Consider the following 57671-nt stretch of genomic DNA (forward strand, 5'->3'; position numbering starts at 1 on the left):
AGCTTGTCGATGGCCTCGCCACTCCAGCTCAGCGCGTTTGCGGCGCCAGGGATGTCGATGCTGTACGAATCGCTGATCGGCTTGCCCATGTCCAGGGTTTCCAGCAGGGCCAGCTCTTCAACGTTTTTATTGATCAGTGCGGCAAAGCGCAGCATGGCGGCTTTACGCTTGGTCGGTGCCAGTCGCGACCAGACGCCGGAATTGAATGTCTTGCGGGCGCTTTCAACGGCGCGCTGGGCGTCGGCGGCGTCACAGCTGGCAACTTTGGCCAGCAGGCGGCCATCGACCGGGCTGACGCATTCGAATGTCTCACCGGAAGCGGCGTCGGAGTATTCGCCATTGATGAACGCGCGGCCTTCGATCTTCAGGTCCTTGGCGCGTTTTTCCCAGTCAGCATGGGTCAGGGTGGTCATGCGTATGTCCTCCGCTTGTATCGATTAGGGTGTGCCTGGTGGGTAGATTTGTGCAAAAAACAAACAATCTGCAATCCACCGCCACCGGGCAACGGCACTCACCACCCTAAACCAGTGATCTGGCGATTTCCAATATCTTTGACATACAGGGCCTGAATGGCGCTGTCCTGTTCGATTTATGCAACATCGCGACGCGAGCGTTTGGCACTATTGGCCCAGCGCTTCGTCAAACCAGCAACGCACCTACCGCGAGGGTAAGAAATGACTATCGACAGCATCGTGGATTTCAGCGAAGCCAGCACCGAAGCTGAACGTTACCGTCCGGCGCCGGAAAAAATCTTCAAGGGCGATCCGGAGCAGACAATCTACAACCACTACAACAGCCCTTGCGGACAGATGAACGCGGGCGTCTGGGAGGGTGAGGTTGGCCAATGGTCCGTTAACTACACCGAGCATGAATACTGTGAAATCGTGCAGGGCGTTTCGGTTTTGCGTGATGACGCGGGCGGGTCGAAAACCCTGCGTGCGGGAGATCGCTTTGTGATTCCAGCAGGCTTTAAAGGCACGTGGGAGGTGCTGGAGCACTGCCGCAAGGTCTATGTGGTGTTTGAGCAGAAAGTATAACTATGTAGTGCACATGATCAGTTTGCGTGGAGGATGCTGATGACGTCCAAGGAGGACATTCAACTTTTATAAAGGAATAAATTCATGACCAATGAAGAGATCATTCAGCAGCTTCAGTATCTGATCGGCAGCCGTTACGAGCCAACCATCAAGACTCACATCAGTGAGTTGACGGGCCGTGAACACGTTGTCAGTTCAAAGGACTTCGTGACCAAAGAGTTCGACATCGACCGCGTAACGGTTGATGTCGATGGCGCCAACCTTGTTCAGGGCTTCAGCTTTGGCTGAGCCAGGAGTCGGGCACCTTCGGTGCCAGATTCAAATGCAAATAAAAAAGGCCCGTATCGTGAGATACGGGCCTTTTTCACAAGAAAAAAAATCAATTACTTGATTTTGCCTTCTTTGTAGATCACGTGCTTGCGAACAACCGGATCGAATTTTTTGATTTCGATTTTGTCCGGAGTGGTGCGCTTGTTCTTGTCGGTCGTGTAGAAATGACCGGTGCCAGCACTAGAAATCAATCGGATCAATTCACGCATGATCTTCTCCCTTAAATTTTGCCGTCGCGACGGAGTTCAGCGAGCACAACAGTGATGCCACGCTTGTCGATGATACGCATGCCTTTAGCAGATACGCGCAGACGAACAAAACGTTTCTCTTCTTCAACCCAAAAGCGGTGATGCTGCAGGTTTGGCAGGAAACGACGACGGGTTTTGTTGTTTGCGTGGGAAATGTTATTCCCAGTCACCGGACCCTTACCGGTAACTTGACATACTCTCGACATGCCTCAGCCCTCTAAAACCTCATGCCCAACCCGGCATGGGTTGGCCGCTTAATCTCTCAGTCATTTGGCGCCAGGCGCCGCGTTTCTTTAAGGGTCTTACCGGCTACACCTACAGTGAAGGAACCGGGCCCCTAGAAAAGAGCGCTGCTTTATACCAGAAAGGGTTTGGTGTCACAACAGGCAAAGCACTTTAGCCCAACATCAGGCAACGCGTTCAGCCCAGTGGTCAGGCCTTTGCGGGGGGGCTGGCAAATCTACCGCCGGTCGGGTTGTAACCATTGTTCTGTGTCCAAGCATGGTCTAGGGTAACTCCCTTACCAGACTGCGCCAGCAGATGGGGCCCTTTCTGACAGGAATATAGCCATGCGTCTTGCTGCGATACCGTTTTTGTTAGCTCCTCTTTTGTTCCCGGTAATGGCCAGCGCCGCGACGTCGTTGAGCGTCTGCACTGAGGCCAGCCCGGAAGGCTTCGACGTGGTGCAGTACAACTCGTTGACCACCACCAATGCCTCCGCCGACGTGCTGATGAACAGGCTGGTGGATTTCGACGCCCAGAGCGGCAAGCTGGTGCCCAGCCTGGCGCAAAGCTGGACCGTTTCGCCTGACGGCCTGACCTACGACTTCAAATTGCGCCCGGGGGTGAAGTTTCACCATACCGACTATTTCACGCCCAGCCGCGAGTTGAACGCGGATGACGTGGTGTTCAGCTTCCAGCGCATGCTTGACCCGCAAAACCCATGGCACAAGGTTGCTCAGAGCGGCTTCCCCCACGCTCAATCGATGCAGTTGCCTGCGCTGATCAAGAAGATCGACGCGCCTGACCCGCTGACTGTGCGCTTTACCCTTGATCATCCGGACTCCACGTTCCTCGCGACGCTGAGCATGGGCTTTGCCTCGATCTACTCGGCCGAGTACACCGCGCAACTGCTCAAAGCGGGCACTCCGGAAAAACTCAACAGCCAGCCGATTGGTACAGGGCCGTTCGTGTTTGAACGCTTCCAGAAAGATGCCGTGGTGCGTTACGAAGCCAACGCGGATTATTTCGCGGGCAAGCCGGGCGTCGACAAATTGATCTACGCAATCACCCCGGACGCCAATGTGCGTTTGCAGCGTATTCGTCGCAACGAATGCCAGATCACTCTTTCGCCCAAGCCGCTGGATATTCAGGAAGCCGCCAAAGATCCGAATCTGAAAATCGAAAAAACCGAAGCGTTCATGACCGCGTTTCTGGCGATCAACAGCCAGCACCCGCCGTTCGACAAGGCTGAAGTGAGGCAAGCGGTCAATCTGGCATTCGACAAGGACAGCTACCTGAAAGCGGTATTCGAAGGCACCGCTGAAGCCGCCAATGGCCCGTATCCGCCGAACACCTGGAGCTACGCGAAAGACCTGCCCGGCTATAAGCCTGACGTCGCCAAAGCTAAAGCGCTGCTGGCAAAGGCGGGCGTGAAGGACGGTTTCAAAACGACTATCTGGACCCGACCGAGTGGCAGCCTGCTCAACCCCAATCCGAACCTGGGCGCGCAGTTGCTGCAGGCGGACCTGGCTAAAGTCGGCATCAACGCTGAAATCAAAGTCATCGAATGGGGCGAACTGATCCGCCGCGCCAAGGCTGGCGAGCATGACCTGTTGTTCATGGGTTGGGCGGGTGACAACGGTGATCCGGATAACTTCCTGACGCCGCAGTTCTCCTGCGCGGCCGTGAAGTCCGGTACCAACTTCGCCCGCTATTGTGATGCGACGCTGGACAAGCTGATCAGCGACGGCAAAGCCACCAGCGATCAGGCTGCGCGCAGCAAGCTGTATCACCAGGCTCAGCAGCAGATTCAGCAACAGGCACTCTGGTTGCCACTGGCACACCCAACCGCAGCCGTCATCACCCGCAAAGATGTCAGCGGTTATCAGGTCAGCCCGTTTGGTCGTCAGGACTTCTTCAAGGTGCAGGTGAAGTAAATTGATACTTAACGTAGGAGCGCGCTTGCCCGCGATGGCGATTCGGCTGTCGCAGATATTTGTCGATTGGGTTTGAAGGTCCTTCGGCCCTTATCGCGGGCAAGCGCGCTCCTACAGCAAACCCACATACTGTCGGAGACTCCATGATCATCGCCGACCGTCTTCACATCGAAGGCCTGTTCGACACCCACACATCAACGCTCAGTTATCTGGTCATGGACGTCCAGACCCGGCACTGCGCGCTGATCGACAGCGTGCTCGACTTCGATCCCAAATCGGGACGCACCCGCACTGAATCCGCCGATCAGCTGATTGCCCGCGTTCGTGAGCTGAATGCCTCTGTGCAATGGATCCTTGAGACCCATGTCCATGCCGATCATGTTTCGGCAGCGGCTTATCTCAAAGACAAGCTCAACGCGAAAATCGCGATTGGCAGCCACATCACCGCGGTGCAAAACGTGTTCGGCGAGTTGTTCAATGCGCCGAGTGGCTTCGCCCGGGACGGCAGCCAGTTCGATGTGCTGCTGGGTGATGGTGCGACCTTTAACGTCGGGACCCTTGAAGCGCGGGCCATGCACACGCCAGGACATACTCCGGCCTGCATGACCTACGTGTTCGACGTTGGCGGCGAAAGTGTGGCTTTTGTCGGGGATACGCTGTTCATGCCGGATTACGGCACGGCGCGCTGTGACTTCCCCGGTGCGGATGCACGAACGCTGTATCAATCAATCCAAAAAATCCTCGCCCTGCCCGATTCGACGCGCTTGTTCATGTGTCACGACTATCAGCCGGATGGTCGCGAGTTGCAGTACATGACGACGGTGGCCGAACAGCGCGCCGACAATATCCACATCCGCCAGGGCATCGATGAAAACGAATTCGTGCAGATGCGCGAAGCCCGGGATGCCACGCTGGAAATGCCCGTGCTGATCCTGCCATCCGTGCAAATCAATATGCGGGCAGGCCACCTTCCCGAGCCTGAAGACAATGGCGTGCGCTACCTGAAGATTCCGCTGAATACGCTGTGAGCCCGACCTTTGTAGACACCTGTTGGAGCGAGGCTTGCCCGCGAAGAACGATACCCGGTAAGCCTGATGCACCGCAGCGACTGACTCGTCACAATGCCGCCCAGACCAAGCCCGCCTGAACAGAAGAGCGCAATCTCATGTGGGAGCCGGGCTTGCCCGCGATGCAGACACCGCGATTCGACAGATGGACCGGATCGCCCTTATCGCGGGCAAGCCTCGCTCCCACAGGATCTGTGCAACATAGGACCGGCTTCAGCCGGGAGGCCGTCGGCACGTTCGCTAAATTTTCTTCGGCAGAAACACCGTTCTCCCGGCTAAAGCCTGTCCTACAAGGTGAGGATCAGCGCTTGCGGGCAAACATTGAATCTCCGACAGGTACGGTGGCGTGTCAGACGCCGGGCGCTGCATCAGTCCGAGCCGTGTTCTGCAACCCCGCCAACAACAACCGCTGATACAGCTCCTCTTTCAACCCCTGTGGCCGGTCAAGCTGCATGCGCTCCAGATGCACCGGGAACGCCTCGGGCTCTGGCGCATCCAGTGTCGCTTTGCCCAGCTCGATGATCTCTGTGAGCTTGAATTTGCTCTCCAGCCAGTGCAGCGCCCGCAGCAGATCGCGCTCTTCGGTGTTGAAGTCGCAACCCAATGGGTATTCGGGAAACAGTTGCGAATATTGATCAGCGATGGCTTGAAGGCGCTCGGCCGTGTTGTGGGCGAAGCGCGGGTCCAGTTTGAAATCCTTGGGCAGCTTGCCCGCTCTTTGCGCCTGTTCGATCAAGCCCGGCTGAAAGCGTGAGTCGCTGATATTGAGCATGGCTTCAATGACCGCTGAATCATTCTTGCCGCGCAGGTCGGCAATGCCGTATTCGGTGACCACGATATCCCGCAGGTGACGCGGAATGGTGGTGTGGCCGTATTCCCAGACGATATTGGAACTGGTCTCGCCGCCAGACTCACGCCAGCTGCGCAGGATCAGAATCGAACGGGCGTCCTCCAGTGCATGCGCCTGGGCCACAAAGTTGTATTGGCCGCCGACACCACTCACTACCCTGCCATCTTGCAGTTGATCGGACACCGCGGCACCCATGAGGGTGACGGTGAACGCACTGTTGATGAACCGCGCATCGCGTCGCTGCAGACGCTTGAGCTGTTCATCGCCATACAGCTCGTTGATATAGCTGATGGCAGTCATGTTGAAGTCGCCGAGACGCTCCAGGGAAAACTCTCGCAAGCGCTGATAAAAACTCTGCGGTCCGAGGAAGAATCCGCCATGGACCATGATGCCGTCCGTGTAAGCCGACTCGTCGAGAGTGCCGTTATTGGCTTCGCGCTGACGCGTTGCATCGGGATACACCTTGCGGCGAATGATCCCGGCGTCGACCAGCACCAGCAAACCGTTGACGAACATCTCGCTGCAGCCGTAAAGCCCTGAAACGAAGGGCTCGACGCCGCCCTCACGGTCGATCAGGGTTTGCCAGTCGCTGAGGTTCAGTTCGGCCAGCAGCGCTCGATAAGTGTCGTTATCGGCCTGACGAGCCAGCAACGCAGCAGTCAGCGCATCGCCCATTGAGCCAATGCCGATCTGCAAGGTGCCGCCATCGCGTACCAGTGTGCTGGCATGCAGGCCGATGAAATGATCCTGAAAGCCCACCGGCATATTCGGCGTGGAAAACAATGTGCTGCGCTCTTCCTCATCGATCAGAAAGTCGAAGTCCTCGGCATCCAGCTCCGAATCGCCCGGCATGTAGGGCAGATCCGCATGAACCTGGCCCAGCATCAAAACGGTTTCTCCGGCTGCGCGCCGCTTGGCAATCATGGGCAACAAGTCGAGGGTGACATCGGGGTTGCAGCTCAGGCTTAACTTGCCCGGCCGTTGTTCATCACGGGCAACCAGTTGAGCGACCAGATTCAAGCCACCGGCGTTGATGTCACGTGCGGCATGGCTGTAATTGCTGCTGATGTAATCATGCTGGGCGGGCGCACTGTTCAGCAGGCTGCCCGGCTGCATGAAAAACTGCTGCACGCGGATGTTGGCTGGAAGGCTGTCATGGTGCAGATCGGCGAGAAATTCCAGCTCGGGATAATCATCAAATATCCGGTCCAGAAACGGCTGCAGGAATCGTCCTTGCAGGCCGTCCCCGGTGGGCGGGCGACCCAGGCTTAACGCCGTATAGATCGTCAATTGCCGCTCGGGCATTTGCTTGATCCGCTCATACAGCGCGTTGACGAACCGATTCGGCTTACCCAGACCCAATGGAATGCCCATGTGGATATGCGCTGGCAACCGGGCGATGACATGAGCGACCGCTTGATCAATGGAGCTGGACTGCGGCATCGGGTCCTCCAAGGCTTGTTATTAGATGGAGCTTGGACCGGGGGTGTGCGGGTTTTGCTGCATTGGCGCGCTGGAATGTGGCCCTACGTGGGAGCGGTGCTTGCCCGCGATAGGGGCGCTACGGTTTTTATCTGGAATCGAGTGCAGCCTTATCGCGGGCAAGCCACGCTCCCACAGGTCATTTATTCAGAAATGCCTTATGCAGCTCCGCCAGCGTTGCAAAGTGATACGTCGGCGACTCAGCCTGCAATTCCTCATGACTACCAAAACCATAGCCCACCGCAGCCACATCCAGCCCATTGCGCAGGCCGCCGATCAGGTCGTGTTTGCGGTCGCCGATCATCAGGGTCTGCTGCGGATCGAGCTTTTCTGTCGCCATCAAATGCGCGATCAGTTCGACCTTATCGGTGCGGGTGCCGTCCAGTTCGCTGCCGTAGATCATTTTGAAATGCCGGGCAAAGTCGAAATGCCGAGCGATTTCATGGGCGAATACCCACGGCTTGGACGTCGCGATATACAAATGTCGACCTTGATCGACCAGCTCATCCAACAGTTCAAAGATGCCATCGAACACCAAGTTTTCGTACAGCCCGGTGACCTTGAAGCGTTGGCGATAGAAGCCCACCGCTTCCCAGGCCCTGGCTTCGTCAAAGCCGTATTGATGCATGAACTGCTGCAACAGCGGAGGGCCGATGAAGTGCTCCAGTTGTGCCAGGTCCGGCTCATCGATCCCCAGTTGCTTCAGGGCGAACTGGATTGACTTGGTTATCCCTTGGCGCGGATCGGTCAGGGTGCCATCCAGGTCGAACAGGATGTTTTGGTAATGCATGCAAACTCCCATGGGGTTTTTCGGGATTAGCTGTCTTGCGGCATCAATAGTAGGAGCGAACTTGTTCGCGAGGCGTCGGGCCTGACACAAATTCTCGCGAACAAGTTCGCTCCTACCGTGGCATGTGGCGATTCAACAAGGCTGATCAAAACCTTCCGCCAGATGCAGATCCTTAAGCTTCACGTAATTAGCCGCGCTGTACGGAAAGAAGGCGATCTCCTTCTCGGTCAACGCCCGGACCTGTTTCACCGGGCGGCCGACGTAAAGAAAACCACTTTCCAGTACTTTGCCCGGCGGCACCAGACTGCCTGCGCCAATGATCACTTCGTCTTCAACCACTGCGCCGTCCATGATCGTGCTGCCCATGCCGATCAGAATGCGATTGCCGATGACACAGCCGTGCAGCATGACTTTGTGGCCGATGGTGACTTCATCGCCAATCAGTAGCGGAAAGCCGTCCGGGTTGAACGGCCCGGCGTGGGTAATGTGCAGCACGCTGCCGTCCTGCACGCTGGTGCGCGCGCCGATACGGATGCGGTGCATGTCACCGCGAATCACGGTCAGCGGCCAGACCGAGCTGTCAGCACCGATTTCGACATCGCCAAGGACAACGGCCGAATGATCGACAAAAGCCCGGTCGCCAAGCGTTGGCGTGTGGTTCTGGAACGTGCGAATCGCCACGATAGTCCCCTTCTTTGGCGCTGATAGCTGCGGACCGCGCCGATTGTAATTAAGATGCGTGGGTGTTTCTTCCAGCCAAGGTGCAAAACCGTGAGCGCGAACAACCCTCTTCTGCAATCCTACGACCTGCCACCTTTTTCGGCGATTCGTGCCGAGCATGTCAAACCTGCCATTGAACAGATTCTTGCCGACAACCGCGCAGCGATTGCCGAGATCCTCGTCAAGCAAGGCTCGCAGCCTACATGGGCCGGGCTTGTATTGGCCATGGACGAACTCAATGACCGCCTCGGCGCAGCCTGGAGCCCGGTCAGCCACCTGAACGCCGTGTGCAACAGTGCCGAACTGCGCGAAGCCTACGAGTCGTGCCTGCCGGCGTTGAGTGCCTACTCCACTGAAATGGGCCAGAATCGCCAGCTGTTCCAGGCGTTTGAGGCACTGGCCAACAGCCCTGAAGCGGCTGGTTTTGATGTGGCGCAGAAAACCATTCTCGAGCAATCGCTGCGTGACTTCCGTCTGTCGGGCATCGACTTGCCGCCAGAACAACAGAAGCGCTACGCCGAAGTGCAGAGCAAATTGTCGGAGCTGGGCAGCCAGTTTTCCAACCAGTTGCTCGACGCCACTCAGGCCTGGACCAAACTGGTCACTGATGAAGCAGCTCTGAAAGGGTTGACCGAGTCGGCCAAGCAACAAATGGCGGCCGCCGCCAAGGCCAAGGATCTGGAAGGCTTCCTGATCACTCTGGAATTCCCGAGCTATTACGCGGTGATGACCTACGCCGAAGACCGCGCCCTGCGCGAAGAAGTCTACGCGGCGTACTGCACCCGTGCGTCTGATCAGGGCCCGAATGCGGGCAAGAACGACAACGGCCCGGTGATGGAGCAGATCCTCGACTTGCGTCAGGAACTGGCTCAGCTGTTGGGCTTTTCGAGCTTCTCCGAGCTGAGTCTGGCCACCAAGATGGCTGAATCCAGCGATCAGGTGCTGACCTTCCTGCGTGATCTGGCCAAGCGCAGCAAGCCTTTTGCCGCTCAGGATCTGGAACAGCTCAAGGCCTACGCCGCCGAGCAAGGCTGCCCGGACCTGCAAAGCTGGGACAGCGGCTTTTATGGCGAGAAACTGCGTGAGCAGCGCTACAGCGTTTCTCAGGAAGCGTTGCGTGCCTACTTCCCGATCGACAAAGTGCTGGGCGGCCTGTTTGCCATTGTCCAGCGTCTGTACGGCATCGAAATCGCCGAGCAGAAAGGCTTCGATACCTGGCATCCAGACGTACGCCTGTTCGAGATCAAGGAAAACGGTCAGCACGTCGGGCGTTTCTTCTTCGACCTGTATGCCCGCGCCAACAAGCGCGGTGGTGCGTGGATGGACGGCGCTCGCGACCGTCGCCGTACTGCCGAAGGTCAATTGCAGAGCCCGGTGGCGAATCTGGTCTGCAACTTCACTCCAGCCTCGCCGGGTCAGCCTGCATTGCTGACCCACGATGAAGTCACCACCCTGTTCCACGAGTTCGGCCACGGTCTGCATCACCTGCTGACACGCGTCGAGCACGCTGGTGTGTCCGGCATCAACGGCGTGGCGTGGGATGCCGTCGAGCTGCCAAGCCAGTTCATGGAGAACTGGTGCTGGGAGCCGGAAGGTCTGGCGCTGATTTCCGGTCATTACCAGACTGGCGAAGCGTTGCCACAGGACCTGCTGGAAAAAATGCTCGCTGCCAAGAATTTCCAGTCCGGGCTGATGATGGTTCGTCAGTTGGAGTTCTCGCTGTTCGACTTCGAGCTGCATGCCACTCACGGCGACGGCCGCAGCGTGGCGCAAGTGCTGGATGGCGTTCGCGACGAAGTGTCGGTGATGCGTCCGCCTGCTTACAACCGCTTCCCGAACAGCTTCGCGCACATCTTCGCAGGCGGTTACGCCGCGGGTTACTACAGCTACAAGTGGGCTGAAGTGCTGTCCGCTGACGCGTTCTCGAAGTTCGAAGAAGACGGTGTCCTCAATGCCGAGACCGGTCGCGCCTTCCGTGAAGCGATCCTGGCTCGCGGCGGTTCCCAGGCGCCGATGGTGCTGTTCGTCGACTTCCGCGGACGTGAGCCGTCGATTGACGCACTCTTGCGCCACAGTGGCCTGAGTGAGGATGCGGCAGCATGACCGATACACCGGTAATCATTACCAAGAAGCGCTTCATCGCCGGGGCTGTCTGCCCGGCGTGCAGCGAGCCCGACAAACTCATGATGTGGAGCGAAAACGACGTTCCTCATCGTGAGTGCGTGGGCTGCGGTTACAGCGACACCCTCAACGAGCAGGGTAATTCGGTACCCAAGGAGCTGGGCACGCGCGTCAACAAGATCGCGGTCAAGGCTATCGATCCGAATGTACAGGGGGTGCAGTTTTTCCCGAATCCGAAGCTGAAAAAGCCGGTTGATTTGGATTGAAGTGACTCACTACCGGTAGGAGCGAACTTGTTCGCGAGGCGATGTTCCTGTGCATGCAGAAATATCGTCTCGCGAACAAGTTCGCTCCTACCGGTGTTGCGCCTTCTATCGGGCAAGCTAGGGATCTAAGGGGTATATCTTGTACTGTATGCACATACAGTTATAGGAGGAGCCCCCATGTCCCTGATTTTCCCGCCTCGCGGCCGGGGCACGGCCAGCAACCCGCATAATCGCTTCGCGCCCAGCCGTTCATTGGCTGAGGACGACGGCTGGTATCAGGAAGTGCCGTTGACCCAAGGCACACAGGTCACCAGCGAAACGGCCAAAAGCATCATCACGCGCAACACCTCGCCTGACATTCCCTTTGATCGCTCGATCAACCCGTATCGCGGTTGTGAGCACGGTTGTATTTACTGCTATGCACGGCCCAGTCATGCCTATTGGGACATGTCGCCGGGCCTGGATTTCGAAACGAAGCTGATCGCTAAAACCAACGCCGCTGCTGTGCTCGAACAGCAGTTGTCGAAACCGGGTTATCGCTGCGCGCCGATTACTCTGGGGGCTAACACCGATCCGTATCAGCCCATCGAGCGCGAGTACAAAATCACCCGGGCGGTGCTCGAAGTGCTGCTGCGTTATCGCCATCCGGTGACGATCATTACCAAAGGGTCGTTGATCCTCCGGGATCTGGACCTGCTGGCCGAACTTGCGAAACAGAATCTGATCTCGGTGTTCATCAGCCTGACTACGCTGGACGACGAACTCAAACGCATTCTGGAGCCGCGCGCCGCTGCGCCCAAAGCGAGGCTGCGAGCGATTCGGGTGCTACGCGATGCGGGGGTGCCGGTGGGCGTGTTGTGCGCGCCGATCATCCCGATGATCAACGACATGGAACTGGAAGCCATGCTCAGCGAAGCCAAGGCTGCTGGGGCCTTGAGTGCCAGCTACGTGATGCTGCGCCTGCCGCTGGAAGTTGCGCCGCTATTTGAAGAATGGCTACAGGCGCACTACCCGCAACGGGCCGAGCATGTGATGAGTCTGGTCAGACAAGTGCGTGGCGGTGAGGTTTACGACAGCCGTTTTGGCGTGCGAATGCGTGGCGAAGGCCCGTTTGCTGACCTGTTGGCGCAGCGCTATCGCATGGCGATCAAGCGGCTGGGGCTTAACCAGCGGGAAAGCTTCAACCTGGATTGCGAGGCATTCTGCCCACCGGGTGGGCAGATGTCGTTGTTGTAGCGAGAGTTGGCGCAATAGCGGATTGGAATGCCATCCCCTGTGGGAGCTGAGCTTGCTCGCGATACATGAGACACGGCCAGAAGACGCACCGCGTTATCGTTTATCGCGAGCAAGCTCAGCTCCCACAATGGCTGCATTGCAACTCAAGACTTATGCGATTTCAGCTCAGACCCTCGCCGTCAATGCCTTCGCCTTACGCATCTTGATCCGGTAAGCCACCCCCAGAACAATCAACCACGCTGGAAGCAGGAACACCGACAGCGAAATACCGGGCGTGAAGTACATGATCACCAGAATGCCCAGCAGGAATACCAGGCACACGTAGTTGGTCAGCGGGTAGCCCCAGCTTTGGTATTCAGTGGTTTCACCCGCTTCGCGCTTGGCCTTGCGGAATTTCAAGTGGGTAATGCTGATGATCACCCAGTTCAACACCAGTGCGGACACCACCAGTGCCATCAGCAGTTCGAAGGCTTTACCTGGCATCAGGTAGTTGATCAGCACGCACAGGCCGGTGGCGGTGGCCGATACGCCCAGCGCCAGCAATGGCACGCCGCGACGGTTCACCTTGAGCAAGGCCTTGGGCGCATTGCCTTGCATGGCCAGACCGAAGAGCATGCGGCTGTTGCTGTAAACGCAGCTGTTGTAGACCGACAGCGCTGCGGTCAGCACCACGACATTCAGGAGGGTGGCGACCAGATTGCTGTCCAGCGCGTGGAAAATCAGCACGAACGGGCTGCCGCCAGTCACGACTTTCTGCCAAGGGTACAGAGAGAGCAGGATGGCCAGCGCGCCGACGTAGAAAATCAGGATGCGGTAGATCACCTGATTGGTTGCCTTTGGAATGCTGGTCTTAGGGTTTTCTGCCTCGGCAGCAGTGATGCCGACCAGCTCCAGACCACCGAACGAGAACATGATGAAGGCCATGGCCATCACCAGCCCGCTGATGCCATTCGGGAAGAAGCCACCGTACTGCCAGAGGTTGGCGACGCTTGCGTCAGGCCCGCCGGTGCCGCTGGCCAGCAGCCAGGCACCGAACACGATCATGCTGATGATCGCGACGATCTTGATCATGGAGAACCAGAACTCCATCTCGCCGAAGATCTTTACGCTGGTCAGGTTGATCAGATTAATGGCCACGAAGAAGATTGCCGCCGACACCCAGGTTGGCGTCTCAGGCCACCAATACTGCACGTACTGGCCCACCGCAGTCAGTTCGGCCATGCCCACCAGTACGTAAAGTACCCAGTAATTCCAGCCCGACATGAAACCTGCGAAGCGACCCCAGTAACGGTTGGCGAAGTGACTGAAAGTACCCGCGACAGGCTCTTCCACCACCATTTCACCCAGCTGGCGCATGATGAAAAACGCGATCATGCCCGCAATGGCGTAACCGAGGATGACCGACGGACCGGCCATATTGATGGTGTGCGCAATGCCCAGGAACAGTCCGGTGCCGATTGCGCCGCCCAGGGCGATCAGCTGGATATGCCGATTCTTGAGCCCGCGATGCAGGTGAGCGGCAGATTTTTGTTCGTTCATAAAAGGTTCTGACCCAGGTGAAGATACCGAGTGGATACAAGCCGCCAATTGCGAGCTGTACGTGGCATTTTGCAAAACAGGTGCCACACAACAGCTTTTGGATTTTTCAGGTGCTGCAAAAGGATGACGCAGGCTACCCGCCATTGGCCAAGCGTCAAGCATAAACTGTTAGGCTTTGCGTCCGAAGCCTTTGAATTCCGACGGATTACTCGACCATGAAAGTCAACGAGATCGACGATTTTGATTTGAAGATCCTGACCCTGTTACAGGCCAACGGGCGCCTGACCAATCAGGAGCTCAGTGACCTGATCGGGTTGTCCGCGTCCCAGTGTTCGCGGCGTCGGATCGCTCTGGAGCAGGCGCAGTTGATCCTTGGCTACCATGCGCGGCTGGCCCCACAGGCCATGAATCTGGAGGTGGTGGCGATGGTCGAGGTCAAGTTGATCAGCCATCGACCGGAGCATTCAGAAGGCTTTCAGGCGTTCATCGGCACCGAGGCTGCAATCATCGATGCGTACAAAACCACCGGCGATGCCGATTACAACCTGAAAACCGCAGTGGCCGATCTCGCCAGCCTCAATCAACTGATGGGCAGGATTTCTGCGACAAACTGCGTTTCGCATCTCAAGACTTCAGTAGTGCTCGAGCGTTTGAAGGAAAACAATATAGCCACCGCTTAAGGCGCTTCGCACAGTATTGACTCGTTTCTTTGGCTTTATGTACACGCTTGGTGCGTTTTTTGTTTAATGATTGCGCGATCTGTGCATTCTGAAAGCTTTATATGCGTGTTCATCATGCTTTGTGTAGGATGCGCGCTTGTTGTGTGAGCTATGGAGTTTTCCCATAGGCTTGCTTACCCCGTTATGTCGCGCCCACCTTTTTCATCAGGAGTTGTCTGCCATGTTTGCCCACGTTGAGTCCTATGCCGGTGATCCGATCCTGTCGTTGATGGATACTTATCAAAAAGATCCCAACACCGAAAAGGTCAACCTCAGTATCGGTCTGTACTACGACGACCTTGGGCAAATCCCGCGTCTGGCTTCTGCAGTAGAAGCCGAGAGCACACTACTTGAGGGCAAGCAGCCTCCTTGCGTGTATCTGCCAATGGAAGGCCTTGCTCCTTACCGTCAGGGCGTGCAGGCCTTGTTGTTCGGCGAGCAGCACCCTGCTCTGCTGGCCGGACGCATTGCAACTATCCAGACCGTAGGCGGCTCGGGCGCATTGAAGGTCGGCGCGGACTTCCTGAAGTCGGCTTATCCGGACTCTCAAGTCTGGGTCAGCGATCCGACGTGGGAGAACCATCACGCGTTGTTCGGCGGCGCAGGCTTCAAGGTCAACACGTATCCGTATTTCGATGCCGGGACCGGTGGCGTGAATTTCGACGCCATGTTCGCCTCGCTGCAAAAGTTGCCAGCGCACAGCATCGTGCTGCTGCACCCGTGCTGCCACAACCCGACAGGCGCGGACCTGACGATTGCCCAGTGGGATCAGCTCATTGAACTGATCGGCGCGCGCAAGCTGATTCCTTTCCTGGACACTGCTTATCAGGGGTTCGGTGCTGGCATGAGTGAAGATGCCTACGCCATTCGAGCCATGGCTGATGCGGGTCTGACGGTACTGGTCAGCAACTCGTTCTCGAAAATCTTCTCACTGTACGGCGAGCGGGTCGGTGGTTTGTCTATCGTGTGCCCGGATGCAGCCATGGCTGACAAAGTCCTGGGCCAGCTCAAGGCCACCGTCCGCCGTAACTACTCCAGTCCGCCAAAACACGGCGCGCTGGTAGTGTCCGCCGTGCTTAACGATCCAATTTTGCGTAACCAGTGGCTCGCAGAAGTGGAAGCCATGCGTCTGCGTATCATCGACATGCGCGTAAAACTGGTGGCCGCTCTCAAGGAAAAAATGCCACAACGTGACTTCAGCTATATCCTCACGCAAAGTGGCATGTTCAGTTACACAGGTTTCAGCAGTGCACAGGTTGACCGACTGAGAAACGAGCACGCCGTTTATCTGATCAGCAGTGGCCGGGTTTGCATGGCCGGGCTGAACGAGCAGAATCTGCCGAAGGTTGTCGAAGCTTTCAGTAGCGTTTGCGAGGGATAACGGAAAAATCAGGGTTGCAGGCCATTCAAATGCCACTAGTGCCGTTGGGCTGTAACCCTTGATCCAGAGCGCTACATTCAGTTTCAGTTAAGTTTTGACGGTTAGCCTGTAAATCTGCACGACCCCGTTGGGCGCGGGCAAATGGATTTGGACGCGATGCCTGTTGTTAGGGTTGCAGCAATAAATCCACATCAATCCGTCAAAGAGGATTAGACATGAGTGACATGGATAAGCAGGTTTCAGCTACGTCGGTAGACGTTAAGCCTGAGGCCGAAACTTCCGACGTAGCGCTGGCTCACATTGTTGAAGGCTTCAAACGTTTTCGCTCTGAAGTTTTTCCTGAGCAGGAAGAACTGTTCAAGAAACTCGCAACGGCCCAGCAGCCGCGTGCCATGTTCATTACCTGTGCCGACTCCCGGATTGTGCCGGAGCTCATCACCAACAGCTCGCCTGGCGACCTGTTCGTGACGCGTAACGTCGGTAACGTAGTCCCGCCATACGGTCCTATGAACGGCGGTGTTTCCACCGCTATCGAATACGCCGTCATGGCGTTGGGTGTGCACCACATCATCGTCTGCGGCCACTCCGACTGCGGCGCCATGCGCGCTGTACTTAACCCGCACACGCTGGAAAAAATGCCGACGGTCAAAGCCTGGCTGCGACACGCCGAGGTCGCCCGTACTGTGGTTGAAGACAACTGCAGCTGCACCGGCGAAAAAGAAACGATGCACGTCCTCACCGAAGAGAACGTCATCGCGCAACTTCAACACTTGCGTACTCACCCATCAGTAGCGTCGAAGCTGGCCAGCGGCGAGTTGTTCATCCATGGCTGGGTGTACGACATCGAAACCTGTGGCATCAAAGCCTACGATGCCGAAAAAGGTCGTTTCCTGGAGTTGGATGGCGACCATCCGACACCGGTTGCCACGCCGAAGTCTCGCTACTAAAAACGCGACTTTCACCTCGTTCAGACACCTGACGGTGCGCTACCAGCGCGCCGTGAGGCGTCGTCACGTCTGAAGAATCCCGGAGAGTCATCATGGGCCTCGCTCAATTGAAATCCGTTTTGCCCAGAGAGCTTCTCGCTTCCGTAGTCGTTTTTCTGGTTGCATTGCCCCTGTGTATGGGGATCGCTATCGCTTCCGGTATGCCACCGGCCAAAGGACTGATCACCGGCATCATCGGCGGCCTGGTGGTGGGTTGGTTGGCAGGCTCACCGCTGCAAGTCAGCGGCCCGGCTGCAGGCCTTGCGGTCTTGGTCTTCGAGGTGGTCCGCGAGCACGGCATGGCCATGCTCGGTCCGATCCTGCTGCTGGCGGGTGTGCTGCAAATCCTTGCCGGGCGCTTCAAGCTCGGTTGCTGGTTCCGCGTCACAGCCCCGGCGGTGGTCTACGGCATGCTCGCCGGTATCGGTGTGCTGATCGTGCTCTCTCAGGCGCACGTCATGTTTGATGGCGGGCCCAAACCGTCCGGCCTGGATAACCTCGTTGCCTTCCCTTCTACCCTGATTCAGGCGATCGGCCCGGGCAGCGGCATGCAGGCCGGAGCTCTCGGTCTGGGTACGATTCTGGTGATGTGGGTGTGGGACAAGTTTCGTCCTCAGTCGCTGCGCTTCGTTCCGGGCGCCCTGCTGGGTGTCGGCCTGGCAACCTTTGCCAGTATCGCTTTAGTGATGCAGGTAAAGCGTGTGGAAGTGCCGGATAACCTGGCTGAAGCCATCGACTGGTTGCGTCCTGCCGACCTGATGAACCTTGCTGATCCAGCGATTCTGATTGCTGCCTTTGCGGTCGCTTTTATCGCCAGTGCCGAAACCTTGCTCTCGGCAGCCGCAGTAGACCGGATGCATGACGGACAGCGCTCGGACTTCGATAAAGAGCTGAGTGCTCAGGGCGTCGGCAACGTGCTGTGCGGTCTGGTAGGCGCATTGCCGATGACGGGCGTGATCGTGCGCAGCTCCGCCAACGTTCAGGCAGGTGCCAAGACACGTATGTCGGCGATGTTCCACGGCCTGTGGTTGCTGGCGTTCGTGTTGCTGCTGTCCAGCGTGCTGCAAAGCATTCCGGTGGCGAGTCTGGCGGGTGTGTTGGTGTACACCGGTTGCAAACTGGTGGACCTCAAGGCGTTTCGTGGCTTGGGCCGTTATGGCCGGATGCCGATGTTCACCTACGCGGCTACCGCTGCGGCGATCATCTTCACCGATCTGCTGACAGGTGTGCTGGTCGGTTTCGGTCTGACCCTGGTCAAACTGGCGCTGCAAGCTGCGCGTTTGAAAATCAACCTGGTGCCCACCGACGTTGAAGGCGAGTTCGAGTTGCGCATGGTCGGCTCCGCTACCTTCCTGAAAGTCCCGGCGCTGACCAAGGTGATGGAGACTATTCCGGCGGGCAGCAAGGTTTATGTGCCGATGAGCAACCTGAGCTACATCGACCATTCCTGCCTTGAACTGCTGGAAGAATGGGGCCGCGCCAACGCTGCTCAGGGCTCGCGTTTGATCATCGAGCCACGGAGATTGAAGCGCAGGCTGGAAGGTCGGTTGACGACAACTACCGGGATCGGGTCAGCTGCTTCGCAAAGCTAATGTGGGTTGATTGTTGGAGCGAGGCTTGTCTGCGATAAGGCCAGACGCGATTCACCGAGAATCTGCGGTGCTCTTATCGCGGGCAAGCCTCGCTCCCACAGGGGGGCACCCGGTATTGCGGGTAACTCTTAACCTCTATCCAGGGCCAGCCCAAGCCCCAGCTGGCGCGACAGGCACGGCCAGCGTTTCCATGCGGCTTCGGTGTCCGGGCTGCTCAGGCGGTCGCGGTAGGCTTCCACGGATTCCAGCTCAAAGCTTTCCTCATCAAGCAACTGATCGACAGCGTGATGCACCGCTTCGTCCAACTGGTTGGCGAACGACTCACCAATCAATTGGTGGGCGATAACGCTGGCGACCACGGTATTGGACGGGATCAGCGGGCGGGCGAAATGCTTGATGTATAGATCATTCACTTCCTCAACCAGACGATGCGCCAAATAGGCTTCATCCAGCAGGCTGTCGAGGCCCTCGTGGCCGTCCATGATGGCGGGTGGTGCTGTGAAGAAGTGCTCGGCGATTTTCAGCACCGGTTTGATCTGCCCTTCGATGCCCGCTTCAACGGCAACCTCATGAGCCGCGTCCAGCAAGTCCGGCACCAGATCGATATAGGCGGTGACAAAACGCGTCAGCACGCCGCGCGCATCGACTTCCGGCAGATGAATGGCAGGGTGCAGGTGCGGTAACTGAGTTTCAAGTTGACGCAATAACTGGCCGGTCTCGGCCTCGTGTTGATGCGCACGTTGTATCTGCTCGCGCAAAGCGGCGGTGTTCATGAATGCTCCTGAGGATGGAAAACCAGGGTACGGATAGGGGGAGACCATACGTTAGCCTGCCTGAACGAAAGGCTAAGACGTTTTTGTCATAACAGGTTCACATATATGTGTATTGGCTATTAAAAGCGCCATTTGCGCCACTATTGCCTCTTAAATTTTTGACGCGGCAACTCGCGGCCGACATTTTCCGGATTTTTCCAGCGCGTTGCACGCCTACGGTGCTTGTCTATACTCGGTTTTTGGCAGTGCTGATGGTCATCGGGCGCTGTTCGACATCTGGAGTCATGGCTGCGTCGCGACGTCTCGGTCCATCAACTCATGGCGCGTATTACACCTTCACCAGGCTGACTGTATTGGTATGAATGCCCCCCGTTTTTCCAAGTCCCAGATCGTCCGCCTGCTGCTGGTGATTATCGTCATGTTTGCTCTCGGCGTTTCTGCTGTTCCGCTGTTCAATGGTGCGTCTCGGGTATTGGGCATTCATGGCAACGCTGGCGATGATCAGCGCTCGCAACGGGTCGATGAAAGCCGTCAGGTACGGGTGAAGTTCCTGTCGTCCAATGCCGTGAACATGGTGTGGGGCTTTTACCCTAAAGCCGATCAACTGGAAGTACATCCCGGCGCTGTTAACGACATGTGGTTCATCGCCCAGAACCCCACAGACCAGCCCATGACAGCTCAGGCAGTGCCGAGCATCTCGCCAGGCTCCGCAGCGGCGTACTTTCACAAGACCGAATGCTTTTGCTTCACCCAGCAAGTGCTGCAGCCGGGTGAACGTGTCGAAATGCTGGTTCGTTTCATCGTCGACTACGACTTGCCGAAGGATATCGAACAGCTAACCCTGGGGTACACCTTGTTCAACGTGACCTCCAGCAAAACGCCTGCCTCGAAAAGCGGCGGCTAGCTGTTGCTGGAGGTATCGTGGTCTCTTCCTGATTCGGGCGTCCGTGCTGTAACGTGGCACGCCATTGCAATCTGCGCTCCGCCACCACAAGACCCATTACTGCTGATCTCATGACTCGAACCCAGAAAACCGTTTTCATCCTGGTCGCCCTCGTCGCTTTGATTTTGGGCTATGCCGTCAATCGTGCGTTGTCTGGCAACAGCGCTAGTGACCAGACCGCTTTGATCGATGCCGGGATTATTCTGCTGCCCCAAAGCCGCAAGCTGCCAGACCTGACCATGACCAATCAGGACGGCCAGCCAGTGCAGGTCAACGGGTTCAAGGACAAGTGGACGCTGTTTTTTTTCGGCTACACCTATTGCCCGGACATCTGCCCCACCACTCTCGCCCAGTTGCGTCAGATCAAGAGCGAGCTACCGCAGGAGACGTTGAGCAAATTGCGAGTGGTGCTGGTCAGCGTCGATCCCAATCGCGACACACCGCAGCAGCTCAAACAGTATCTGGGATATTTCGACAAAGACTTCGTGGGGTTGACGGGGAGTGTGCCGGATATTCAAAAGCTGGCCAACGGAGTAAGCATTCCGTTTATTCCGGCCGATACCAGTAAACCGGGCTACACCGTGGACCATAGCGGCAACCTTGCGTTGCTCGGGCCAGACGGCAATCAGCGTGGGTTCATTCGTGCGCCGTTCAACAACCAGAAGCTGCTGGCGCAGTTGCCGGGGTTGTTGGAGCGGGAGTGAGTACCGGAGTTTACTGACACCGCGCAATCCTATGTGGGAGCAGAGCTTGCTCGCGATAAGGCTGGACGCGATCTAAAGTGAGCCGAGTCCAGCCTTATCGCGAGCAAGCTCTGCTCCCACATATGTTTGCAGCGTGAAAGTGCGGTGATTCAGCTTAAAAAGCCGGAACCACTGCGCCTTTGTACTTCTCCGCGATGAACGCTTTCACTTCCGGGCTTTGCAGGGCAGCAACCAGCTTCTTGATGGCGTCCGCATCCTTGTTGGCCTGAGTCGTCACGAGAATGTTGGCGTAAGGCGATTCGGCGCCTTCGATGATCAGCGCGTCCTTGGTTGGATCAAGCTTGGCAGTCAGCGCGTAGTTGGTGTTGATCAGCGCCAGGTCTACCTGAGTCAGCACGCGTGGCAGCGTAGCCGCTTCCAGCTCGCGGAACTTAAGGTTTTTCGGGTTCTGCAGCACGTCACTCGGTTTGGCGAGGATGCTGGTTGGGTCTTTCAGGGTGATCAAGCCGGCTTTGGCCAGCAACAGGAAAGCGCGGCCTTCGTTGGTGGCGTCATTAGGCAGCGCAACCATGGCGCCGTCCGGAAGCTCGGCCAGAGTTTTGTACTTGTCCGAGTAGGCACCAAACGGCTCTACGTGAACCTTGGCCACGCTGACCAGATCAGTACCTTTACCTTTGTTGAACTCATCCAGGTACGGCTGGTGCTGGAAGAAGTTGGCGTCCATGCGCTTCTGCTCGACTTGCACGTTAGGCTGCACGTAGTCATTGAAGACCTTGATTTGCAGGTCCACGCCTTCTTTGGCCAGGGTCGGCTTCACGAATTCGAGAATCTCGGCATGCGGTACGGCACTGGCCGCAACGGTCAGGGTTTCATCAGCGTGTGCAGACAACGCAGCAACAGCAGCAAATACGGCCAACAGCTTCTTCATACATCAACTCCTTTGAGAGCCCGCCAATCTGGCGGGCTATTGCCGACGGGTATCGGCCAAAAACTAGCGGTGGGAAAAGTGCGCGACCAGTTTGTCGCCAATGGTTTGCAGGATTTGCACCAGCACCAGCAGCAATACGACCGTCACAAACATCACATCGTTCTGGAAACGCTGGTAACCGTAACGAATCGCCAGATCGCCCAGCCCGCCCGCGCCGACGGCACCCGCCATGGCGGTGAACGACACCAGCGCAATCGCCGTAACGGTAACAGCGGCCAGGATGCCGGGGCGAGCTTCAGGCAACAGCGCCTTGACGATGATCTGCCGCGTGGTGGCGCCCATTGCCTGAGTCGCTTCGATGATGCCGCGATCCACTTCACGCAGCGCGGTTTCCACCAGACGTGCAAAGAACGGCGTGGCGCCCGCGATCAGCGGTGGCAACGTGCCGAGGATGCCCAGCGTGGTGCCGGTGATGATCTCGGTCACGGGCATCATCACGATCAGCAGGATGATAAACGGCAAAGCCCGCAGCAAGTTGACGATTACCGCCAGCACTGAGTACAGGCCTTTGTTTTCGAGCAACTGGCGTGGCGACGTGAGGAACAGGATCACACCCAGTGGCAAACCGAGCAGCACGGTAAAGCCCAGAGACACAACGAGCATGTTCAGGGTGTCGAGGGTAGCGATCCAGATCTCGGCCCAATCGACATTGGGGAATAAAGTCAGTAGAGCGTCCATCAGCGCAGCACCTCCATATGAACATCCGCGGCGGTGAAGCGAGCGAAGGCGGCGTCTATGTCACCGCCGGTGATGGCCAGCGTCAGCTGCCCGTAAGGCGTGTCCTTGATGCGATCGATGCGCCCGGCCAGGATGCTGTAATCCACACCGGTTTCTCTCGCGACAGTACCGAGCAGTGGCGCGTAGGTCGCCTCACCCTGGAAGGTCAGACGCACGATGCGGCCTTCGACGTGGGCGAAGTCATCGCGCTGTTCGTTTTCATCGATCTGCTCGTGTTCCTGAACAAAGCGCTTGGTGGTCGGATGCTGCGGGTGCAGAAACACATCGGCGACCTTGCCCTGCTCGACGATCACGCCAGCGTCCATGACCGCGACGTGGTCGCATACGCGACGGATCACGTCCATCTCGTGGGTGATCAGGACGATGGTCAGCTTCAGCTCGCGGTTGATCTCGGCCAGCAGTTGCAGGACCGATGCGGTGGTTTGCGGGTCCAGCGCGCTGGTCGCTTCATCACACAGCAGGATTTTTGGCTTGGTCGCCAGAGCGCGGGCGATGCCGACACGCTGCTTCTGCCCTCCGGACAATTGCGAAGGGTATTTCTTCGCGTGGTCGGACAGGCCAACCCGTGCCAACAGTTCTGCCACGCGCTGATCGATCTCGGCGCGGGACATATCACCGGCCAGGGTCAACGGCATGGCGACGTTGTCGGCCACGGTTTTGGAGGACAGCAGATTGAAGTGCTGGAAGATCATCCCGACCTGCTGGCGGAAACGCCGCAAGCCATTGGCATCAAGGGCGGTGACGTCTTCGGCGTCGACGATGATCTGTCCGCCGCTCGGGGTTTCCAGGCGGTTGATCAGGCGCAGCAGGGTGCTTTTGCCAGCCCCTGAGTGGCCGATCAGGCCGAACACCTGACCGTCTTCGACGCGCAGGCTGGTAGGGTGCAGGGCCGGAATTTCCTTGCCTGCCACCCGATAGGTTTTATGGACGTTATGGAACTCGATCACTTAGCGAACCTTGTGGGGGCGCGGTAAAAATTCAGCGCAGCGGCAGGACGCACACCGGCTGATTGGCATCGGCTGGATAGGCCGGGCGCGCATTTTAGCCTGTCCGCCGGAATCGATTTAGCATTTATTTCATAACAGACCTGTGTAAATGGAATAAGGCGATGGGTGGCAATGATCTGGATTTCCTGTGAGAGAGCCCCGGTGTCCCTGACGTCACGCTGTCGCGAAGCAAGTGGAGACCTGTAGGAGCGCGCTTGGTCTGGGCCGCATCCGGACGATTCGGTCTGTCAGTCGATGAATGTATCGTCTCTGCTGACGTAATCGTCCGGATGCGGCCCAGACCAAGCGCGCTCCTACAGATGGAAGTGTTCCGAATCAAATAGTTGTAGTTTGTCTGAGAGGAGCAGAGCTTGCTCGCGATAAGGCTCCGCAAATATCAGGCATATCTCATCCAGTCTTATCGCGGGCAAGCCCTGCTCCCACGGGAAATCGCTCCAGTCGGAGCACCACCCGCCCGATCTTCAAAAAAAACACGGAACGCCTGTTTATCTCCTCAGTCACTTTCTTAGTGCCGTGATTTCCCCAGACTCGATTTCGGGGATTTCTGTTTATAAGCCCGATGCCAGTTCTGGCTACAGGGCAGCCTGTAATTGAGGAGTTTTTTTCCAATGGCTACGAAGAAACCAACGACCACGCCAGACCCGTCGAAAAGTGAACTCGCAGGAACCGATACCCCGGACCGCAGCAACACCAACGCCAAGCTGGAAAGTCTGGAGCAGTTCCGCTCTGACGCGACCCAGCAGGCGCTGCGCACCAACCATGGTGTGAAGGTCTCCGACAACCAGAACACCCTGAAGGCCGGCGATCGTGGTCCGTCGCTGCTAGAAGATTTCATCATGCGTGAAAAAATCACGCATTTTGACCATGAGCGTATCCCTGAGCGTATCGTCCACGCCCGCGGCACCGGCGCGCATGGCTACTTTCAGGCTTACGAAGATCACGCCGCGCTGAGTAAAGCGGGCTTCCTGCGTGACCCGGCCAAGCAAACTCCTGTGTTTGTGCGCTTTTCCACCGTGCAAGGCCCGCGTGGTTCCGGCGATACCGTGCGTGACGTGCGTGGCTTCTCGGTGAAGTTCTATACCGATGAAGGCAACTACGACCTGGTTGGCAACAACATGCCGGTGTTCTTCATTCAGGACGCCATCAAGTTCCCGGACTTCGTTCACGCGGTCAAACCTGAGCCGCATAACGAAATCCCTACCGGTGGTTCCGCTCACGACACCTTCTGGGATTTCGTCTCGCTGGTGCCTGAGTCCGCGCACATGGTGCTGTGGACCATGTCCGACCGGGCGATCCCGAAAAGCCTGCGCACCATGCAGGGTTTTGGCGTGCACACGTTCCGCATGATCAATACCGAAGGCAAATCGTCCTTCGTAAAATTCCACTGGAAGCCTAAATTCGGCGTTTGCTCGCTGGTGTGGGACGAAGCGCAGAAGCTGGCCGGTAAAGACACCGACTTCCATCGCCGCGATCTGTGGGAATCCATCGAAACCGGTGATTACCCTGAGTGGGAACTGGGCGTGCAAATCGTTGCAGAAGAAGACGAGCACAAGTTCGACTTCGATATTCTGGACCCGACCAAAATCATCCCGGAAGAACTGGTACCCGTGACGCCGCTGGGCAAAATGGTGCTCAACCGCAACCCGGACAACTACTTCGCCGAAACCGAGCAGGTCGCGTTCTGCCCTGGTCACGTCGTGCCGGGTATCGACTTCTCCAATGACCCGCTGCTGCAAGGTCGTCTGTTTTCCTACACAGACACCCAGATCAGCCGTCTTGGCGGACCGAACTTCCACGAAATCCCGATCAACCGCCCTATTGCGCCGAACCATAACGGCCAGCGCGACGCTCAGCACCGCACAACCATCGACAAGGGCCGCGCTTCTTACGAGCCGAACTCGATTGATGGCGGCTGGCCGAAAGAAACTCCGGCTGGCCCGGTAGATGGCGGCTTTGAGACCTATCCAGAGCGTATCGAGGCACACAAGGTTCGTCAGCGTAGCGAATCGTTCTCCGATCACTTCTCGCAAGCCACGCTGTTTTTCAACAGCATGAGCCATGCCGAGAAAGAGCACATCATCGCGGCGTACAGCTTCGAGTTGGGCAAGGTTGAGCGCGAACACATTCGTGCCCGTCAGGTGAACGAGATTCTTGCCAACATTGATCTGGAATTGGCCGCTCGTGTCGCTGCGAACCTCGGTCTGCCTGCGCCAACGGCTCCAACCGTGCCGTCGAAGAAGCAATCGCTTGCAGAGTCCCCTCTGCTTAGCCAGATGAACCTGCTATCCGGCGATATCGTGTCGCGCAAAGTGGCGATTCTGGTTGCCAACGGTGTGGACGACAAAGCTGTCGCGGCCATGAAAGCGGCGCTGGAAGCTGAAGGTGCTCACGCCAAGGTGCTTGGTCCGACTTCTGCGCCGGTGAAAACCGCCAGCGGTGCGAGCCTGCCGGTTGATGCCTCCATGGAAGGCTTGCCTTCAGTAGCGTTCGACGCAGTGTTCATTCCAGGTGGTGCTGCTTCGGTGACCGCGCTGAGTGGCGACGGTGTCGCGCTGCACTACGTGCTCGAGGCGTACAAACACCTCAAGGCGATTTCCGTGAGTGGTGAGGCCAAACAGATCATCGATCTGCTGCATCTGGACAAGGATGCGGGGCTGCTGGAAGTGTCTGACAGCAAGTCGTTCAAGCCTTTCTTCACTGCGATAGCCCAGCACCGTGTCTGGGATCGTGAGCCGAAGGCTAAAGCGATTCCTGCTTGATACGAAAAGGCGCCATGGATGGCGCCTGGCTGAGAAACCCCTGTAGGAGCGCGCTTGCCCGCGATAGCGTTAGATCAGTCGATACCTATTTTGACTGGTACACCGCCATCGCGGGCAAGCGCGCTCCTACACAGACTGTGTGAAAACTACTGCAGGCTGGGCACCTTCGGTGCTACGCGCACAATACTGCGTTAAAAACAGGCGAAAAATGCTCATTTAGAACACTAGAGTCGGACGCGACCCCGGCCGTTTTTCGCCTGTTTTTGCCTTGTCTTGCCGTCGCTCGCTACGTTTTCACACAGTCTGTACAGCAGTCGTCTTTCTATGCGCTTATTGCTGTGCAGGCTTCAGAACCACTGTCGCCGTCTCATTGCGCTCAATCTTGCGGCGCAGTTCCAGTTCAAAATCCGGATTGATCTTGTTCACCCGTTTGGTCAGCAATGTGGCCAGCCATGGGTAATCGTCTGTGCGCGGCACTTGTAGCAGGACGATGCAGTTAAAGGCAACGGTATCGGCAGCAATCGCATCCAGCTGGCGACGTAATTGCGCCATATCGCCGATCATGAGCTTGATAGTCGTGCTTTCTGCCGACGGATCAATCAGTTTGGCAACGCGCTTGGCTTCAGCCGCTTTCAACTCTGCTTCAGCCTGATCCAGCTCGGCTTTACGAGCGTGGGCGATGGCGCCGTTGACGCCACTGGTCAGTGCGGGTGCCTTAGGCATCAAGGCCCTTGCGCGGCTCAAGGCCGTGGCGGCAGCGTTGACGTCACCCTTCTGCAAGCCAATCTGGCTGCGGCTCAAATACGCTTCGGCCAGACGACGCTGGAACGGCTCCAGACGAATGTCCGTTGGCGCTGCAGCTTGCAGTTTGGCCAACTGATCTTCGGCAGTGGCCAGTTCATTGCTGGTAATACTTTGCTCGAGCTGTGCGAAGCCGTCTGCCTCAGTTGCAGGCACGGGCGCTTCGACTGTTGGCGCGCTTTGACAGGCTGCCAACAGGACGGAAAATGCGGCAAGCAACAGATAACGTGATGCGAACGGCTTCATTCCTGCGATTCTCTAATTGCGCAAAAAACGAGCAAGTCTACACCGCTCGTTTGGGTAGGACAAAACTCAGCAGGAACAATGCCGCTGCTGAAACCACAATTGAAGGCCCTGCCGGGGTGTCCTTGAACCAGGACATCGACAGCCCCAGACACACGGCCACTATGCCCAGCACGCTTGCACCGAGCGCCATCTGTTCCGGCGAACGGGCGTGACGCTGTGCCGCAGCAGCCGGAATGATCAGCAGCGATGTAATCAGCAGAACGCCGACGATTTTCATCGCCACAGCGATCACCACCGCGATCAACAACATCAGCGCCATGCGCAAACCGGCAACGGGCAGGCCTTCGACCTTCGCCAGCTCTTCGTGCACGGTAACTGCCAGCAGTGGGCGCCAAAGTGCTATCAGTAATACCAGCACTGCCAGTGATCCGCCAAGGATCCAGATCAGATCATTGGGGCTGATCGCCAGCAAATCGCCAAACAGATACGCCATCAGGTCAATCCGCACGTCGTGCATGAAGCTGAGCACCACCAGCCCGAGAGACAACGTGCTGGGCGCAAGAATCCCCAGCAGGGTGTCCGAGGCCAGCGGCTGACGTTGCTGCAAGGTCACCAGCAGGATCGCCAGCAGCAGGCAGCCGACGGTCACTGCAAGCGTCGGGCTGACATCTAGCAAGAAACCCAGCGCGACGCCCAATAATGCAGCGTGAGAAAGCGTATCGCCAAAATAGGCCATGCGTCGCCAGACCACGAACGAACCCAGCGGTCCCGCGACAAGTGCCAGAGCCAGGCCAGCAAGCAAGGCGTAGAGAAGAAAATCAGCCATGCTTGCAGCTGTCTCCGTGAACATGTGTATGGATGTGGCCGACCGAATCGGCGGCGCCCTCGACGACTTCCCCATGCAAATCATGGGCGTGGTCGTGATGGTGGTGATAAATCGCCAGGCTTTGCGCGTTCTTGCCGAACAGCTCGACGAACGCCGGGTCGTGACTGACTTGCTCCGGATGCCCGGAACAGCAGACGTGGCGGTTCAGGCAGACCACTTGATCCGTGGTGCTCATCACCAGATGCAGATCGTGGGAAACCATTAGCACTCCGCAGCCATGGCGGTCACGCAGGCGGGTGATCAGGCTGTACAGCTCGGCCTGCCCGGCAACGTCTACGCCTTGCACGGGTTCATCCAGCACCAGCAATTCCGGTTCGCGCAAAAGGGCGCGAGCCAGCAGGACGCGCTGCATCTCACCGCCGGAAATACCTTGCAGAGGGCTGTCGATGACCTTTTCCGCGCCGACTTCAACCAGCGCAGCCAGTGCGGCTGCGCGGTCCACACCAGGGACCAGACGCAGAAAGCGCAGCACTGACAACGGTAGCGTCGGGTCAACGTGCAGCTTCTGCGGCATATAGCCGACGCGCAGCTTGGGTTTGCGCCAGACACTGCCGGTGTCCGGCTTGAGCAAACCCAGCACGGCACGCACCAGCGTCGTCTTGCCCGCGCCATTAGGGCCTATCAGGGTGACGATTTCCCCAGGCTTGACGCTCAGATGGATGTTTTCCAGCACATTCTGCCCGGAAAGGGCGACGCCAACGTGCTCAAGCTTGATCAACGCGTTGCTCATCAGGCGGCCTTGCAGCCGGAACACACCCCGACGATTTCCACGGTCTGACCTTCGACCGCGAAGCCGACGCCAGCGGCCGCAGTGATCACGGAATCGCTGATGGCCGGGCTTTGCAGCTCGATGGCGGCGTTACATTCACGGCAAATCAGAAACTGGCCTTGATGCACGTGAGTCGGGTGGTTGCAGCCGGTGAAGGCGTTCAGCGAAGCGATGCGATGCACGAGGCCGTTTTCCAGCAGGAAATCCAGCGCCCGGTAAACGGTAGGCGGCGCAGCACGGCGGCCGTCTTCTTCGCTGAGCACGGCGAGAATGTCGTACGCGCCCAATGGCTTGTGGCTCTGCCAGACGAGCTCCAGCACGCGACGGCGCAGGGCAGTCAGGCGCAGGCCTTTCTGGGCGCACAGCGTATCGGCTTCGGAAAGCGCGGTATGCACGCAATGGGAGTGGTCGTGAGGGCGACTGGCCAGCGGTGTAATAGGCATGAGCGGAGACGATATTTGCTAGAGACGTTATTATGTTACCCGTTCTAGCCTTCTATGAGTGGCCCACGTGTACCGTCTTTTTGCTCTATTTGTCGCTTTAACCGCAAGTTTGCTGACAATTTCCCCGGTTCAGGCCGATGTCCGCGTCCTCACCAGCATCAAGCCATTGCAGCTGATCGCGGCGGCTGTGCAGGACGGTGTTGGTAAGCCAGAGGTGCTTTTGCCGCCTGGGGCGTCGCCACATCACTATGCGCTGCGGCCATCCGACGTACGGCGCGTGCAGCAATCGGATCTGCTCTACTGGATCGGTCCGGACATGGAAGGCTTCCTGCCTCGTGTCCTGAAAAACCGGACTTTGCCGGTCGTTGCGGTGCAATCCCTGCCGGGCTTGAAGTTGCGTCACTTCGGCGCTGACAGTGCGTCGCACGAGGAAGGCGATGAGCATGGCCACGACGAGCATGATCATGACCATCGTCCCGGAAGCCTGGACGCCCATTTGTGGCTGTCCTCGGTCAATGCCCGGGTTATCGCGGCAAAAATGGCCACTGACTTGAGCGCTGCCGATCCAGCCAATGCTGCGCGGTATGCCAGTAACGCGAAGGCTTTCAGCGCGCGTCTGGACGCGCTGGATGCACGAATCAAAGGCCGGGTAGCCGGAATCGCTGGCAAGCCGTACTTCGTTTTCCATGAGGCTTTCGATTACTTCGAGGACGCTTATGGCCTCAAGCACGCGGGCGTGTTCAGCGTTGCCGCCGAGGTTCAGCCGGGGGCTCAGCATGTCGCTGCCATGCGTGCGCGTTTGACCGAAGTAGGCAAGACCTGTGTGTTCAGCGAACCGCCGTTGCGCCCACGCCTTGCCGAGACCCTGACGGCCGGATTGCCCGCAAAACTGGCTGAGCTGGATGCATTGGGCGGTGATACCCCCGCAAACGCGACCGGGTATGAGCTGCTGCTGAACAAGCTGGGGGATGATCTGGTGGGGTGCCTGGAGTCGCTTTAATTTTTCATTGTGGGAGCGAGGCTTGCCCGCGATAAGGCGAACCTCGTTCTGATATTTAGAACTGCGGTGCCTGAATCGCGGGCAAGCCCAGCTCCCACAGGTTCTATGCCATCCCGTAGGACCGGCTTTAGCCGGGAGGACGTCCGGGCATTCGCTATATCTCTATTAGGCGGAAATACCGCTGCTCCGGCTATTAACTTCTTTTTGTGGGAGCGAGGCTTGCCCGCGATAAGGCTAGCCTCGTTCTGACAGTTATGACTGCGGTGTCTGATTCGCGGGCAAGCCCAGCTCCCACAGGTTTATGCCATGCCGTAAGACCGGCTTTTAGTCAGGAGGGCTTAGGCATAAATACCGCTCTCACGTCTAAAACGGAGCTCTGCCAGTCCAGTCCTACAACGCAAACGGCAGCGGCAAATGCGTTTCCTGCCGTTGTTCCAGACGCTTCTGAAACTCCATCGGATCATGGATCAGCACGTCTTGCCCTGCATTGGATTCCGCTGCAATCAAGCGTGACAGCCAGAAACGCACGCAGCCAACGCGCAGCAGGGTCGGCCACAATTCGGCTTCAGCCGCTGTGAACGGCCGCAACCCGGCGTAGGCACCCAGCAAGGCCCGCCCGCGTGGTGCGTCGATCTTGCCCTCTTCGTCCGAACACCAGTCATTCAAGGCGATAGCCAGGTCATAAAGCATCGGCCCGGAGCAGGCGTTGTAGAAGTCGATCAACCCGGTCAGGTGCGTGCCTTCGAACAGCGCGTTGTCGCGGAACAGGTCCGCATGCAGATTGGCCTTGGGCAACGCCATGATCTTCGGCTTCAAACGTTCGATTTCTTCCAGCGCGGCTTTGAGCAATACGCCGGGAGCTTCCTCCAGATGAGAGATCAGGGTTGCGCCTTCAGCCAGCATCCAGTCCAGACCGCGATCAGTCTTGCGCTCCAGTACCTTGTCGCGGGTCGCCAGGTGCAGATGACCCAGCAACTCGCCGATTTGCACGCAATGCTGCGTGTTCGGCGCGCTGATGTGCTTGCCGGGCAGGCGTGGTTGCAGCAGCGCCGGTTTGCCTGCCAGCTCGCGCAGTGCCGCGCCGTCCGTGGTGCGCAGGGCATACGGCACCGGCAAATCAGCCTCGTGGAGCGTGTCCAGTAACTCGATGAAGAACGGCATTTCCTGAACCGGACCCCGTTCCACGAGGGTTAGCACGAACTCACCCTGCTCCAGGCTAATGAAGTAGTTGGTGTTTTCGCTTCCGGCGGCAATGCCTTGAAAGTCACGTAAATGGCCTAGCCCGTAAGGGGCGAGAAATGTTTCCAGCTCGGGCCGAGCCAGGGGGGTAAATACGGACATATCAGGGCTGCCAGCAAAAAAGGTGAATGTGCGACCTTACCACTCGAATATTTTCCACGATGGAATCAGCATATCCGGTTGGTCTGAACGAATGAAATTGGCGTCTGTACCATCGGCGCGCACCAGAAAGTAAGGTTTACCGCCTTTCGGGGTGATCTTGATCGCATACAGGAAGCCGTTCTGGCGATACTCCTGAATCGTTCTGTCACCTTCGGTGCGGATTGTAACGTCCGGGTCTCCTGACGGTGCCTCATCAGCAGCAACGGCAATGAGCGGGCAGAGTGTAAACAGGCCGGCCAGCAACAGGCGATTTGTTGTGCGCATGATAACCTTGTCCCTTTGTCGTCAATGGTCCTCGCATTCTAGCGCCGACCCCGCCGAAAAGGTTGATTCTGCTCATGAGCCAAGCTCCCCTCGTCCTGGTGGACGGTTCTTCTTATCTGTACCGCGCTTTTCATGCGCTGCCGCCGCTCGCCACGTCCAAGGGTTTGCCCACGGGTGCCGTGAAGGGCGTTCTGAATATGCTCAAAAGTCTGCGTCGGCAATACCCGGACAGCCCGTTCGCGGTGGTGTTCGACGCCAAAGGCGGTACGTTCCGAGACGACCTGTACGCCGAGTACAAAGCCAACCGGCCAAGCATGCCGGACGATTTGCGCGTGCAGATCGATCTGCTGCACGCCTGTGTGAAAGGTTTGGGCTACCCGTTGCTGTGCGTTGACGGCGTCGAAGCTGACGACGTCATCGGCACACTGGCGCGCAGCAGCGCCGCAGCGGACCGACCGGTAATCATTTCCACCGGCGACAAGGACATGGCGCAGTTGGTCGACGGGCACATCACGCTGGTCAACACCATGACCGGCAGCGTCCAGGACGTGGCGGGCGTGAAAGAGAAATTCGGCGTCGGCCCTGAGCACATCATCGATTACCTGGCGCTGATGGGCGACAAGGTCGATAACATTCCAGGCGTGCCGGGCGTTGGCGAAAAGACCGCCGTAGGCCTGTTGGTCGGTGTGGGCGGCGGCCTGAAAGAGCTTTACGAAAACCTCGAAATGGTCGCAACGCTGCCGATCCGTGGCGCGAAAACCCTGGCTGCCAAACTCGAAGAGCACCGGGCGATGGCGTTCCTGTCTTACGAGCTGGCGACCATCAAGATCGACGTCCCGCTGGATATCGAGCTGGATCAACTGCACTGCACCGAGCCTGATCGTGAAGCGCTGCTTGAGCTTTACGCCGAGCTGGAATTCAAAAGCTGGATCGAAGACCTGCACCGTGATGCCAAGCGTGTTGGTCTGGAAATCGCCATCGAAGAAGCTCCTGCCCCGGCAGAGTCCCGCTACGAAACCATCCTTGAGCAGAGCCAGCTCGACGTTTGGCTGAAAAAGCTCAACGGCGCCAAGCTGGTGGCGTTTGTGACCCAGAGCAACGGCCTGGACGCCCAGCGTGCGCAACTGGTGGGCTTGTCGTTTGCCGTGCAGGCGCACGAAGCCGCTTACATCCCGCTGACCCACTCCTACATGGGCGTGCCGCAGCAACTGGATCGTGATCACGTACTCAAGCAGCTCAAACCGCTGCTGGAGGACCCGAGCAAAATCAAAGTCGGTCAGCACGCCAAGTTCGATATCAATATCCTCGCTAACTGCGCCATTGATGGCGATCAGAGTCAGGGCATTGAAGTTCAGGGGCTGCTGTACGACACCATGCTCGAATCCTACGTGCTGGATTCCACCGCTACCCGTCATGACCGCGAAAGCCTCGCGCTGAAATACCTGGGGCATGCCGCCGGGAATATTCAGGACATTGCTGGCAAGGGCGTGAAGCAACTGACGTTCGACCAGATTTCTCTGGAGCTGGCTGCGCAATACGCAGCTCAGGAAGCTGATATAACGCTGCGCTTGCACGAAGCGCTTCAGGCGAAGCTCGCTGCGATCCCTAGCCTGGCCCCGGTGCTCAATGAAATTGAAATGCCGCTGGTGCCCGTTTTGGCGGGTATCGAACGCCAGGGTGCGCTGGTGGATGCCAAGCTGCTGGGCATTCAGAGCGTTGAGCTGGGCGACAAGATGGTTGCCCTTGAGCGCGAGGCGTTCGAGATTGCAGGGGAGGAATTCAATCTGGGATCGCCGAAGCAGTTGGGCGTGATCCTGTATGAAAAACTCGGCATGCCGGTTCTGAGCAAGACTGCCAAAGGCCAGGCCTCGACTGCCGAAGCGGTGCTCGCTGAATTGGCCGAACAAGGTTTTCCGCTGCCAACGGTGTTGATGAAGTACCGCTCGATGAGCAAGCTCAAGAGCACTTACACCGACCGCTTGCCAGAGCAGATCAACCCGCGCACCGGTCGCATTCACACCTCCTACCATCAGGCGGTGGCGGTGACCGGGCGCTTGTCTTCCAGTGATCCAAACCTTCAGAACATCCCGATCCGGACCGCCGAAGGACGCCGCATTCGTCAGGCGTTTGTCGCACCCAAGGGCTACAAACTGCTGGCGGCGGACTACTCGCAGATCGAGCTGCGCATCATGGCTCACCTGGCTAAGGATGAAGGTTTGCTACACGCGTTTCGTAATGACCTGGACGTTCACCGGGCAACGGCGGCAGAAGTGTTCGGCGTTGAGCTTGAGGCAGTAACCACCGACATGCGCCGCAGTGCCAAGGCGATTAACTTCGGCCTTATCTACGGCATGAGCGCTTTTGGTCTGGCCAAGCAGATCGGTGTTGATCGCAAGCAGTCTCAGGCCTATGTGGATCGCTATTTCGCCCGTTACCCGGGCGTGCTGGATTACATGGAGCGCACTCGCACGCAGGCCGCTGAACAGGGTTTCGTAGAGACCATCTTCGGCCGTCGTCTGTATTTACCGGACATCAACGCCAAGAACCAGGCCTTGCGCAAAGGCGCCGAGCGCATGGCAATCAACGCGCCGATGCAGGGCACGGCGGCAGACATCATCAAGAAGGCTATGGTGGCGGTAAACGGCTGGCTGGAGACGTCGAAGCTTGACGCCAGAGTCATCCTGCAGGTTCACGATGAACTGGTACTGGAGGTTCGCGAAGACCTCGTCGAGCAGATCAGCGAGCAAATCCGCCCGCACATGAGCGGCGCGGCTCAGCTGGATGTTCCGTTGCTGGTCGAGGTCGGTGTGGGCAATAACTGGGACGAGGCGCACTGACCAGGCGCTGGGCCGGGGCAAGCACGCGATCTCCTGTTGGAGCCGAGCTTGGTCTGGGCGGCATTCCGACGAAGAACGGTAACGCGGTGTGTCTGAAGGGCCGAGGCGTCTGCATCGCGGGCAAGCCTCGCTCCCACAGGGGTTACGCTGTCTGTGGGAGCTGGGCTTGCCTGCGATGAACGATACGCGGTGTGCCTGACCGACCGAGGCGTCTGATTCGCGGGCAAGCGCGCTCCTACAGGGATCACGCTGGATGTGGGCGCCCGGCTTGCCCGCGAAGAACGGTAATGCGGTGTGTCTGACAGGCCGAGGCGTCTGCATCGCGGGCAAGCCTCCCTCCAACAGGACAGAGCTGTCTGCACAAAGGCTATCGGAGAATTTCCGCGGGCCAGGAACTTACGCCTCGAAACGCCGGTCAGAGAACTCGATTGGCTGAGAAGCCAGTCATGCTCCTAGTTGTGTTAAGTGTTGGCAGATATCCGGCTTCCCTCCATGGAAGTCTGGAACTTGAACCCCGAACTTCCCCTCCCCCACATGAAGTCCGGGGTTTTTTTTGCCTGCGATTTACTCGGCGGGTGCCTTGTCTTCCAGCTCCATCCAGCCTGCAAGTACGGTATAGGCTTCTTCCAGGCCCATGCGCTTTGGTGCAGAGAACAGCTGGATGCTGACGGCGTCGCCCCAACCCTTGCGGATTTCTGACTGAACCTTGAGCAGTGTGTTCTTGGCTGCGCCGTAAGTCAGCTTGTCAGCCTTGGTCAGCAGAATGTGCATCGGCATGTGGCTGGCGATGGACCAGTCCAGCATCAGGAGGTCGAAGTCGGTCATCGGGTGACGGATGTCCATCATCAGAATCAGACCTTTCAGGCTTTCGCGGCTGCCCAGATACGCTTCAAGGTGGCGCTGCCAGTGCAGTTTCAGCGGGATAGGTACCTTGGCGTAGCCATAACCCGGCAGGTCGACCAGGCGTCGCTCATCGTCCAGCTTGAAGAAGTTCAGCAGTTGCGTACGACCTGGCGTCTTCGATGTACGGGCCAGGCTGGCGTGCGTCAGGGTATTCAGCGCGCTCGACTTGCCTGCGTTGGAGCGTCCTGCGAACGCCACTTCAAAGCCGTCGTCGTCCGGGCACTGGTCGACTTTGGCTGCGCTGAGCATGAAGGTTGCCTGTTGGCACAAGCCGAGGATGGGATTCTTGAGTTGCATGTGATTTCCGGTGAGAGCGGTGCCTGCAAGGGGTGCGGCAAGAGGTGTCGTTTCCGTTTCAGTGGGGCCAGTATATAATTACCGCAGATTTTGTGTGTGCTTTGTCCCGGTCCCGGGAAGCTACATCAGCCAAGCGAGAACTATAAGCGCATTAGAACGCAGTCCGCTTTTAACCTGAAAGGGTTGCTGAGTATGAAGGCTTTGGAGTCGCCTGTGTTCAGGAGTTCAAAGTGATGCCGTTGCGTGGATTGTGCAGAGACCGCAATAGCGGGGATTCGCGAACCTTCGTCCGTCTGGATGAGCGAGTCCACCTCTATAAAACTATTCACCTTTAGCCGATCTGGATTACCTGATGAACAAAATTTTCGTGAGTCTGCTGCTGGCTCTGGGCATCTGCGGCACGAGTCAGGCGGCTGACACGGTAGTCGGCGACGCGGCTGCTGGGCAGGCCAAAACCGCCGTTTGCAGCGCTTGTCACGGCCCCGATGGTAATAGTCTGGTGCCAAACTTCCCCAAACTGGCGGGCCAGGGCCAGCGATATACGCTTAAGCAACTGCATGAAATCAAGGACGGCAAGCGCGTCGTGCTGGAAATGACCGGCTTGCTGACCAGTCTCAACGAGCAGGACCTCAACGATATCGCCGCGTTCTACGCCAGTCAGAAAGGCAGCGTGGGTGCCGCTGACGAGAACCTGGTCGCTCGCGGTGAAGCACTGTTCCGTGGCGGCAAACTGAGCGAGGGCATGCCGGCTTGTACCGGGTGCCATTCGCCCAATGGCGTGGGCAACGCGCCAGCGGGGTTTCCGCATCTGGGCGGTCAACACGCTGATTACATCAAGAAGCAGCTCGTGGCCTTCCGCGAAGGTGACCGCACCAATGACGGCGACACTATGGTCATGCGCTCAATAGCCGCCAAGTTGAGTAACAAGGATATCGAGGCGCTTTCGCAGTACATTCAGGGGCTGCATTGATCATGCGGTGATCTTGTTGGAGCGTGCGGGTGGCGATCCGGCTTGCCCAGGAACCAATCACCGCGCAGGGCAGATACACCGCGTTACAGTTCTTCGCGTGCAAGCCTCGCTCCAACGCATTCCAACTCAAAAAAAGGGTAGCTTCGGCTACCCTTTTTTGGTGTTGCCAGCGTTACACTAGCGAACTCGTGTCTTGTCAGCCGGTCGAAGCCCGGTCGTTGCAAGGCCCTCAAATCAGCCTCAGGAGTAAAGCATGCGTAATCTGATTCTCAGCGCCGCACTGGTTGCCGCCAGTATTTTCGGTATCACGGCACACGCTGCCGAGCCTATCGAAGCCGGTAAGCAGTACACCGTGCTGAGCAGCGCTGTTCCTGTTTCCGAGCCAGGCAAGATCGAAGTTGTAGAAATGTTCTGGTACGGCTGCCCGCACTGCTACGCATTTGAGCCGACCATCAACCCATGGGTCGAGAAGCTGCCTGCTGACGTTCACTTTGTCCGTATTCCTGCCATGTTCGGCGGCCCTTGGGACGCCCACGGCCAACTGTTCATCACCCTGGACACCATGGGCGTAGAGCACAAGGTTCACGCCGCAGTATTCGATGCGATCCAGAAAGGCGGCAAGCGTCTGACCGACAAGAACGACATGGCCGAATTCGTTGCTACTCAAGGCATCGACAAGGCAGAGTTCCTGAAGACCTTCGACTCGTTCGCTGTAAAGGGCAAGATCGCCCAGTACAAGGAACTGGCCAAGAAGTATGAAATCACGGGCGTACCGACCATGATCGTCAACGGCAAATACCGTTTCGACCTGGGTTCTGCCGGTGGTCCGGAGCAAACCCTGCAAGTGGCTGATCAGCTCATCGAAAAAGAGCGAGCGGCCAAGTAAGCAGCGCCTGCCATGCTGCGCAAGAAAGCAGTAAGAAGCGTTGGCCTGCATGATCCGCAGGTCAACGAGGATCATCTACAGGCAAGTGGTCTGCCGGCGGACGGTCGGCTCCGCTTGCTTAGCTTCAACATCCAGGTCGGGATCAGCACCGGCCGCTATGGTCATTACGTCACGCGCAGCTGGCAGCATTTGCTGCCGCACGTGGGGCGGGCCAGTAACCTGAAGAAGATAGGTGACTTGCTGGGTGACTTCGATCTGGTTGCCTTGCAGGAAGCCGATGGCGGCAGTTTGCGCTCCGGCTACGTCAATCAGGTCGAGCACCTTGCTCAGCTCGGTGCCTTTCCTTACTGGTATCAGCAACTCAATCGCAACCTGGGTCGTCTGGGTCAGCACAGCAATGGCGTGCTTAGCCGCCTGCGACCGTGGGCGATCGAGGATCACCCGCTGCCCGGGCCTGCCGGGCGCGGCGCGATTCTGGTTCGTTTTGGCGAAGGTGAGGATGCGCTGGTCGTGGTGATGATGCACCTGGCACTTGGCGCACGCACCCGTACCCGGCAATTGGCCTATATCCGTGAATTGATCGGTGGTTACCGTCATCAGGTACTGATGGGTGACATGAACACCCACGCCCTCGACCTGCTGGAAAAATCTCCATTACGTGACCTGGGTCTCCTTGCTCCGCAAATTGAAGCGACTTTTCCCAGTTGGCGACCGCAACGCTGCCTTGATCATATTCTGCTCAGTCCTACACTCACTCTGGAACGGGTTCAGGTATTGGCTCAGCCAATCTCTGATCATTTGCCCGTTGCAGTGGAGATCCGCCTGCCTGCTTCATTGGGTGGCGACTCGCTGCCCGTTATCAGTCATCGCGGATCTCCTGAATGAGCGACGAAGCCGAACGCTGGCGAGAGAAATACCTCAAAGGCGTCGAACAGCAAGACAAGCTCGAAAAACGCTGGAATGCCCGTCTCGACTTGCTGCGCCGTGGTCTGGTGCGCAGTAGTCTGGCGGCCGAAGGGTCGGACCGGGCTGTCGACCAATGCATGAAGGAAATGCGCGAAATCGTCCGTAAGGACGACATGGACGCGGGCCTTGCAGCGTTGATTCCAAGGCTGGAAAAGGCGGTACTGGATTCCGAGCAGCGCCGCGAAGAGCGCGCTGCACAGGTCAGTAGCGCCTTGGTGTCGCTGGTCACGCAGTTACAGTCCCTGCAATTGCCCAAGGACGTACGCAAGCCACTCAAGCGTTTCGCCAAAGACCTTGAGGAGCGCGCCTCGCAAGCGCGGGAGCTACCACTGTTGCTCGGCGAGCTAAGCGGCCTGCAGGGCCAGGCGCTGACGGTGATTGAACGACCTGAAGAGCCGCACCGGCCGGGGTTGCTGCAGCGTCTGTTTGGTGGGCATGAAACGGGGGATGCTCCGGCTAAGGACGCCAGTGATACCGCAGCCACTGTTCCGGAAGTCATGCCTGAGCGTACGACTGATTCAACCGAGGTCGATGAGTGGGACGAGCCTGACGAACCGCCCAAACCAGTCGATCCAGCTACGTCGCCAGCTGTTGTTGCGCCTGCTGCAGCGGTCTCTGCTCCTCCGAAAACTCCGCAACTGCCGCCAGAACCAGCATCCCCGCCGCCAGACGTGCAGACGCCGAACGTCGAGCCCGTGCTCGAAGTGCCCGAGCCCGCGATCCCGGCTCCTGGCCATGAAGCCGACGTCATTGTCGAGCCTATCGCTGTTCCACTGGCTGCGTCAGTCACTGAATCCATCCCGATTGAGGATTTGCTCGCCCCAATCCCGGTTGTGCCCTACGAATACGTGTCAGAGCCGGTCAGCGCTGTCGGCGAATTCGATGAGTTGCCGCAAGAAGCAGAGTCTGGCGAAGAAGAATCAACCTACGCGCTGCCCAGCTCTCCCGAGCCTAGCTACAGCTCCGTGGCTGCGCATATCGAACACACCCTGTTGGGCCTGCTCAACGATCTGACCCTGCCGGAGCACCATCGGCCTCAAGCCGAGGCGATGCGCTTGCGCCTCGAACATGGCCTTAACTGGTACGAATTGCTGCCCATTCTCGATGATCTTGCCGTTTTGATGCTGGCGATCACGGACAGTGGTCAGCATGAGTTCGAGATTTATCTAAAGCAGCTCAATGAAAGGCTCGAGTCATTCCAGAGCAATCTTCAGGCCGCCAGCGAAGACTACGTGGGCCAGCAGACCGCCTCGCGTGAGTTGAACAATGAGCTGCGTCTGCAAGTGGACGGCTTGCAAAGCAGCGTCCAGGACGCCGCCGATTTGCCGAGCCTGAAAAAGGTACTGGAGAACCGCCTGGAAGGTCTTCTGGGCACCATGGATCAACATCAGAAGACCCGCGACGAGCGTGAGCAGGACGTTGCGGCGCGCCTCCAAGGTCTGGCGAGCCGGGTGGCGACCATGGAGCAAGAGGCGTTGGGTTTCAGGGCCAATCTTGAAGAGCAGCGGCAAAAGGCACTGATCGATCCATTGACCGGCTTGCCCAATCGGGCCGCCTGGGAAGAACGCCTTGGGCATGAAATGGCCGTCTGGCAGAAGAACAAGACCAACCTGTTGGTGTGTATTCTGGATCTGGATCACTTCAAGCGTATTAACGATGGCTACGGGCATCTGGCCGGCGACCGGGTTCTCAAGATTGTTGCAAAGGTTGTGAAGAAGCAGCTACGCCCGACGGATTTCATTGCGCGCTTCGGCGGTGAGGAGTTTGTGATCCTCTTGCCTGCGACTCAGGTGACAGCAGGCCTGGCTTTACTCGAGAAACTGCGGACGGCGGTTGAGGAGTGCCCGTTTCACTTCAAGAGCGAACCGGTCACCATCACCGTGTCCACGGGCGTGACAGCGTTACGCCCCGGCGAGCGCAGTGATGTAGCGCTCAAGCGCGCTGATCAGGCCTTGTACCGCGCCAAGGAAAACGGCCGCAACAGAGTTGAGCAAGGTTGATCGATGACTCGACAGCAGTAAGCGATTCCACAGCAGTGCGCTATGCTCCCCACTTTCTTGTCTCTATGATCAGGTTTTCATGAAGCTGTTTTTATCTGCCCTGCTGCTCATTACGTTGACGGCCTGCACCAGCGGACCGCGACTCGACACCAGTCATCCGTCGGTGAACTACGATAACCGCGTGCAGTTTGTCGTGGTGCATTACACCTCTGCGACGCTTGAGCGTTCCCTTGAGTTGCTCACTCACGGCGAGGTCAGTGCGCACTACCTGATTGGTGATACGCCGCCGACCATCTACAAGCTCGTCGACGAGAGCGCCCGGGCCTGGCACGCCGGTGAAAGTGAGTGGGATGGGCGCACCTGGCTCAACTCTGCATCGATTGGTATCGAAATCGTCAATCCTGGTTACCGCGATACACCGACGGGCAGACTTTGGTATCCGTATACGGAAGGGCAGATTCAGGCGCTGATCGTGCTGCTCAAAGACATCGTCAAGCGTAACCATATCGACCCGCGGCACATCATCGGTCATAGCGATATCGCGCCGGCGCGCAAGCTGGATCCGGGGCCGCTGTTTCCTTGGAAACGACTGGCCGAGGCTGGGCTGGGTGTCTGGCCGGACGAGCGTCTGGTGGCCGAACAGCAGGCACTTATGCTCGATAGCGTGCCGGACATCGCCTGGTTTCAGCAGCAGCTTGCTCGCGTTGGCTACACCGTACCGCAGACGGGTGAACTGGATGTTGCCACGCGGGATGTTCTGGCCGCTTTTCAGATGCATTACCGACCCGCGCGTTTCGACGGACAGCCAGATGTGCAGAGCGCCGCTATCCTGAAAGTGCTCAACCGCCAGCGCTGATTTCGCCAATTCGTTGCCGCAGCTCCAATCCAGCGGGCTATTTTCGCGTTTGTTGCTATACCTAGGGGTATTCCTCCGGGTATCAACTGATGCGCGATGCGGCAACACCCTTTCGCACGACCCTGTATCGTCCTTGGCTGATGGCTTTGCTCGCCGCCTTGATGAGTGCTGCCGTGTTGTTGGCGGGCAGCTTTGCATTGGCTTTGCATCAGGCACGACAGAACGAAAGCGAACAGATGAATGCTCAGGGCGGGCGCTTTCTGGTGCGCCTGGAGCAGCTGTTTGGCCAACTGCGCGCCGGTCTTGATCAACTGGAGGCCCAGCCTCTGCGACGCTGTAATCCGGACATGATCGACCGATTGCGTCAGGTTACCTCCAGCTATCGATTCATCTATGAAGCTGCGTTTGTGGGCGATGCCAGAGCGTGTTCCAGCGGATCGCGGGACAGTCAGCCTGGCCTGCCTCGCAAGCCGGATATTCGCGGCCCCACCTACGATTACTGGCTCAATACCTCAGCTCAACCCGACGACAACCTCGCAGCGTTGGTGCTGGGCCGGGGCGGCTTCAGGGTGTCGACCTCCCGGGGGCATCTGACCGATGTGGTGGATTTGCCCACCGGCGGCAGTCTGCTGGTGGTGCTGAATCATGGCGTCAAAGCCGTCACTGTCCTGGGTCCTGATCAACCCTGGCCGCTCAGCGTCCGCTGGTCCTCGAACAGCGCTGAAAAGCTGATCATCACCGATACCCTGTTGATCTATCGCATGCCCACTGAGAGCCCCGTGTACCAGTTGGTGATGATTGCGCCCCGCGCCGGTCTCCAGCAAAAAGTAGCGGGAGCCTGGTGGTTGCTGGTCCCCGCGAGCCTGCTGATTGCATTGTTTATAGGCGCGCTGGTGTTGCAACTCGTGCGTCAGCGCCAGTCGTTAGGGGGTGAGCTGCAGGGCGCGTTGCGGCGCGGCGAATTGAAAGTGCTCTTCCAGCCGATTTTTGATCTGCATTCGCGTGTATGCGTGGGGGCCGAAGCGCTGGTTCGCTGGCGTAGGCCGGACGGCACGCTGACCAGTCCGGACCTGTTTATTCCGTTGGCGGAAAACACGGGGCAGATTCGGCAGATTACGGATTTCGTGTTGCAGCAGTTGCTTGAGCAGTTAGGGCCTCTGCTGCGAGCCAATCCGCAGCTCTATATCTCGGTGAACCTCGCCGCGTGTGATGTGATGGCTCCGCGAATTGGCCGGGTCACGGCCAAATTGCTGGCCGTGCACAAAGTCTCGGCCCGGCAGATCGCCTTTGAAGTCACCGAACGGGGATTGATCGATGTGGTGATCGCCCGCAATCACTTGCAGGCGTTGCGCGACAAGGGACACCAAGTGTTGATTGATGATTTCGGCACGGGATATTGCAGCCTGGCTTATCTGCAAACACTGCCCGTGGATTGCCTGAAAATCGACAAAGCATTTATCGATGCCCTGGGTCATGATGCCGCCAGCAGCGGCGTGGCTCCTCATATCATCCGTATGGCCCATGCCCTGCAATTGCGGGTGATTGCCGAAGGTATCGAGTTCGAATCCCAGGCCCGGCTGCTCATGAGTGAAGGCGTGAAATACGGTCAGGGCTGGTTATTCGCCAGACCGCTAAGCGCTCGTAAATTCAGCGAACTGGTCACAGGCGGCCGCCGCAGCGAAGGGCGGCGGGCTGAGGATGTGGCGTAACGGTGTGGTGTAAAGGCGAATTGTGCCTCTCCAGGATCGACCAAGGAGCGCAATTGTTCGCGAGGCGGTGTGCCTGAAGAAACGCGTCAGACCCTTTCGGCAACAAGTTGCCTCCTACCTCCATAAGCGCTATGCCTGTGCAATGCCGAGGTAGGAGCGAACTTGTTCGCGAGGCGGTGTGCCTGAAGAAACGCGTCAGACCCTTTCGGCAACAAGTTGCCTCCTACCCCCATAAGCGCTATGCCTGTCCAATGCCCGGTAGGAGCGAACTTGTTCGCGAGGCGGTGTGCCTGAAGAAACGCGTCAGACCCTTTCGGCAACAAGTTGCCTCCTACCTCCATAGCGCTATGCCTGTGCAATGCCCGGTAGGAGCGAACTTGTTCGCGAGGCGGTGTGCCTGAAGAAACGCGTCAGACCCTTTCGGCAACAAGTTGCCTCCTACCCCCATAAGCGCTATGCCTGTGCAATGCCCGGCAGGAGCGAACTTGTTCGCGAGGCGGTGTGCCTGAAGAAACGCGTCAGACCCTTTCGGCAACAAGTTGCCTCCTACCTCCATAGCGCTATGCCTGTGCAATGCCCGGTAGGAGCGAACTTGTTCGCGAGGCGGTGTGCCTGAAGAAACGCGTCAGACCCTTTCGGCAACAAGTTGCCTCCTACCTCCATAAGCGCTATGCCTGTCCAATGCCCGGTAGGAGCGAACTTGTTCGCGAGGCGGTGTGCCTGAAGAAACGCGTCAGACCCTTTCGGCAACAAGTTGCCTCCTACCTCCATAGCGCTATGCCTGTGCAATGCCCGGTAGGAGCGAACTTGTTCGCGAGGCGGTGTGCCTGAAGAAACGCGTCAGACCCTTTCGGCAACAAGTTGCCTCCTACCTCCATAAGCGCTATGCCTGTGCAATGCCGAGGTAGGGGCGAAGGCTGATTTGGTGAAGGTTTAACCTACAACGGCAGCGCCATATAAAACTGGGTGCCCTGCCCCGGTCTGGAATAGACGCCCATCCGGCCGCCGTGCAGTTGCACGATCTCTTTGCACAACGCCAGCCCCAGCCCGGCACCGCCTTTCTTGCGGCCGACCTGGACGAAGGGTTCGAATATTCGTCCCTGCTGGCCGTAGGCAATACCTTCGCCGTTGTCTTCCACGCTAATGATGACCCGTTCGCCGTGACGCCGTGCCTGAAGGCGGATCAGCCCGTTTTCCGGGGTGTGGCGCAGGGCGTTGTCCATCAGGTTATCCAGCACCCGTTCAAGCTGGGCGCGGTCAGCATGCAGTCGAGGCAGTGGTTCCTGGGTCTCGATCGACAGGACAATGTTTTGCTCGTGGGCCTTTTCTTCGAAGCGTTGTCGCGCTTCTTCCAGCATGTCTTCGATGGACACAGGGGCCAACGTAAGCTTCTGTAAGCCGTTTTGGTAACGAGAGAAGTTCAGCAGGTCATTGATCAACTGCATCAAGCGCTGCATTTCTTCGTTGACTGTATCGAGCAGGTCCGACTCGCGGGAGTCTGGCGGGAATTTTGACCGTTCGCGGAACAGACCAAACGCCATGTGCATGCCAGTGACCGGCGTGCGCAGCTCATGGGATGCGCGCAAGACAAACTCGCTACGTACACGCTCGAATGCGCGCTGTTCGGTGACATCGTGAAGCACCATGACCGCCCCGAGGATGTGCCCCTTGGTGTGGCTGACGGGGGTCAGGCTGTAGGTGAGAAGCCGCGATTCCCCGTCGACCTCAATTGAGAGGTCTTCCGGCGCACGCTCAAGCGTTCCGCCGCGCAGGGTCAGGTACAACTGCTCGTCCAGTTCGGGGCGCTCCAAGGCTGCGCCGAGCCCTTGGCCAAGCTTGGGCTCTTCCCAGCCCAGCTGACGTTGAGCCACCGGATTGAGGTGTTCCAGACGACCTTGGCGGTCGATCATCAACAACCCGTCGTCGATGCTGTCCAGCACAGCCTGCAAGCGCTGCTGACCCGCCAGCAGTTCATCGACGTTAGTGACCTGATGCTGACGTAACGCTTCGGCCATGATCCCGAAACGTCGCGTCAGCAAATTCATTTCAGCGCCTGAAGCAATCGGCAGGGTCACCTCGAAGTTGCCCTTGCCGATGCTGTCCGCAGCTTTGGCCAAGGCCTCGATGGGGGCGCCGAAGCGACGAGCGATCCCGTGAGCGGTAATGAACCCGATGCACAGCACTGCAATGCCTACCAACCCAAGCAGACCTGCAACCCATAACGCCCGTTCGCGGGAATGGATTTCCACCTTGCTGATGTTGTCCAGCGATTGGCGGTGGGCGACCAGCAAGTTATTGCGCAGGTTGTTGAACGCCTCAGTCAGTTCCGTGTTGTCGCGCATCGAACGTGCGGACTGGCGGGATGCTTCGTAAGCGTCGACGAATTTCTGATAATCCGCCCTGGCTTCGTGGAAGCCATTGTCGACGTTGTTGCGTTCATCGTTCTCGACGCCTTGTTCCAGCAATACCCGGAATTGATCCTGCAGTTTGCCCAAGCGCTCAGAATTGGGCGTCTCATTGAGCATCATAACCAGTTGATCGCCCAGGTTTTGCCGGAGCTTCAGCCCGGTATCCAGGGTCACGAAATTCTGCTGGATCAACGACTCCTGCGAGCTCGCCATCTGCATCACGCTGACCAGACCAAGCACCAACCCCAACAACGCTACCGTTATCAACGCCGAAATGCTGAAGAAAAGCCTGGTGCGTAACTTCATCGCCAGTTTCATGCCGGGTTAGTCATAGGTTGTACTGCTTGCGTTTTCGATACAGCGTGGAAGCATCGATGCCCAATGTCTTGGCGGCCTGATCGAGGGTGTCGCTGGTCGCCAGGACTGCGCCGATGTGGGCTTTCTCCAGTTCATCCAGGCTCAGCGCAGCACCGACTCGCGGCGCGTTGCTGGTGGGTTGCTCAGCCATGCCCAGGTGAGCCACTTCAACCCGCTCTTGCGGGCAAATGATGCTGGCGCGTTCGATGACGTTGCGCAGCTCACGAATGTTGCCTGGCCAGCGGTAGTTCAACAGCGCGGCTTTGGCTTCATCGCTGAACCCCCTGGCCGGGCGTGCGTAATCCTTGACGAAGCGCGCCAGGAAGCGATCCGCCAGAGTCAGGATGTCTTCCGTACGCTCGCGCAGCGCGGGCAGATTCAGGGTGATCACGTTCAGACGGTACAGCAGGTCTTCACGGAAGCGACCATTGCGCACCATGTCTTCAAGGTTCAGGTTGGTGGCTGCAAGAATACGGACATCGGCACGGCGAGTCACCGGATCGCCGACTCGCTCGTATTCTTTGTCCTGAATGAATCGAAGCAATTTTGGCTGTAACGTGAGGGGAAAATCGCCGATCTCGTCGAGAAAAAGCGTCCCCCCGTCGGCCTGGTTGACGCGACCCAAAGTGCTCTCGCTCGCGCCGGTAAACGCGCCGCGGCTGTGACCAAACAGCTCACTCTCCATCAGTTCGGCAGTCAGCGATGGACAGTTGATGGTCACGCAGGATTTCTTGTTGCGCTTGCTCCAGCCATGAATAGCGCGGGCCAGTTCGCCCTTGCCGGTGCCTGACTCGCCCAGAATAAGAATGTTGGCGTCAGTAGTCGCCACCTGACGAGCTGTCTCCAGAATCGCCATCATCGAAGGGCTGTGGGAATCCAGGCCGTCCTTGGGTTTGCGAATTTCGCCTTCCAGTACTTCCAGCCGGGCTGACAACTGGCGTACTTCCAGCTGTTTGGCGGTGGCCAGACGCAGTTGATCCGGGCTACACGGTTTGACCAGATAGTCAGCCGCACCGGCTTGAATAGCATCGACTGCTGTATCGACCGCCGAGTGAGCGGTGACGATCACCACCCGCATCCACGGGGCTTGAACGCGCATTTGCGCCAGTACATCCAGGCCATTGTCTTCGCCTAGCCGCAAGTCCAGAAAGCACAGGTCGAAGACCTGGCGCTGCAGCAACGTTTCCGCTTGGGATGCGCTGTTGGCGGTGGCGACACTGTAGCCCTCATCTTCCAGGCAATAACGGAACGTGCGAAGGATCGCGGATTCGTCATCCACAAGCAGAATACGGCCCTGATTCTCAGTGGCTGCTTCCATTTTTCCTACGCTCCTTAATGAATTGTCTTGCGTTAGTGTCGGAATAATCGGGCAAGTTGCATGGTTGATTCTGATTGATTATGCGAGGGGGATGGTAGTTATCTGAGTGGTTTTGAGATAAATAACTGATTTTTATAAGAAATAATCTCTTCGTATACCTCGCGCCAGGCTTGCGAGCTTCAGTTGCATTTCATGTTGCATGAAGCCAGTTCTGCCGATTCCTGCATGCTGCGCGGCGGCTATTTGCGATTCACGACGGCGTCCCGCTCGAATCCCGTTCCGCACTTACTTGTCATTTGCTGATCAGACAAAGGCAAGCCTCTGAATTGAGACGTATCTCCGGAGGACTGGCTCGAAACCCTTACACAGCTATGAAGATGGAGAACTGCCATGCACCCGCTGAAAAAGCTCGCTCTGGCCACAGCCACAATCACCGTGCTGGGCCTGAACCCTTTGATGGCCAGTGCTGCTCAGGGCGATTTGCCCAGCCAGCTCGCCGAAGCGCGTCAGGAAGGTTCGATCTGGACCGCATTCGCCCTCAACAAACATTTGAGTCCGTTCAAAATCGACGTCAGCGTCGAGCAAGGAACGGCTGTCCTCAAGGGCAAGGTAGAAAACCAGGTTGATCGTGAACTGGCCGAACGCATTGCGCTGGACACCAAGGGCATCGACAAGGTCGACAATCAACTGGAGATCGACCCCAATGTCGCTGCTGAGCCGGGCACCAAGGCCAATATGGCGCAGCGATTCGAAGACGCCACGCTGACTGCGACCGTGAAGTCCAAACTGCTTTGGAGCAGCGTCACTGAAGCACTCAACATTGATGTCGACGCCAAAGACGGTGTCGTGACGCTTAAAGGTCGTGCGCAAAGCCCGGAAGCCAAGGAAGTAGCCGGTAACCTTGCGACCAACACCGATGGTGTGGTCAGCGTCAATAATTTGATAAGCATCAGTGCTGCGGACTCCATTGCCTCACGGGTTGATCCGCAGGCGACAAGCCCGGCTGAAGACATCAGTGATGTATGGATTACCAGCAAGGTCAAATCCAGCCTGATCTACAGCCGTAATCTGGATGGCCTGAACATCAAGGTCGACACCAAAAGCGGTCTGGTCAGCCTTAACGGCATCGTTGCCAACTATGCGGAAAAAGAACTCGCCGTCGAGATCGCGCGAAATATCCGTGGCGTTAAAGGCGTGAATGCGGATGCCCTGAAAGTGATGACCCGCACGACCGGCTGATCAATTGGGCTAGTACGTTCGTGCATCCTGCACGACCCGTCAGGGCTGATCGTGCAGGATGCTACCAGCATAATTATTTTAGCGTTTTTAAGTTATTGATTTATAAGGTTATTTGTTTGAATTGAAAGCTGGCATGCAGGCTGCAATATCTTGTTTATAGAAGCCGTGAAAACCCCGGCAACAAGATCAAGTTTGACAGCCCCACGTGGTGTCAGGAGCAACCAGATGAACCGCCAGCGTCTTACTCAATTGCGTATTTCGCCTCTGCACATTCAGCAGGCTTTGTTCGCCAGCCTGGCGCTGATGGTCACTCTGATTGCAATTCAGCTGTTTCAGCATTGGGAAAATTCCCGCGAATCTGCACAAATCAAACAGCCATTCACTTACAGCCAGACTTACAACAGCCAGACGTACAGCAACGCCAGTGCGTCGATGGCTCGCGATACCGCGCTGAGTCTCACGCCGGTTGATCGTAAAGCGCCTGCAAGTGAAGCACCGCACCAGCAAACCTGGGTTTTTTGACCCGCAGCAGTAGCAGCAGTAAAAGCAGCATCCATTAAAAGCAGATAAGGAGATTCATCATGTTGAGTTGGGCAATCACGTTTCTGATCATCGCCATCGTCGCCGCCGTTCTTGGTTTCGGTGGTATCGCCGGCACCGCAACCGGTATCGCGAAGATCCTTTTCGTCGTATTCCTGGTTATGTTCGTGGTCTCGTTCTTCTTTGGCCGTCGCGGCCGAGGTTAAACATGCGCACGTCTCTGCACTCAATCGCAGCCGCCCTGTTAATGGGCGGCAGCGCAATGGCGATGGCTGCCAATGACGGCCAGTCTCGGGTCAATCAGTTATTGGGATCTGACCCCGAGTACCGGTCTACCTGGAGTTCAGTGATCAAGAAGGAGGAGCGTTTGCCCGACTGGGTGATCAATCTCTCCGGTGCCAGCGAGCAGCAGATGACCGCTGTGACCGAAGACAAGAAGCCGTATCTGGTCGGTCCTTTGTGTGAAAAAGCTGAAACCTGCAAGAGCCAGCGTCTTCTCGTGGCGTTCAGCCTCGACAAAGATGAAGCCTATGCATTGTTGGTAGATGTGCCAGCTGGCCTGCCTTCGGACAAGTCGCCGACACGTCATGCAACTTACCGTTATCTGGGTGAACCGGATGAGGGAATGCAAGGCATGCTCCAGGAACAGCTCCGCAAGGATCCGAACTGGTACTGATTCACGGTATTCGAGAACAGAGAGCATTCATGTTCGGGGTGCTCTTTAGCTACGCGGTTCGAGAAGAACCGCGTATGACCAGGGGGCCGGGACGCTTTGATCGTTTGGATCGGAGTGACCTAGGAGTACAGGGAGTGCTTCCGACGAGGGCCGGGTCAGGAAGAACCGCGACGCAATTCCATGATTGTAATCTCGAATGTTCGGGAAACGGTCGGCTGTCTTGCGTTGCGTTTTATCATTTCAACTTGCATTAGATGCATGTCCGAGCATCCGACAAATCTTGTACGAATTGTCTGCTTTTCATCCCTTCCGTTTACCTGCTGATTTCCTGTTTTAAATTTCTGAATGGCCTGTAGAGGGCGAATTAGCCACCTTTGAGCCGATTCGCGGTACGTTCTGGTCGTTTTCAGGCATGTTTTCTGTCGCTTGCATTATGCCGATTCGGCATGGGGTAGTCGTTTACGGCATTAGACGTCGCGCCCATGCGTGGGAATAGTTGCGCCTTTTTTCGTCAGCTAAAGAGCCGGATGCTCGCTTGCTGCATTTACTCGGCACTGCTCTGAACGGTAACCGATGTCTCGCCGCTGCTGTGGATCAGCAAAGTCGTGCATGTGTGCTTAGAGAAGTGCGAGCCACTTGAAAAAAGGTAACGACATGAAGAAGGCAAAGCTGAGCCTGGCATGGCAGATCCTTATCGGTCTGACACTCGGGATTGCGCTGGGCGCGCTACTTAACCACTTCAGTGCAGAGAAGGCCTGGTGGATCAGTAACATCCTTCAACCGGCGGGCGATATCTTTATCCGCCTGATCAAAATGATCGTCGTACCTATTGTGGTTGCCTCGCTGGTCGTAGGGATTGCAGGTGTTGGCGATGCCAAGAAGCTGGGGCGTATTGGCCTCAAGACCATCCTTTACTTTGAAGTCGTCACGACCATCGCGATTCTGGTTGGACTGGTGCTGGCCAATGTTTTCCATCCCGGCACCGGTATTGACATGAGCAGCCTGGGTACTGACGACATCTCAAAGTACATGGCGACCACGGCAGAAGTGCAGCATGACCATGCTTTCATCTCCACGCTCCTGAACCTGATCCCTTCCAATATCTTTGCGGCCCTTGCCCGTGGCGATATGTTACCGATCATCTTCTTTTCGGTGATGTTCGGTCTCGGTCTGGCGAGCCTGGACGCTGAGGTGCGTGAGCCGGTGCTGAAGGTATTCCAAGGCGTGTCGGAAACCATGTTCAAGGTCACTCACATGATCATGAACTATGCGCCCATTGGTGTATTTGCCCTGATCGCTGTGACCGTCGCTAAATTCGGTTTCGCCTCACTGCTGCCATTGGCCAAGCTGGTGATTCTGGTTTACTTCGCCATCGCCTTCTTCGCGTTCGTGGTGCTTGGCCTGATTGCTCGTCTGTTCGGTTTCTCGGTGATCAAGCTGATGCGCATCTTCAAAGACGAGCTGATCCTGGCCTACTCCACCGCCAGCTCCGAAACCGCCCTGCCGAACGTGATCAGAAAGATGGAGGCCTATGGCGCGCCGAAGGCGATCTGCAGCTTTGTGGTACCGACCGGTTACTCGTTCAACCTCGACGGTTCGACCCTTTATCAAAGCATCGCGGCGTTGTTCATTGCTCAGTTGTACGGCATTGATCTGTCCATCGGCCAACAGTTGATGCTGGTTCTGACATTGATGGTGACCTCCAAAGGTATCGCTGGCGTGCCAGGCGTTTCCTTTGTGGTGCTGCTTGCGACGCTGGGCAGTGTGGGTATTCCGCTGGAAGGTCTGGCATTCATTGCCGGTGTCGACCGCATCATGGACATGGCGCGTACCGCATTGAACGTGATCGGCAACGCGTTGGCTGTACTGGTCATCTCGCGTTGGGAAGGCATGTATGACGATGCCAAAGGTGAGCGCTACTGGAATTCCCTGCTGCACGCGCGCAGCAAGGAAGCGGTTCCGGGCGCTGAGCCGGTGTCTTCGAACAACGCATAAATGCTCCCGACAGGCTGCAAGTGACCTCAAACTCACGCACGACCGGTAGGACCGAATTCATTCGGGAAGGCTGTGCTCAGGCGATACATGTGCAGTGGATGTACCGGCCTCTTCGCGAATGAATTCGCTCCCACTGGGATTGGGTTCACAGGCCAACATAGGGTCATCCCACAGGTTACGCACGACCGGTAGGACCGAATTCATTCGGGAAGGCTGTGCTTCAGGCGGTACAAAGGCTGTGGATGCACCGGCCTCTTCGCGAATGAATTCGCTCCCACTGGGATTGGGTTCACAGGCCAACATAGGGTCATCCCACAGGTTACGCACGACCGGTAGGACCGAATTCATTCGGGAAAGCTGTGCTCAGGCGATACATGTGCAGTGGATGTACCGGCCTCTTCGCGAATGAATTCGCTCCTGTCGGGATTTGGGGTCACACGGCAACATAGGGTCATCCCACAGGTTTCGTATAGCGCCAACACACCCCGGCATGCCGGGGTTTGTTGTTTCTGGCTAGGCCTGTGCCATGGCGTCGTTGAGTGATTTTTCCAGCTGCGCCTTGTAGCGCAGGTACAGGATGGTTTGTCCGCGGGTGTCGTCCAGTAAACCGGAAAGGTCAAGGTCGGTGATGTAGCAGCGATAGCGTTCGGGCTCGGTGCGTCGCTCAAGAATCTGTCGGGCCACGACGCTGAACAACTGATCACCATGCTCCAGCTCGGAGAACTCGTTGTTATCGCAGTACAGCGTCACGCTTACCTGACCGGGTGATGCCTGTTCGACAATCGCCTGCACGTCGTAGAACGGCTTGCTTGCGGCAGTTGGCGCACTGCGTGGTTCGATGCGTCGGGCTCGCCCTGCGCCAGATGGCAAGACCTGGTAATAAAGCGTTTCGAGGAAAGCGACCGCCGTGGTATCGCCCACAGGCAGCATCCCGGTGCGGCGATAAACCAACGCCTGGAAGAAACGCTGCAGGGGCTGCAACAGGCTCAACTCATCGTGAAAAGGCAGACGCTGATGCCAGAGCGCATTGTGTTCATCGAGTGCGTAGAGATCGGCCTCATTTTCGTTGACCCTGTAAAACACTTGAATGCATTCGGGCTGGCCATGGGGCAGGATCAGCGCCAGATCGTGATCGCTCAGGGCGTGCGGATCCAGGTGCAGAGGGCTGTAGCGCGGTAGCTCTTCACCCAGATATTCGAACAGTCCCGAAAGACTATTGATCACCACATGAGTGACTGGCTGGGTCGGCACCATTTCCAGTACGTGGTATTGCTGTTGCACCTGGATCAGGTAGCGATGGTTCAGGCGTGAGGCATGCAGCAGTTGCGCGGTGGCCACCAGCTCTTCAACCCGCTGGGCGATGGCGGGAGCGCGGTTGTGGCAGAAGCAACGCACACTCACCACAGGTTGCGCCGCGCCCTCGGGCAAATTACTGAGTAGCTCGCTCAGGCAGTCAAGCAGCGCATGAGCGCCGTCATAGCGGCTGACGAGGATTTCGTTCCAGCTGTTCAGCGTGATCTGATCCAGAGTCAGTACGAGGTTTTCCCTGACCCCGGCATAACTCAGCGAATCGGTTCGTTCAGTGGTCATCAGGATGTTCAGATCACGATGGTGACTGAGCGGATCAATCCCGACGTTGACCAGCAACAGAATCTCGCTGGGTACCGCAGGGCTCAGCACGCGTTCTTCGCTGACCACCTGGAGCGGAACAGGGATCTGCTGTTGCAGCGCCCCGAGCAGATTGAACAGCTCGAATTCGCTCAGGTCGCTGCTGCCCGGATGCAGTGCCAGTCGCGTGGTTGTGTCGATCACATTGTTGCGATGGCACCAGGTCAACAGTTCCAGCAACTCGCGGCTGCGCTTGATTGGCGAGAAGTCGATCCATTCATGAGCGCCCAGACTGCCGTTATACAGAGCCCACTGAGTTTTACCCGGCTCGCGCTTATTGGGTGACTGCACCAGCGTCAGCGTGTCTTCCGCCAGATCGGGAGCGATGCCCGGATTGATGAACTCAACTTTGCCTGCCTTGCGCTCGAATGCGGCGTACAACCTGCGGCCTAGTATATTCAGGTCCCGGGCGTTGGCCGAGCTGGCGACGTTTTGCTGGCGGGCGAGCTGGGTCAGAAAGCGATAGCTGTAGTTGAGTTCGTTGACCAGTGCGCGGCGCTCATGGGCGACCTGGCGCACCTTCCACTGACTGCGGCTGTCGAGCAGGAGTAATTGGCGTTCGTCCCAGCCCCACTCCCGCGTCAGTCTTTCCAGTAACTGCCGCTGCCAGCTGGTGTTGCGCAGCCGCGAAGTCCCGGTCAGCTTTTTATTCACTTTCAAATACAGGCTGCGGCGTACCAGCTCCAGTCGTTCCAGTTCGCCGCGCTGGATCAGATACTCCTCAATACGCCGATACACGACCATGTATGGATCCAGCTCATCCAGATCCACCCGATTGGCGAACACCGCTTTCTTGAAGCGCAGGCTCAGGCAGCGGACCTTGGGGTGTTCGCTGGCATACACCTCAGTCAACAGCAGTTTGAGCACCGACTTATAGGGTGACTCGATGCCCTTGAACAATTGCCACAGGCCGGCACCGAGAAACTCTCCGGGCGGAATAAGCGCCATATGGCCCAGGTCGAGCACTTCATCATCGCGGATAAAGCGTTTCGACAGCAGCGTATGGGTGTACTCGGCGTAGCGCTGTTCTTCATAGCTCGGCACCAGCCACCACATGGGCGTGCGACCCGCGAGCCAGATGGCGGTGCGGTAGAACTCGTCCAGCAACAGATAGTGCTGCGTGCTGCCGCAGTTGTCCGAACTGAGCTGCGTATCGCGCTCACCTGCAGCGAAACGCTGCAGGTCGATCAGGAAAAAGTGCGCTTCTGCACCCTGACTGGCGGCCCACACTTCCAGCGCCTGACACTTCTTGTGCAGCTCGGCGGCTTCGTCTGCATTCAGCTCTGAGTCATGACAAACCCAGACATCCATGTCGCTTTCTTCAGCTTGCGCGAAGGTACCCAGGCTGCCCATCAGAAACAGACCGTGAATGGGGTTGCGCGCATTGCCACGCCGGGCTTTGTACGAGAACGACCGGGTCAGGCGTTGGGCTTCGGCCAGCGCCAGGCTACTGGGCTCGTATTGGGACACGCCCGCAGGCGTGCTGCCGGATACATAACCGGGCAACAGCGGATGGTTGACGTGAAAAAACAGCGGCAGCAAATTCAATACGGTTTGCTGGCGATTCGACAGCCCCTCGAGGGCACGCGCAAGCCGCCCGCTGTTCAAAGTCAGGAAACGGTTACGGAGCTGGGAAAGCACCTTACGGTCGATGCCTTCATCCAGGTCAGGACGGATTTCGGAATTACGCGTCATTGCAACTCAAACCGGATGCCGGGCTCGAAAGGGGCGGCGTGGAAGTAGTGAGTCAGACGGCGGGCAGGACGACGTGAGAGCCTGAAGCTTTCAGTCCGTTTATTGTTCTGGCGCCAACTTTTTACTATCGGCGCAGATTTTCATAAATGAAGGGCCCGTCAGACCTTTTTCGGAATGCGGGCCCTGGCGGCGATCAAGCGGCTTGTTTGGCAACGTTCAGAATAGTCAGCAGGGACTGGGCATGTTCGGCGGCTTCCAGTCCGAGACTGGTCAGGTATCCGCCATCGACCTGAGTGGTCAGGCCTTTTTCGAAGAGTCTTTTAGCAGCCGCAACAGCAGTCGGAGCGGCCACGTGATGGACTTTGAGTCCTTCAAGGGTATTGCCCAGATTGAAGAGTGCGAGGATTTCCAGTTCGGCAACCAGCTCAGGGGTATACGACATAGGTGCTCCAGACTTTTTCTAGTAATACGCCTCACTGGCTGGCGGAATCCTGGAATCAACGTGTCTGTGCTGCGCTCGTCGGTTCTGGATGACCGTTAAAGCCGGCTCGGCGTGGAAGCCTCGTCGTTCTAGCGGCAGCGAGGCATTTGCAGTGTAGACCTGGTCTGGGGATTTTGCCGAGCCTGATTTTCTGAGGTGTCGCCACCGGCCGTCAGTTGGCCGGTGCGCGCGTCAGCTCATGCCTCTGGCGGTAACTCAGGCAAGGCACGCAAGGCGGTTTCATACCATTCGGTGTTGAACGGACGGTCTTCTTCCAGCAGTGCGTCAATTTCGATAGCCAGAACATGGGCCATCAACTGCAGGATTTCTTCACGCTCATAGCCCACCAGCGTCAGCTTGTTGAACGTCGCTTTGGCGGCAGGAGGGTTGTCGCTTTCAATCTGATTTTCGATAGCCTGAACCAGGGTCGATTCAGCGAATTCTTCTTCATCGTTGTCGAGAGTGTCGGTCATGGGGTGTTTCCTTGAGAATTTTTAGTCGGAGCGCATAAATGTGATGGTTAGCCGCGGTCCCTGTGGGAGCGAGGCTTGCCCGCGATGAACGATAACGCGGTATTACTTCAAACCGCGGCGTTCTAATCGCGAGCAAGCTCAGCTCCCACAAAGGAGAGGTGATTAACGCGCAGCGAGTAACGCCTGTCCGCGAACCACTGCAGCCTTGACCTGTGCCGGAGCGGTGCCGCCGATGTGATCACGGGCGTTGACCGAACCTTCCAGGGTCAGCACGGCAAACACGTCCTGCTCGATCTGATCGCTGAATTTGCGCAGTTCTTCCAGGCTCATTTCAGCCAGGTCCTTGCCGCTTTCAACGCCATATTTCACTGCATGGCCGACGATTTCGTGGCAATCACGGAATGGCAGGCCACGGCGCACCAGATAGTCCGCCAGGTCTGTCGCCGTGGAGAAACCGCGCAGCGCCGCTTCGCGCATAATGGCGTGCTTGGGCTTGATCGCCGGGATCATGTCGGCAAAGGCACGCAAGGAGTCGCGCAGCGTGTCGGCGGCATCGAACAGTGGCTCCTTGTCTTCCTGATTGTCCTTGTTGTAGGCCAGTGGCTGGCCCTTCATCAAGGTCAGCAGGCCCATCAGGGCGCCGAATACGCGGCCGCTTTTGCCACGCACCAACTCCGGTACGTCAGGGTTTTTCTTCTGCGGCATGATCGAGCTGCCGGTGCAGAAACGATCCGGTAGATCGATGAACTGGAACTGGGCGCTGGTCCACAGCACCAGCTCTTCCGAAAAGCGCGACAAATGCATCATCGCGATGCTGGCGGCCGAGCAGAATTCGATGGCGAAGTCACGATCCGAAACGCTGTCCAGCGAGTTACCGCCGACGACGTCAAAGCCCAGCAGTTTGCAGGTCAGTTCGCGATCAATCGGGTAAGTCGTACCGGCCAGTGCTGCGCTGCCCAACGGCATGCGGTTCAGGCGCTTGCGGCAGTCGACCAGACGCTCGTAATCGCGACTGAGCATCTCGAACCACGCCAGCATATGGTGACCGAATGTGACCGGTTGCGCGGTCTGCAAATGGGTGAAGCCCGGCATGATGGTGTCGGACTCACGCTCTGCCTGACCCAGCAGGCCCTGTTGCAGGCGAGTGATTTC

The 57671-nt window shown here is 57.7% G+C and carries 51 protein-coding genes (2 of these 51 running past the window's edge); 27 read left to right on the plus strand and 24 right to left on the minus strand.

Features of this window, described 5'->3' with window-relative positions; all coding sequences use genetic code 11:
• Positions 1-413 carry the 5' end (the start) of an aldehyde dehydrogenase gene (locus K3169_RS00275; RefSeq protein WP_263269435.1) on the minus strand. The gene continues 1081 nt to the left of window position 1, outside the view, so only the first 413 of its 1494 coding nucleotides appear in the window; its start codon is at positions 411-413; its stop codon lies beyond the left edge, outside the window.
• Positions 414-674: 261 nt separating this feature from the next.
• Between K3169_RS00275 and K3169_RS00280 the strand changes: the two genes are divergently transcribed.
• Together K3169_RS00280 and K3169_RS00285 are read left to right on the plus strand one after the other, a co-directional pair.
• Positions 675-1037 (plus strand): cupin domain-containing protein, encoded by a 363-nt coding sequence (locus K3169_RS00280; RefSeq protein ID WP_122395707.1) that lies wholly within the window; start codon positions 675-677, stop codon positions 1035-1037.
• 84 nt (positions 1038-1121) lie between these two features.
• Positions 1122-1325, plus strand: coding sequence for a hypothetical protein (locus tag K3169_RS00285; RefSeq protein ID WP_122395708.1), 204 nt, complete (start codon positions 1122-1124; stop codon positions 1323-1325).
• A 95-nt stretch (positions 1326-1420) separates the two neighbouring features.
• Here the strand turns inward: K3169_RS00285 and rpmG are convergent, their stop codons facing one another.
• Positions 1421-1576: a 50S ribosomal protein L33 gene (gene rpmG, locus K3169_RS00290; protein ID WP_007894709.1), complete on the minus strand. Its 156-nt coding sequence runs from the start codon at positions 1574-1576 to the stop codon at positions 1421-1423.
• An 11-nt stretch (positions 1577-1587) separates the two neighbouring features.
• Positions 1588-1821: a 50S ribosomal protein L28 gene (gene rpmB / locus K3169_RS00295; protein ID WP_007920377.1), complete on the minus strand. Its 234-nt coding sequence runs from the start codon at positions 1819-1821 to the stop codon at positions 1588-1590.
• A gap of 363 nt (positions 1822-2184) precedes the next feature.
• Between rpmB and K3169_RS00300 the strand changes: the two genes are divergently transcribed.
• Positions 2185-3774 carry an ABC transporter substrate-binding protein gene (locus tag K3169_RS00300; protein ID WP_122395709.1) on the plus strand — a complete coding sequence of 530 codons (1590 nt, stop codon included), beginning with the start codon at positions 2185-2187 and terminating at the stop codon, positions 3772-3774.
• Between the two features lie 143 nt (positions 3775-3917).
• Positions 3918-4802, plus strand: a complete 885-nt coding sequence (locus K3169_RS00305) for an MBL fold metallo-hydrolase (RefSeq protein WP_027898499.1) — start codon at positions 3918-3920, stop codon at positions 4800-4802.
• 388 nt (positions 4803-5190) lie between these two features.
• Here K3169_RS00305 and K3169_RS00310 read toward each other — a convergent pair whose 3' ends face one another.
• The 3 genes from K3169_RS00310 to K3169_RS00320 all read right to left on the minus strand — a co-directional run bounded on the left by K3169_RS00310 (position 5191) and on the right by K3169_RS00320 (position 8644).
• Positions 5191-7134, minus strand: a complete 1944-nt coding sequence (locus tag K3169_RS00310) for an acetyl-CoA hydrolase/transferase C-terminal domain-containing protein (protein WP_263269443.1) — start codon at positions 7132-7134, stop codon at positions 5191-5193.
• Positions 7135-7312: 178 nt separating this feature from the next.
• The gene (locus K3169_RS00315) at positions 7313-7963 is read right to left on the minus strand and encodes an HAD family hydrolase (protein ID WP_263269444.1); all 651 of its coding nucleotides are present in this window, start codon (positions 7961-7963) and stop codon (positions 7313-7315) included.
• A 132-nt stretch (positions 7964-8095) separates the two neighbouring features.
• Positions 8096-8644 (minus strand): gamma carbonic anhydrase family protein, encoded by a 549-nt coding sequence (locus K3169_RS00320; RefSeq protein ID WP_099270230.1) that lies wholly within the window; start codon positions 8642-8644, stop codon positions 8096-8098.
• Positions 8645-8698: 54 nt separating this feature from the next.
• Between K3169_RS00320 and prlC the strand changes: the two genes are divergently transcribed.
• The 3 genes from prlC (at position 8699) to K3169_RS00335 (ending at position 12306) form a co-directional block, all read left to right on the plus strand.
• Positions 8699-10786: an oligopeptidase A gene (prlC, locus tag K3169_RS00325; RefSeq protein WP_255880584.1), complete on the plus strand. Its 2088-nt coding sequence runs from the start codon at positions 8699-8701 to the stop codon at positions 10784-10786.
• Positions 10783-11070: a YheV family putative zinc ribbon protein gene (locus K3169_RS00330; protein ID WP_263269448.1), complete on the plus strand. Its 288-nt coding sequence runs from the start codon at positions 10783-10785 to the stop codon at positions 11068-11070. Before prlC ends, K3169_RS00330 begins: the two co-directional genes overlap by 4 nt.
• 177 nt (positions 11071-11247) lie before the next feature.
• Positions 11248-12306: a PA0069 family radical SAM protein gene (locus K3169_RS00335; protein ID WP_122396918.1), complete on the plus strand. Its 1059-nt coding sequence runs from the start codon at positions 11248-11250 to the stop codon at positions 12304-12306.
• A 165-nt stretch (positions 12307-12471) separates the two neighbouring features.
• Here the strand turns inward: K3169_RS00335 and K3169_RS00340 are convergent, their stop codons facing one another.
• Positions 12472-13845, minus strand: a complete 1374-nt coding sequence (locus K3169_RS00340; RefSeq protein ID WP_122806525.1) for an amino acid permease — start codon at positions 13843-13845, stop codon at positions 12472-12474.
• A gap of 215 nt (positions 13846-14060) precedes the next feature.
• Between K3169_RS00340 and K3169_RS00345 the strand changes: the two genes are divergently transcribed.
• From K3169_RS00345 to K3169_RS00360, 4 genes are all read left to right on the plus strand, one after another.
• Complete coding sequence (locus K3169_RS00345; RefSeq protein ID WP_027898491.1) at positions 14061-14525, plus strand: Lrp/AsnC family transcriptional regulator; 465 nt, start codon at positions 14061-14063, stop codon at positions 14523-14525.
• 220 nt (positions 14526-14745) lie between these two features.
• The gene (locus tag K3169_RS00350) at positions 14746-15945 is read left to right on the plus strand and encodes an aromatic amino acid transaminase (RefSeq protein ID WP_231674844.1); all 1200 of its coding nucleotides are present in this window, start codon (positions 14746-14748) and stop codon (positions 15943-15945) included.
• A gap of 215 nt (positions 15946-16160) precedes the next feature.
• Entirely contained in the window at positions 16161-16892 is a 732-nt protein-coding gene (locus K3169_RS00355; protein ID WP_027898489.1) for a carbonic anhydrase, read from the plus strand.
• Between the two features lie 92 nt (positions 16893-16984).
• Entirely contained in the window at positions 16985-18523 is a 1539-nt protein-coding gene (locus K3169_RS00360; RefSeq protein WP_231674843.1) for a SulP family inorganic anion transporter, read from the plus strand.
• 128 nt (positions 18524-18651) lie between these two features.
• On the opposite strand, the gene K3169_RS00365 is transcribed toward K3169_RS00360, so the two are convergent.
• Positions 18652-19296 carry a hypothetical protein gene (locus tag K3169_RS00365; RefSeq protein WP_027897974.1) on the minus strand — a complete coding sequence of 215 codons (645 nt, stop codon included), beginning with the start codon at positions 19294-19296 and terminating at the stop codon, positions 18652-18654.
• 358 nt (positions 19297-19654) lie between these two features.
• Between K3169_RS00365 and K3169_RS00370 the strand changes: the two genes are divergently transcribed.
• Both K3169_RS00370 and K3169_RS00375 read left to right on the plus strand, forming a co-directional pair.
• Positions 19655-20200: a cytochrome c oxidase assembly protein gene (locus K3169_RS00370; RefSeq protein ID WP_099270347.1), complete on the plus strand. Its 546-nt coding sequence runs from the start codon at positions 19655-19657 to the stop codon at positions 20198-20200.
• Positions 20201-20310: 110 nt separating this feature from the next.
• Positions 20311-20943 carry an SCO family protein gene (locus K3169_RS00375; protein ID WP_231665505.1) on the plus strand — a complete coding sequence of 211 codons (633 nt, stop codon included), beginning with the start codon at positions 20311-20313 and terminating at the stop codon, positions 20941-20943.
• Between the two features lie 154 nt (positions 20944-21097).
• Here K3169_RS00375 and K3169_RS00380 read toward each other — a convergent pair whose 3' ends face one another.
• The 3 genes from K3169_RS00380 to K3169_RS00390 form a co-directional block, all read right to left on the minus strand.
• Positions 21098-21871, minus strand: coding sequence for a MetQ/NlpA family ABC transporter substrate-binding protein (locus K3169_RS00380; RefSeq protein WP_231674840.1), 774 nt, complete (start codon positions 21869-21871; stop codon positions 21098-21100).
• Positions 21872-21934: 63 nt separating this feature from the next.
• Complete coding sequence (locus K3169_RS00385) at positions 21935-22609, minus strand: methionine ABC transporter permease (protein ID WP_099270238.1); 675 nt, start codon at positions 22607-22609, stop codon at positions 21935-21937.
• Positions 22609-23616, minus strand: a complete 1008-nt coding sequence (locus tag K3169_RS00390; protein WP_027902802.1) for a methionine ABC transporter ATP-binding protein — start codon at positions 23614-23616, stop codon at positions 22609-22611. The genes K3169_RS00385 and K3169_RS00390 overlap by 1 nt, the downstream gene beginning before the upstream one ends.
• A gap of 668 nt (positions 23617-24284) precedes the next feature.
• On the opposite strand from K3169_RS00390, the gene katE reads away from it, so the two are divergent.
• Positions 24285-26435 (plus strand): catalase HPII, encoded by a 2151-nt coding sequence (katE, locus tag K3169_RS00395; RefSeq protein ID WP_263269451.1) that lies wholly within the window; start codon positions 24285-24287, stop codon positions 26433-26435.
• Positions 26436-26765: 330 nt separating this feature from the next.
• Here the strand turns inward: katE and K3169_RS00400 are convergent, their stop codons facing one another.
• Genes K3169_RS00400 through K3169_RS00415 form a run of 4 tightly spaced genes read right to left on the minus strand, consistent with a single transcriptional unit; the run spans position 26766 to position 29580 of the window.
• Positions 26766-27482, minus strand: a complete 717-nt coding sequence (locus K3169_RS00400) for a PA5502 family lipoprotein (RefSeq protein WP_263269452.1) — start codon at positions 27480-27482, stop codon at positions 26766-26768.
• A gap of 37 nt (positions 27483-27519) precedes the next feature.
• On the minus strand, positions 27520-28308 hold the full coding sequence (znuB, locus tag K3169_RS00405) for a zinc ABC transporter permease subunit ZnuB (RefSeq protein WP_231674838.1): 789 nt from the start codon (positions 28306-28308) through the stop codon (positions 27520-27522).
• On the minus strand, positions 28301-29098 hold the full coding sequence (gene znuC, locus K3169_RS00410; RefSeq protein ID WP_027902798.1) for a zinc ABC transporter ATP-binding protein ZnuC: 798 nt from the start codon (positions 29096-29098) through the stop codon (positions 28301-28303). The genes znuB and znuC overlap by 8 nt, the downstream gene beginning before the upstream one ends.
• Positions 29098-29580 carry a Fur family transcriptional regulator gene (locus K3169_RS00415; protein ID WP_027902797.1) on the minus strand — a complete coding sequence of 161 codons (483 nt, stop codon included), beginning with the start codon at positions 29578-29580 and terminating at the stop codon, positions 29098-29100. The genes znuC and K3169_RS00415 overlap by 1 nt, the downstream gene beginning before the upstream one ends.
• Positions 29581-29647: 67 nt before the next feature.
• On the opposite strand from K3169_RS00415, the gene K3169_RS00420 reads away from it, so the two are divergent.
• Positions 29648-30580 carry a zinc ABC transporter substrate-binding protein gene (locus K3169_RS00420; protein ID WP_406644876.1) on the plus strand — a complete coding sequence of 311 codons (933 nt, stop codon included), beginning with the start codon at positions 29648-29650 and terminating at the stop codon, positions 30578-30580.
• 390 nt (positions 30581-30970) lie between these two features.
• Here the strand turns inward: K3169_RS00420 and K3169_RS00425 are convergent, their stop codons facing one another.
• Both K3169_RS00425 and K3169_RS00430 read right to left on the minus strand, forming a co-directional pair.
• Complete coding sequence (locus K3169_RS00425) at positions 30971-31921, minus strand: homoserine kinase (RefSeq protein ID WP_263269456.1); 951 nt, start codon at positions 31919-31921, stop codon at positions 30971-30973.
• A gap of 36 nt (positions 31922-31957) precedes the next feature.
• Positions 31958-32245 (minus strand): DUF2782 domain-containing protein, encoded by a 288-nt coding sequence (locus K3169_RS00430; protein WP_027902794.1) that lies wholly within the window; start codon positions 32243-32245, stop codon positions 31958-31960.
• Between the two features lie 74 nt (positions 32246-32319).
• On the opposite strand from K3169_RS00430, the gene polA reads away from it, so the two are divergent.
• Positions 32320-35082, plus strand: a complete 2763-nt coding sequence (gene polA / locus K3169_RS00435; protein WP_263269458.1) for a DNA polymerase I — start codon at positions 32320-32322, stop codon at positions 35080-35082.
• Positions 35083-35646: 564 nt separating this feature from the next.
• Here polA and yihA read toward each other — a convergent pair.
• Positions 35647-36282, minus strand: coding sequence for a ribosome biogenesis GTP-binding protein YihA/YsxC (gene yihA / locus K3169_RS00440; protein ID WP_027902791.1), 636 nt, complete (start codon positions 36280-36282; stop codon positions 35647-35649).
• Positions 36283-36634: 352 nt separating this feature from the next.
• Here yihA and K3169_RS00445 point away from each other — a divergent pair, with 352 nt between their 5' ends.
• The 6 genes from K3169_RS00445 to K3169_RS00470 all read left to right on the plus strand — a co-directional run bounded on the left by K3169_RS00445 (position 36635) and on the right by K3169_RS00470 (position 43669).
• The gene (locus tag K3169_RS00445) at positions 36635-37252 is read left to right on the plus strand and encodes a c-type cytochrome (RefSeq protein WP_027902790.1); all 618 of its coding nucleotides are present in this window, start codon (positions 36635-36637) and stop codon (positions 37250-37252) included.
• 253 nt (positions 37253-37505) lie between these two features.
• Positions 37506-38138 (plus strand): thiol:disulfide interchange protein DsbA/DsbL, encoded by a 633-nt coding sequence (locus K3169_RS00450; protein ID WP_231674834.1) that lies wholly within the window; start codon positions 37506-37508, stop codon positions 38136-38138.
• 12 nt (positions 38139-38150) lie between these two features.
• The gene (locus K3169_RS00455; RefSeq protein WP_231674833.1) at positions 38151-39023 is read left to right on the plus strand and encodes an endonuclease/exonuclease/phosphatase family protein; all 873 of its coding nucleotides are present in this window, start codon (positions 38151-38153) and stop codon (positions 39021-39023) included.
• Positions 39020-41104, plus strand: a complete 2085-nt coding sequence (locus K3169_RS00460) for a GGDEF domain-containing protein (RefSeq protein ID WP_263269462.1) — start codon at positions 39020-39022, stop codon at positions 41102-41104. Before K3169_RS00455 ends, K3169_RS00460 begins: the two co-directional genes overlap by 4 nt.
• Positions 41105-41183: 79 nt before the next feature.
• On the plus strand, positions 41184-41960 hold the full coding sequence (locus tag K3169_RS00465; RefSeq protein WP_027902786.1) for an N-acetylmuramoyl-L-alanine amidase: 777 nt from the start codon (positions 41184-41186) through the stop codon (positions 41958-41960).
• Positions 41961-42049: 89 nt separating this feature from the next.
• On the plus strand, positions 42050-43669 hold the full coding sequence (locus tag K3169_RS00470) for an EAL domain-containing protein (RefSeq protein WP_263269464.1): 1620 nt from the start codon (positions 42050-42052) through the stop codon (positions 43667-43669).
• Between the two features lie 938 nt (positions 43670-44607).
• Here K3169_RS00470 and K3169_RS00475 read toward each other — a convergent pair.
• Positions 44608-46395: a KinB sensor domain-containing domain gene (locus K3169_RS00475; protein WP_231665491.1), complete on the minus strand. Its 1788-nt coding sequence runs from the start codon at positions 46393-46395 to the stop codon at positions 44608-44610.
• 10 nt (positions 46396-46405) lie between these two features.
• Positions 46406-47752, minus strand: a complete 1347-nt coding sequence (gene algB, locus K3169_RS00480; RefSeq protein ID WP_099270254.1) for a sigma-54-dependent response regulator transcription factor AlgB — start codon at positions 47750-47752, stop codon at positions 46406-46408.
• 390 nt (positions 47753-48142) lie between these two features.
• Here algB and K3169_RS00485 point away from each other — a divergent pair, with 390 nt between their 5' ends.
• The 5 genes from K3169_RS00485 to gltP all read left to right on the plus strand — a co-directional run bounded on the left by K3169_RS00485 (position 48143) and on the right by gltP (position 52202).
• Complete coding sequence (locus K3169_RS00485) at positions 48143-48991, plus strand: BON domain-containing protein (RefSeq protein ID WP_027899434.1); 849 nt, start codon at positions 48143-48145, stop codon at positions 48989-48991.
• 225 nt (positions 48992-49216) lie between these two features.
• A complete protein-coding gene (locus K3169_RS00490; RefSeq protein WP_263269468.1) occupies positions 49217-49513 on the plus strand; it encodes a hypothetical protein in 297 nt (98 codons plus the stop codon).
• A 59-nt stretch (positions 49514-49572) separates the two neighbouring features.
• Positions 49573-49737, plus strand: a complete 165-nt coding sequence (locus K3169_RS00495; RefSeq protein WP_002555679.1) for a DUF1328 domain-containing protein — start codon at positions 49573-49575, stop codon at positions 49735-49737.
• Positions 49738-49739: 2 nt separating this feature from the next.
• Positions 49740-50207: an inhibitor of vertebrate lysozyme family protein gene (locus K3169_RS00500; RefSeq protein ID WP_027899432.1), complete on the plus strand. Its 468-nt coding sequence runs from the start codon at positions 49740-49742 to the stop codon at positions 50205-50207.
• A 654-nt stretch (positions 50208-50861) separates the two neighbouring features.
• Entirely contained in the window at positions 50862-52202 is a 1341-nt protein-coding gene (gene gltP / locus K3169_RS00505; RefSeq protein WP_027899431.1) for a glutamate/aspartate:proton symporter GltP, read from the plus strand.
• A 513-nt stretch (positions 52203-52715) separates the two neighbouring features.
• Here gltP and K3169_RS00510 read toward each other — a convergent pair.
• The 4 genes from K3169_RS00510 to argH all read right to left on the minus strand — a co-directional run.
• Entirely contained in the window at positions 52716-55565 is a 2850-nt protein-coding gene (locus K3169_RS00510; RefSeq protein WP_122396900.1) for a class I adenylate cyclase, read from the minus strand.
• 193 nt (positions 55566-55758) lie between these two features.
• Positions 55759-56007, minus strand: a complete 249-nt coding sequence (locus tag K3169_RS00515; RefSeq protein WP_099270258.1) for a TIGR02647 family protein — start codon at positions 56005-56007, stop codon at positions 55759-55761.
• 236 nt (positions 56008-56243) lie between these two features.
• Positions 56244-56519 (minus strand): hypothetical protein, encoded by a 276-nt coding sequence (locus K3169_RS00520; protein ID WP_027899428.1) that lies wholly within the window; start codon positions 56517-56519, stop codon positions 56244-56246.
• A gap of 162 nt (positions 56520-56681) precedes the next feature.
• Positions 56682-57671, minus strand: partial view of an argininosuccinate lyase gene (gene argH, locus K3169_RS00525; protein ID WP_122396899.1) — the 3' portion only. The gene runs 405 nt beyond the window's last position; only the last 990 of its 1395 coding nucleotides appear in the window; its start codon lies off the right edge, out of view; the stop codon is at positions 56682-56684.

It is taken from the genome of Pseudomonas phytophila (genome assembly GCF_025643095.1).
GTDB classification, from domain to species: domain Bacteria; phylum Pseudomonadota; class Gammaproteobacteria; order Pseudomonadales; family Pseudomonadaceae; genus Aquipseudomonas; species Aquipseudomonas quasicaspiana.

Coding starts and splice junctions, on each gene's coding strand:
- znuC (WP_027902798.1), bottom strand. CDS start 29,098: ATGAGCAACGCGTTGATCAAGCTTGAGCACGTTGGCGTCGCCCTTTCC.
- K3169_RS00425 (WP_263269456.1), bottom strand. CDS start 31,921: ATGTCCGTATTTACCCCCCTGGCTCGGCCCGAGCTGGAAACATTTCTC.
- K3169_RS00300 (WP_122395709.1), top strand. CDS start 2,185: ATGCGTCTTGCTGCGATACCGTTTTTGTTAGCTCCTCTTTTGTTCCCG.
- rpmG (WP_007894709.1), bottom strand. CDS start 1,576: ATGCGTGAATTGATCCGATTGATTTCTAGTGCTGGCACCGGTCATTTC.
- rpmB (WP_007920377.1), bottom strand. CDS start 1,821: ATGTCGAGAGTATGTCAAGTTACCGGTAAGGGTCCGGTGACTGGGAAT.
- K3169_RS00380 (WP_231674840.1), bottom strand. CDS start 21,871: ATGAAGAAGCTGTTGGCCGTATTTGCTGCTGTTGCTGCGTTGTCTGCA.
- K3169_RS00365 (WP_027897974.1), bottom strand. CDS start 19,296: ATGAACACCGCCGCTTTGCGCGAGCAGATACAACGTGCGCATCAACAC.
- polA (WP_263269458.1), top strand. CDS start 32,320: ATGAGCCAAGCTCCCCTCGTCCTGGTGGACGGTTCTTCTTATCTGTAC.
- K3169_RS00360 (WP_231674843.1), top strand. CDS start 16,985: ATGGGCCTCGCTCAATTGAAATCCGTTTTGCCCAGAGAGCTTCTCGCT.
- K3169_RS00460 (WP_263269462.1), top strand. CDS start 39,020: ATGAGCGACGAAGCCGAACGCTGGCGAGAGAAATACCTCAAAGGCGTC.
- K3169_RS00520 (WP_027899428.1), bottom strand. CDS start 56,519: ATGACCGACACTCTCGACAACGATGAAGAAGAATTCGCTGAATCGACC.
- K3169_RS00385 (WP_099270238.1), bottom strand. CDS start 22,609: ATGGACGCTCTACTGACTTTATTCCCCAATGTCGATTGGGCCGAGATC.
- K3169_RS00345 (WP_027898491.1), top strand. CDS start 14,061: ATGAAAGTCAACGAGATCGACGATTTTGATTTGAAGATCCTGACCCTG.
- katE (WP_263269451.1), top strand. CDS start 24,285: ATGGCTACGAAGAAACCAACGACCACGCCAGACCCGTCGAAAAGTGAA.
- K3169_RS00415 (WP_027902797.1), bottom strand. CDS start 29,580: ATGCCTATTACACCGCTGGCCAGTCGCCCTCACGACCACTCCCATTGC.
- K3169_RS00370 (WP_099270347.1), top strand. CDS start 19,655: ATGAATGCCCCCCGTTTTTCCAAGTCCCAGATCGTCCGCCTGCTGCTG.
- K3169_RS00280 (WP_122395707.1), top strand. CDS start 675: ATGACTATCGACAGCATCGTGGATTTCAGCGAAGCCAGCACCGAAGCT.
- K3169_RS00490 (WP_263269468.1), top strand. CDS start 49,217: ATGAACCGCCAGCGTCTTACTCAATTGCGTATTTCGCCTCTGCACATT.
- K3169_RS00340 (WP_122806525.1), bottom strand. CDS start 13,845: ATGAACGAACAAAAATCTGCCGCTCACCTGCATCGCGGGCTCAAGAAT.
- K3169_RS00510 (WP_122396900.1), bottom strand. CDS start 55,565: ATGACGCGTAATTCCGAAATCCGTCCTGACCTGGATGAAGGCATCGAC.
- K3169_RS00310 (WP_263269443.1), bottom strand. CDS start 7,134: ATGCCGCAGTCCAGCTCCATTGATCAAGCGGTCGCTCATGTCATCGCC.
- znuB (WP_231674838.1), bottom strand. CDS start 28,308: ATGGCTGATTTTCTTCTCTACGCCTTGCTTGCTGGCCTGGCTCTGGCA.
- K3169_RS00400 (WP_263269452.1), bottom strand. CDS start 27,482: ATGAAGCCGTTCGCATCACGTTATCTGTTGCTTGCCGCATTTTCCGTC.
- K3169_RS00470 (WP_263269464.1), top strand. CDS start 42,050: ATGCGCGATGCGGCAACACCCTTTCGCACGACCCTGTATCGTCCTTGG.
- K3169_RS00355 (WP_027898489.1), top strand. CDS start 16,161: ATGAGTGACATGGATAAGCAGGTTTCAGCTACGTCGGTAGACGTTAAG.
- K3169_RS00335 (WP_122396918.1), top strand. CDS start 11,248: ATGTCCCTGATTTTCCCGCCTCGCGGCCGGGGCACGGCCAGCAACCCG.
- K3169_RS00485 (WP_027899434.1), top strand. CDS start 48,143: ATGCACCCGCTGAAAAAGCTCGCTCTGGCCACAGCCACAATCACCGTG.
- K3169_RS00305 (WP_027898499.1), top strand. CDS start 3,918: ATGATCATCGCCGACCGTCTTCACATCGAAGGCCTGTTCGACACCCAC.
- K3169_RS00375 (WP_231665505.1), top strand. CDS start 20,311: ATGACTCGAACCCAGAAAACCGTTTTCATCCTGGTCGCCCTCGTCGCT.
- K3169_RS00445 (WP_027902790.1), top strand. CDS start 36,635: ATGAACAAAATTTTCGTGAGTCTGCTGCTGGCTCTGGGCATCTGCGGC.
- K3169_RS00430 (WP_027902794.1), bottom strand. CDS start 32,245: ATGCGCACAACAAATCGCCTGTTGCTGGCCGGCCTGTTTACACTCTGC.
- K3169_RS00515 (WP_099270258.1), bottom strand. CDS start 56,007: ATGTCGTATACCCCTGAGCTGGTTGCCGAACTGGAAATCCTCGCACTC.
- K3169_RS00475 (WP_231665491.1), bottom strand. CDS start 46,395: ATGAAACTGGCGATGAAGTTACGCACCAGGCTTTTCTTCAGCATTTCG.
- K3169_RS00500 (WP_027899432.1), top strand. CDS start 49,740: ATGCGCACGTCTCTGCACTCAATCGCAGCCGCCCTGTTAATGGGCGGC.
- K3169_RS00285 (WP_122395708.1), top strand. CDS start 1,122: ATGACCAATGAAGAGATCATTCAGCAGCTTCAGTATCTGATCGGCAGC.
- K3169_RS00330 (WP_263269448.1), top strand. CDS start 10,783: ATGACCGATACACCGGTAATCATTACCAAGAAGCGCTTCATCGCCGGG.
- algB (WP_099270254.1), bottom strand. CDS start 47,752: ATGGAAGCAGCCACTGAGAATCAGGGCCGTATTCTGCTTGTGGATGAC.
- prlC (WP_255880584.1), top strand. CDS start 8,699: ATGCGTGGGTGTTTCTTCCAGCCAAGGTGCAAAACCGTGAGCGCGAAC.
- gltP (WP_027899431.1), top strand. CDS start 50,862: ATGAAGAAGGCAAAGCTGAGCCTGGCATGGCAGATCCTTATCGGTCTG.
- K3169_RS00455 (WP_231674833.1), top strand. CDS start 38,151: ATGCTGCGCAAGAAAGCAGTAAGAAGCGTTGGCCTGCATGATCCGCAG.
- K3169_RS00465 (WP_027902786.1), top strand. CDS start 41,184: ATGAAGCTGTTTTTATCTGCCCTGCTGCTCATTACGTTGACGGCCTGC.
- K3169_RS00450 (WP_231674834.1), top strand. CDS start 37,506: ATGCGTAATCTGATTCTCAGCGCCGCACTGGTTGCCGCCAGTATTTTC.
- K3169_RS00495 (WP_002555679.1), top strand. CDS start 49,573: ATGTTGAGTTGGGCAATCACGTTTCTGATCATCGCCATCGTCGCCGCC.
- yihA (WP_027902791.1), bottom strand. CDS start 36,282: ATGCAACTCAAGAATCCCATCCTCGGCTTGTGCCAACAGGCAACCTTC.
- K3169_RS00350 (WP_231674844.1), top strand. CDS start 14,746: ATGTTTGCCCACGTTGAGTCCTATGCCGGTGATCCGATCCTGTCGTTG.
- K3169_RS00315 (WP_263269444.1), bottom strand. CDS start 7,963: ATGCATTACCAAAACATCCTGTTCGACCTGGATGGCACCCTGACCGAT.